This is a genomic window from Streptomyces sp. BYX5S (assembly GCF_054724165.1).
In genome coordinates this window covers 8,166,565-8,223,195 of the sequence record NZ_CM138829.1, presented here as the reverse complement: position 1 = coordinate 8,223,195, position 56,631 = coordinate 8,166,565, and the positions used below count along the sequence as shown (strand labels likewise).

The 56,631-nt window shown below is 71.0% G+C and carries 51 protein-coding genes and 1 tRNA gene (2 of these 52 cut by a window edge); 22 read left to right on the top strand and 30 right to left on the bottom strand.

What is annotated here, in order from left to right; genetic code table 11:
* Window positions 1-361, bottom strand: the beginning of a protein-coding gene (locus ACYBSK_RS37185) for a GNAT family N-acetyltransferase (RefSeq protein ID WP_460244725.1). It extends 515 nt beyond the left edge of the window; only the first 361 of its 876 coding nucleotides appear in the window; it begins with the start codon at window positions 359-361; its stop codon lies off the left edge, out of view.
* Between the two features lie 578 nt (window positions 362-939).
* On the opposite strand from ACYBSK_RS37185, the gene ACYBSK_RS37180 reads away from it, so the two are divergent.
* Complete coding sequence (locus ACYBSK_RS37180; RefSeq protein WP_460244724.1) at window positions 940-2,304, top strand: globin domain-containing protein; 1,365 nt, start codon at window positions 940-942, stop codon at window positions 2,302-2,304.
* Between the two features lie 34 nt (window positions 2,305-2,338).
* On the opposite strand, the gene ACYBSK_RS37175 is transcribed toward ACYBSK_RS37180, so the two are convergent.
* The 5 genes from ACYBSK_RS37175 to ACYBSK_RS37155 form a co-directional block, all read right to left on the bottom strand.
* Window positions 2,339-2,821: an NUDIX hydrolase gene (locus ACYBSK_RS37175; RefSeq protein WP_356386475.1), complete on the bottom strand. Its 483-nt coding sequence runs from the start codon at window positions 2,819-2,821 to the stop codon at window positions 2,339-2,341.
* A gap of 59 nt (window positions 2,822-2,880) precedes the next feature.
* Complete coding sequence (locus ACYBSK_RS37170) at window positions 2,881-3,786, bottom strand: LysR family transcriptional regulator (protein ID WP_457481577.1); 906 nt, start codon at window positions 3,784-3,786, stop codon at window positions 2,881-2,883.
* Between the two features lie 210 nt (window positions 3,787-3,996).
* Window positions 3,997-5,187, bottom strand: a complete 1,191-nt coding sequence (locus tag ACYBSK_RS37165) for a cystathionine gamma-lyase (RefSeq protein WP_460244723.1) — start codon at window positions 5,185-5,187, stop codon at window positions 3,997-3,999.
* Window positions 5,184-5,675, bottom strand: a complete 492-nt coding sequence (locus ACYBSK_RS37160) for a low molecular weight protein-tyrosine-phosphatase (protein WP_460244722.1) — start codon at window positions 5,673-5,675, stop codon at window positions 5,184-5,186. Before ACYBSK_RS37160 ends, ACYBSK_RS37165 begins: the two co-directional genes overlap by 4 nt.
* Window positions 5,676-5,687: 12 nt before the next feature.
* Entirely contained in the window at window positions 5,688-6,065 is a 378-nt protein-coding gene (locus ACYBSK_RS37155) for a phage holin family protein (protein ID WP_457481574.1), read from the bottom strand.
* A 48-nt stretch (window positions 6,066-6,113) separates the two neighbouring features.
* Here ACYBSK_RS37155 and ACYBSK_RS37150 point away from each other — a divergent pair, with 48 nt between their 5' ends.
* The 4 genes from ACYBSK_RS37150 to ACYBSK_RS37135 all read left to right on the top strand — a co-directional run bounded on the left by ACYBSK_RS37150 (window position 6,114) and on the right by ACYBSK_RS37135 (window position 8,349).
* The gene (locus tag ACYBSK_RS37150; protein WP_457481573.1) at window positions 6,114-6,431 is read left to right on the top strand and encodes a cupin domain-containing protein; all 318 of its coding nucleotides are present in this window, start codon (window positions 6,114-6,116) and stop codon (window positions 6,429-6,431) included.
* Between the two features lie 173 nt (window positions 6,432-6,604).
* Window positions 6,605-6,820, top strand: a complete 216-nt coding sequence (locus tag ACYBSK_RS37145) for a DUF5326 family protein (protein WP_457481572.1) — start codon at window positions 6,605-6,607, stop codon at window positions 6,818-6,820.
* 250 nt (window positions 6,821-7,070) lie between these two features.
* Window positions 7,071-7,784 (top strand): IclR family transcriptional regulator, encoded by a 714-nt coding sequence (locus ACYBSK_RS37140; RefSeq protein ID WP_460247176.1) that lies wholly within the window; start codon window positions 7,071-7,073, stop codon window positions 7,782-7,784.
* Between the two features lie 100 nt (window positions 7,785-7,884).
* Window positions 7,885-8,349: an SsgA family sporulation/cell division regulator gene (locus ACYBSK_RS37135; RefSeq protein WP_457481571.1), complete on the top strand. Its 465-nt coding sequence runs from the start codon at window positions 7,885-7,887 to the stop codon at window positions 8,347-8,349.
* A 167-nt stretch (window positions 8,350-8,516) separates the two neighbouring features.
* Here the strand turns inward: ACYBSK_RS37135 and ACYBSK_RS37130 are convergent, their stop codons facing one another.
* The gene (locus ACYBSK_RS37130) at window positions 8,517-9,884 is read right to left on the bottom strand and encodes a YibE/F family protein (protein WP_460244721.1); all 1,368 of its coding nucleotides are present in this window, start codon (window positions 9,882-9,884) and stop codon (window positions 8,517-8,519) included.
* Window positions 9,885-10,119: 235 nt separating this feature from the next.
* Here ACYBSK_RS37130 and thiC point away from each other — a divergent pair, with 235 nt between their 5' ends.
* A complete protein-coding gene (gene thiC, locus ACYBSK_RS37125; protein ID WP_460244720.1) occupies window positions 10,120-11,916 on the top strand; it encodes a phosphomethylpyrimidine synthase ThiC in 1,797 nt (598 codons plus the stop codon).
* A gap of 114 nt (window positions 11,917-12,030) precedes the next feature.
* Here thiC and ACYBSK_RS37120 read toward each other — a convergent pair whose 3' ends face one another.
* The 3 genes from ACYBSK_RS37120 to ACYBSK_RS37110 form a co-directional block, all read right to left on the bottom strand.
* Window positions 12,031-12,858 carry a hypothetical protein gene (locus ACYBSK_RS37120; RefSeq protein ID WP_457481568.1) on the bottom strand — a complete coding sequence of 276 codons (828 nt, stop codon included), beginning with the start codon at window positions 12,856-12,858 and terminating at the stop codon, window positions 12,031-12,033.
* Window positions 12,859-13,040: 182 nt separating this feature from the next.
* The gene (locus ACYBSK_RS37115) at window positions 13,041-14,117 is read right to left on the bottom strand and encodes a metallophosphoesterase (protein WP_460244719.1); all 1,077 of its coding nucleotides are present in this window, start codon (window positions 14,115-14,117) and stop codon (window positions 13,041-13,043) included.
* 209 nt (window positions 14,118-14,326) lie between these two features.
* Window positions 14,327-15,448 carry a LacI family DNA-binding transcriptional regulator gene (locus tag ACYBSK_RS37110; protein WP_460244718.1) on the bottom strand — a complete coding sequence of 374 codons (1,122 nt, stop codon included), beginning with the start codon at window positions 15,446-15,448 and terminating at the stop codon, window positions 14,327-14,329.
* 366 nt (window positions 15,449-15,814) lie between these two features.
* On the opposite strand from ACYBSK_RS37110, the gene hisC reads away from it, so the two are divergent.
* The 6 genes from hisC (at window position 15,815) to ACYBSK_RS37080 (ending at window position 26,263) form a co-directional block, all read left to right on the top strand.
* Entirely contained in the window at window positions 15,815-16,894 is a 1,080-nt protein-coding gene (hisC, locus tag ACYBSK_RS37105) for a histidinol-phosphate transaminase (protein WP_457481565.1), read from the top strand.
* A 204-nt stretch (window positions 16,895-17,098) separates the two neighbouring features.
* Complete coding sequence (locus tag ACYBSK_RS37100) at window positions 17,099-18,676, top strand: cytochrome ubiquinol oxidase subunit I (RefSeq protein WP_460244717.1); 1,578 nt, start codon at window positions 17,099-17,101, stop codon at window positions 18,674-18,676.
* A 13-nt stretch (window positions 18,677-18,689) separates the two neighbouring features.
* On the top strand, window positions 18,690-19,694 hold the full coding sequence (gene cydB / locus ACYBSK_RS37095; RefSeq protein WP_457481563.1) for a cytochrome d ubiquinol oxidase subunit II: 1,005 nt from the start codon (window positions 18,690-18,692) through the stop codon (window positions 19,692-19,694).
* Window positions 19,695-19,761: 67 nt separating this feature from the next.
* Complete coding sequence (cydD, locus tag ACYBSK_RS37090; protein ID WP_460244716.1) at window positions 19,762-23,283, top strand: thiol reductant ABC exporter subunit CydD; 3,522 nt, start codon at window positions 19,762-19,764, stop codon at window positions 23,281-23,283.
* An 84-nt stretch (window positions 23,284-23,367) separates the two neighbouring features.
* The gene (locus ACYBSK_RS37085) at window positions 23,368-25,098 is read left to right on the top strand and encodes a GAF domain-containing sensor histidine kinase (RefSeq protein WP_457481561.1); all 1,731 of its coding nucleotides are present in this window, start codon (window positions 23,368-23,370) and stop codon (window positions 25,096-25,098) included.
* A 115-nt stretch (window positions 25,099-25,213) separates the two neighbouring features.
* Window positions 25,214-26,263: a M23 family metallopeptidase gene (locus ACYBSK_RS37080; protein WP_457481560.1), complete on the top strand. Its 1,050-nt coding sequence runs from the start codon at window positions 25,214-25,216 to the stop codon at window positions 26,261-26,263.
* Window positions 26,264-26,332: 69 nt separating this feature from the next.
* On the opposite strand, the gene ACYBSK_RS37075 is transcribed toward ACYBSK_RS37080, so the two are convergent.
* The 6 genes from ACYBSK_RS37075 to ACYBSK_RS37050 all read right to left on the bottom strand — a co-directional run bounded on the left by ACYBSK_RS37075 (window position 26,333) and on the right by ACYBSK_RS37050 (window position 32,623).
* Window positions 26,333-27,274, bottom strand: coding sequence for a Cof-type HAD-IIB family hydrolase (locus tag ACYBSK_RS37075; RefSeq protein WP_457481559.1), 942 nt, complete (start codon window positions 27,272-27,274; stop codon window positions 26,333-26,335).
* Window positions 27,275-27,363: 89 nt separating this feature from the next.
* Entirely contained in the window at window positions 27,364-28,317 is a 954-nt protein-coding gene (locus ACYBSK_RS37070; protein ID WP_460244715.1) for an LLM class flavin-dependent oxidoreductase, read from the bottom strand.
* Between the two features lie 29 nt (window positions 28,318-28,346).
* Window positions 28,347-28,898: an RNA 2'-phosphotransferase gene (locus tag ACYBSK_RS37065; RefSeq protein WP_460244714.1), complete on the bottom strand. Its 552-nt coding sequence runs from the start codon at window positions 28,896-28,898 to the stop codon at window positions 28,347-28,349.
* A 154-nt stretch (window positions 28,899-29,052) separates the two neighbouring features.
* Window positions 29,053-29,991 (bottom strand): MerR family transcriptional regulator, encoded by a 939-nt coding sequence (locus tag ACYBSK_RS37060; RefSeq protein WP_460244713.1) that lies wholly within the window; start codon window positions 29,989-29,991, stop codon window positions 29,053-29,055.
* On the bottom strand, window positions 29,988-31,769 hold the full coding sequence (locus ACYBSK_RS37055) for an SDR family oxidoreductase (protein ID WP_457481983.1): 1,782 nt from the start codon (window positions 31,767-31,769) through the stop codon (window positions 29,988-29,990). The genes ACYBSK_RS37060 and ACYBSK_RS37055 overlap by 4 nt, the downstream gene beginning before the upstream one ends.
* An 11-nt stretch (window positions 31,770-31,780) precedes the next feature.
* Entirely contained in the window at window positions 31,781-32,623 is an 843-nt protein-coding gene (locus ACYBSK_RS37050) for a M24 family metallopeptidase (RefSeq protein ID WP_460244712.1), read from the bottom strand.
* Between the two features lie 241 nt (window positions 32,624-32,864).
* On the opposite strand from ACYBSK_RS37050, the gene ACYBSK_RS37045 reads away from it, so the two are divergent.
* The 6 genes from ACYBSK_RS37045 (at window position 32,865) to ACYBSK_RS37020 (ending at window position 37,122) form a co-directional block, all read left to right on the top strand.
* A complete protein-coding gene (locus tag ACYBSK_RS37045) occupies window positions 32,865-33,875 on the top strand; it encodes an ABC transporter ATP-binding protein (protein WP_460247175.1) in 1,011 nt (336 codons plus the stop codon).
* Window positions 33,872-34,774 (top strand): ABC transporter permease, encoded by a 903-nt coding sequence (locus tag ACYBSK_RS37040; RefSeq protein ID WP_457481554.1) that lies wholly within the window; start codon window positions 33,872-33,874, stop codon window positions 34,772-34,774. Before ACYBSK_RS37045 ends, ACYBSK_RS37040 begins: the two co-directional genes overlap by 4 nt.
* Entirely contained in the window at window positions 34,771-35,682 is a 912-nt protein-coding gene (locus ACYBSK_RS37035) for an ABC transporter ATP-binding protein (RefSeq protein WP_460244711.1), read from the top strand. Before ACYBSK_RS37040 ends, ACYBSK_RS37035 begins: the two co-directional genes overlap by 4 nt.
* 9 nt (window positions 35,683-35,691) lie before the next feature.
* The gene (locus tag ACYBSK_RS37030) at window positions 35,692-36,411 is read left to right on the top strand and encodes an ABC transporter permease (RefSeq protein ID WP_457481552.1); all 720 of its coding nucleotides are present in this window, start codon (window positions 35,692-35,694) and stop codon (window positions 36,409-36,411) included.
* 138 nt (window positions 36,412-36,549) lie between these two features.
* A complete protein-coding gene (locus tag ACYBSK_RS37025; protein WP_457481551.1) occupies window positions 36,550-36,795 on the top strand; it encodes an SGM_3592 family protein in 246 nt (81 codons plus the stop codon).
* Between the two features lie 241 nt (window positions 36,796-37,036).
* Window positions 37,037-37,122 (top strand) — tRNA-Ser (locus ACYBSK_RS37020).
* 217 nt (window positions 37,123-37,339) lie between these two features.
* Here the strand turns inward: ACYBSK_RS37020 and ACYBSK_RS37015 are convergent.
* The 9 genes from ACYBSK_RS37015 to ACYBSK_RS36975 form a co-directional block, all read right to left on the bottom strand.
* A complete protein-coding gene (locus ACYBSK_RS37015; RefSeq protein ID WP_460244710.1) occupies window positions 37,340-38,164 on the bottom strand; it encodes an HAD family hydrolase in 825 nt (274 codons plus the stop codon).
* 107 nt (window positions 38,165-38,271) lie between these two features.
* A complete protein-coding gene (serS, locus tag ACYBSK_RS37010; RefSeq protein WP_457481549.1) occupies window positions 38,272-39,543 on the bottom strand; it encodes a serine--tRNA ligase in 1,272 nt (423 codons plus the stop codon).
* A gap of 631 nt (window positions 39,544-40,174) precedes the next feature.
* Window positions 40,175-41,110 carry a prephenate dehydratase gene (pheA, locus tag ACYBSK_RS37005; RefSeq protein WP_457481548.1) on the bottom strand — a complete coding sequence of 312 codons (936 nt, stop codon included), beginning with the start codon at window positions 41,108-41,110 and terminating at the stop codon, window positions 40,175-40,177.
* A 62-nt stretch (window positions 41,111-41,172) separates the two neighbouring features.
* Complete coding sequence (efeB, locus tag ACYBSK_RS37000) at window positions 41,173-42,474, bottom strand: iron uptake transporter deferrochelatase/peroxidase subunit (protein WP_460244709.1); 1,302 nt, start codon at window positions 42,472-42,474, stop codon at window positions 41,173-41,175.
* A 6-nt stretch (window positions 42,475-42,480) separates the two neighbouring features.
* Entirely contained in the window at window positions 42,481-44,469 is a 1,989-nt protein-coding gene (locus ACYBSK_RS36995) for a copper resistance CopC/CopD family protein (RefSeq protein ID WP_460244708.1), read from the bottom strand.
* A gap of 16 nt (window positions 44,470-44,485) precedes the next feature.
* On the bottom strand, window positions 44,486-44,959 hold the full coding sequence (locus ACYBSK_RS36990; protein WP_460244707.1) for a copper chaperone PCu(A)C: 474 nt from the start codon (window positions 44,957-44,959) through the stop codon (window positions 44,486-44,488).
* A complete protein-coding gene (locus ACYBSK_RS36985) occupies window positions 44,956-45,639 on the bottom strand; it encodes an SCO family protein (protein ID WP_460244706.1) in 684 nt (227 codons plus the stop codon). The genes ACYBSK_RS36990 and ACYBSK_RS36985 overlap by 4 nt, the downstream gene beginning before the upstream one ends.
* Before the next feature lie 79 nt (window positions 45,640-45,718).
* Window positions 45,719-46,471 carry a YcnI family copper-binding membrane protein gene (locus ACYBSK_RS36980; RefSeq protein WP_457481543.1) on the bottom strand — a complete coding sequence of 251 codons (753 nt, stop codon included), beginning with the start codon at window positions 46,469-46,471 and terminating at the stop codon, window positions 45,719-45,721.
* Window positions 46,472-46,627: 156 nt separating this feature from the next.
* Window positions 46,628-47,419: a hypothetical protein gene (locus ACYBSK_RS36975; protein ID WP_460244705.1), complete on the bottom strand. Its 792-nt coding sequence runs from the start codon at window positions 47,417-47,419 to the stop codon at window positions 46,628-46,630.
* 191 nt (window positions 47,420-47,610) lie between these two features.
* On the opposite strand from ACYBSK_RS36975, the gene ACYBSK_RS36970 reads away from it, so the two are divergent.
* Window positions 47,611-48,069: an ATP-binding protein gene (locus ACYBSK_RS36970; protein ID WP_460244704.1), complete on the top strand. Its 459-nt coding sequence runs from the start codon at window positions 47,611-47,613 to the stop codon at window positions 48,067-48,069.
* Between the two features lie 75 nt (window positions 48,070-48,144).
* Here ACYBSK_RS36970 and ACYBSK_RS36965 read toward each other — a convergent pair whose 3' ends face one another.
* Window positions 48,145-49,608, bottom strand: coding sequence for an aminopeptidase P family protein (locus tag ACYBSK_RS36965; protein WP_460244703.1), 1,464 nt, complete (start codon window positions 49,606-49,608; stop codon window positions 48,145-48,147).
* 125 nt (window positions 49,609-49,733) lie between these two features.
* Window positions 49,734-51,242, bottom strand: a complete 1,509-nt coding sequence (locus ACYBSK_RS36960) for a PP2C family protein-serine/threonine phosphatase (protein ID WP_460247174.1) — start codon at window positions 51,240-51,242, stop codon at window positions 49,734-49,736.
* A 533-nt stretch (window positions 51,243-51,775) separates the two neighbouring features.
* Here ACYBSK_RS36960 and ACYBSK_RS36955 point away from each other — a divergent pair.
* Window positions 51,776-52,471 carry a bifunctional DNA primase/polymerase gene (locus tag ACYBSK_RS36955; RefSeq protein ID WP_457481539.1) on the top strand — a complete coding sequence of 232 codons (696 nt, stop codon included), beginning with the start codon at window positions 51,776-51,778 and terminating at the stop codon, window positions 52,469-52,471.
* Window positions 52,472-52,527: 56 nt separating this feature from the next.
* Window positions 52,528-53,298: a hypothetical protein gene (locus tag ACYBSK_RS36950; RefSeq protein WP_460244702.1), complete on the top strand. Its 771-nt coding sequence runs from the start codon at window positions 52,528-52,530 to the stop codon at window positions 53,296-53,298.
* A 216-nt stretch (window positions 53,299-53,514) separates the two neighbouring features.
* On the opposite strand, the gene ACYBSK_RS36945 is transcribed toward ACYBSK_RS36950, so the two are convergent.
* The 3 genes from ACYBSK_RS36945 to ACYBSK_RS36935 all read right to left on the bottom strand — a co-directional run bounded on the left by ACYBSK_RS36945 (window position 53,515) and on the right by ACYBSK_RS36935 (window position 56,098).
* Complete coding sequence (locus ACYBSK_RS36945) at window positions 53,515-54,477, bottom strand: DUF5926 family protein (protein ID WP_460244701.1); 963 nt, start codon at window positions 54,475-54,477, stop codon at window positions 53,515-53,517.
* A gap of 103 nt (window positions 54,478-54,580) precedes the next feature.
* Window positions 54,581-55,219 carry an ATP-binding protein gene (locus tag ACYBSK_RS36940; RefSeq protein WP_457481536.1) on the bottom strand — a complete coding sequence of 213 codons (639 nt, stop codon included), beginning with the start codon at window positions 55,217-55,219 and terminating at the stop codon, window positions 54,581-54,583.
* Between the two features lie 72 nt (window positions 55,220-55,291).
* Window positions 55,292-56,098, bottom strand: a complete 807-nt coding sequence (locus ACYBSK_RS36935; RefSeq protein ID WP_457481535.1) for a glycerophosphodiester phosphodiesterase — start codon at window positions 56,096-56,098, stop codon at window positions 55,292-55,294.
* Between the two features lie 268 nt (window positions 56,099-56,366).
* On the opposite strand from ACYBSK_RS36935, the gene ACYBSK_RS36930 reads away from it, so the two are divergent.
* Window positions 56,367-56,631 carry the 5' portion of a S1C family serine protease gene (locus tag ACYBSK_RS36930; protein ID WP_457481534.1) on the top strand. Its footprint extends 1,193 nt past the window's final position, so 265 of the gene's 1,458 nt are visible here — the first part of the coding sequence; its start codon is at window positions 56,367-56,369; its stop codon lies off the right edge, out of view.

Here is a 56,631-nt window from a genome sequence, read left to right as displayed (position 1 = left end):
CGTAGAGGGGGCGCCCGTACGGCGTCGCGTGCAGCGTGAGCGGTGTCGTGCCCGCCCGCTCCACGACATGGCGCATCAGACGCCGGCCGACGCCCTTGCGGGCGTGCCGTTCGGCGACCAGGACCATGCCGATCGCGCCGAGCTCGGGGCGCTCATGAGGGCCGTACTCGGTCACGACGCAGGCACAGACGAGGCCGCCGTCGGGGTCGTCGATGCCGTAACCGGTACCGGCAGAGAGCAGGAGGCGCCACTTGTGTTCCTCGCGGGGCCAGCCCCGGTTCTCGGACAGGTCGGCGCACGCGCGGACGTCGCGCGGGGTCAGACGGCGGATGGGCAGGCCGGAGAGGGAAGGTGTCGACACGCAGGTCAGGCTGTCGGACTTCGCCCCGTGCCGTCCACCGCTTTGCCGGGAGTACCCCGGTGCTTTCGGCCACGCGGCGCGTTTCACGTGAAACATGGCGCCGGGGCGGATCGTGGCGTCGACCGGCACCGCGCGGCGCGAATTGGCGCGCTGCGAGCGGTAATTGAGGAATTTCCCGGAACGGCCGCGGTTCACTTAATCCGCGGTGGGCCGGGAGGGGGTTGTCCACTTCCCGACTCCCGGTATCGTCGGAACCGGATCGCGAAGGGTGGCCGAGGAAGGCCGAGGGGAAGCCCATGATGTGAGCAGGCACACGCAGCCCAACGGGACAGAGGGATCGAAGAACTGCGCTTTCAGCTTCGCGTTCTGGGCAATGGCAAGGAGTGGCATCCCGCAATGAGTGGACTGCGGACAATGTCACACTCTTGCCTTACTTGTCAGTAGCCGCCCGGAATGCAGTGTTCAATGTGGGCCGCATTGTTGTCGGGGCATGCGAGGGGGAAAGCCCACAGTTTCCGAGCGGAGAACGACTCGGGAGTACGTTGACCGACCAATAGATGTTCGAGGCGAGGCACAGTATGGACGCTCCGACCACAACGCCGTCGGCCGATTCCGGTTCGGACGGCGGGGGCGGCTGGTTCACACCGCGCAGCACCCCGGCCCCGGACCTGCCCACCTCCGGTCCCGGCCAGGAGCCGGCACCGGAGGAGCACCGAATACCCGAGCCGCGGCAGGAGCCGGACACCCGGCCCGCGCAGCAGCCTGCCCCGCCCCGCGCGGCCGAGACGCCGAGCCCCGCGGTCCCGGCGCGCCCCGCCCCCGTGCACGCCTCCCCCGACGCGATCCTCGTCCGCCGCACCATGGAGGAGATCGGCCCCGTCGCGGACAAGGTCACCTCGTACTTCTACGCGCTGCTCTTCGTGCGCCACCCGGAGCTGCGCCCGCTGTTCCCCGCGGCGATGGACACCCAGCGCGACCGGCTCCTCAAGGCGCTGCTGACCGCCGCCGAGCACATCGACAACAAGGACGTCCTCGTGGCGTACCTGAAGAACCTCGGGCGCGGCCACCGCAAGTACGGCACCCAGGCCGACCACTACCCGGCCGTCGGCGAGTGCCTGATCGCCGCGCTCACCCAGTACGCCACGACCACGTGGAACGCGGAGACCGAGGCCGCCTGGGTACGCACGTACACGACCATCTCGCAGGTCATGATCGACGCGGCGGCCGAGGACGAGCTGAGAGCGCCGGCCTGGTGGATGGCCGAGGTCGTCTCGCACGAACCGCGCACGTCCGACGTGGCCGTGGTGACCGTACGGCCCGATCAGCCGTACCCGTTCCTGGCCGGGCAGTACACGACACTGGAGACGCCGTGGTGGCCGCGGATCTGGCGGCACTACTCGTTCGCCTCCGCGCCCCGGTCGGACGGGCTGCTCTCGTTCCACGTGAAGGCGGTACCGGCCGGCTGGGTCTCCAACGCTCTGGTGCACCGCGCCCGCCCCGGTGACGTGCTGCGCCTCGGGCCGCCCGCCGGCTCCATGACCGTCGACCACACCTCCGACAGCGGACTGCTCTGCCTCGGCGGCGGCACCGGCATCGCGCCCATCAAGGCGCTCGTCGAGGACGTGGCCGAGCACGGGAGCGAGCGCTCGATGAAAGTGTTCTACGGGGCCCGCACCAGCCACGACCTGTACGACATCGACACGATGCTGCGCCTGGCGCAGAGCCATCCGTGGCTCTCGGTGCGCCCCGTCGTCGACCAGCAGGGCCACCTTCAGCTGCCGGACGCGGTCCGCCAGTACGGCCCCTGGACCGAGTACGACGCGTATCTCTCCGGGCCGCCCGGCATGATCCGCAGCGGCATCGACACCCTGCGCAGCGTCGGCATCCCCGGCCACCGGATCCGGCACGACTCGGTGGAGGACCTCGTCGCGGCGGGGGACTGAGCGCGACGCCGCACCCACCCCGCACCGCGCACGGTCAGCCCAGGTCGGGTGCGTGCATCGCCCGGACACCCTCGATGTTGCCGTCGAGGTAGTGGCGCAGCGAGAGCGGTACCAGGTGGACCGAGGCGATGCCCACGCGGGTGAACGGCACCCGGACGATCTCGTAGCTGCCGCACGGGTCCTCGACCTCGGGGCCGTGCCGTTGGTCGGTGTCCATGGACTCCAGGCGGCAGACGAAGAAGTGCTGCACCTTCACGCCGGTCGCGCCGCCGTCCTCGCCGATGTGCTCGACGGTGTCCACGAAGCAGGGCACCACGTCGACGATCTTGGCGCCGAGTTCCTCGTGCACCTCGCGATGGAGGGCGTCCACGACAGTTGTGTCGTCCGGCTCGACCCCGCCTCCTGGAGTCACCCAGTACGGATCGACGCCGGGCTTGGTCCGCTTGATCAGAATCAGGTCGTCGCCGTCCAGCAGGACGGCACGTGCGGTGCGCTTGACCACGGGTCGGACGGTCATGGGAGAAATGTGGCCCGGCTGGTTCCACGTGAAACATCCCGCATCGCCCACGGTCCCCCTCACGACCAGTCGACGGCAGCGCGCAGCAGCCACTCGTGCGCCCGCGCGATGTGCGGCATGGCGAGCGTGCCGGTGCGCACCACCAGGAAGTACGTACGCAGCGGTGGCACCGGTGGATCGAGCAGGGCGACGATCTCCCCGCGCCCCAGACTCTCCTCGCACAGATAGCGCGGCAGGACGGCGAGCCCGGCACCGGCGATCACGCAGGCGAGCACCGCGCGCAGATCGGGCACGACGACCGTGCCGGAGACGGCGGGCCGTGAGTCGAAGACAGCGGCCCAGTAGCGGCTGACCAGCGGTAGCGACTCGTGGACCTCGACGACCGGGAACTTCTCCAGGGACGGCGCCGCGTCCCGGTGCAGCATGCCGGGGCCGATACGGGCGGCGAGCCGCGGGGCGGCGGTCAGGACGTGCTCCTCGTCGCAGAGCGGAGTCGCCGTGAGCAGGGCGCCGCGCGGACGGGCCGTCGCGATGGCCAGATCGTGATGGCCCGCCGCCAGCCCTTCCAGCGTCTCCTCGGCCGTGCCGAAGCTCGCCCGTAACGCGATGCTCTGTCCGTCGTCCCGGGTCAGGGCCGTGAGCGCGGGCAGGGCACGTTCGGCGGTGAATTCCGGGGGCCCCGCCAGATGCAGCGTGCGCAGGGTGGATTCCTCGTCGAGCCCGATCTCGGTGATCTCCACGAGGGCGTCGAGGTGCGGAGCCGCCTTGTGGGCGAGCTCGTCGCCGATCGTGGTCGGCGTCACGCCGCGGGCCTGGCGCAGGAAGAGCGGGCGCCCCAACTGCCGCTCCAGCGTGCGGATCTGCGAGGTCACCGCGGGTTGGGACAGGCCGAGCAGCGCGGCGGCCCGAGTGAACGAACCGGCGCGATGCACCGTCACAAAGGTGCGCAGCAACGCGAGATCCATCGCGGCACGCCTCCCTCCCCAACCCCCGAGCCGCGCCCAACTATAAATAAGTCGATAGGTCTCTGTCGCTACCGTGATTGGACACTGACACAGAGTCAACTAGCCTTGTTCGCGCGGTTCTTCGCGCGCAGAACCGGGACGGTCCGAGCCACGAGGGGGGAGGCTCGGACCGTCCGTTGTGCGTAGCGCGGTACTAGCTGCCCGGTGAAATCACTGGGCGAGGGCCCCGTCCAGCGCCCGCAGCACGTCCGCCACCAGGTCCTCGGTGTTCTCGGCGCCCGCGGAGAAGCGGATGAAGCCCTCGCCGACCGCGTCCCCGCCCCAGCGCCCGCGCCGCTCCGCGGTGGAGCGCACGCCGCCGAAACTCGTGGCGTCGTCCACCAGGGTCAGGGCCTCCAGGAACCGCTCCGCCCGCGCGCGTGACGGCAGTTCGAACGACACCACGCAGCCGAAGCGACGCATCTGCCGCGCGGCGACGGCATGGGACGGATCGCCGGGCAGCCCGGGATGACGCACCCCGGAGACGTCCGCGCGCTCCAGCAGGGCCTCGGCCACGGCCAGCGCGTTGGCGCTCTGCCGCTCGGCGCGCAGCTCCAGCGTGGCCAGGGAGCGGTGCGCGAGCCAGGCCTCCATCGGCCCCGGGATCGCCCCGACGATCTTGCGCCAGCGCCGCACGGGCGCCAGCAACTCGGCGTCGGCGCACGCGACGTAGCCGAGCAGCAGGTCCCCGTGGCCCGTGAGCTGCTTGGTGGCGCTGGCCACCGAGAAGTCCGCGCCGAGCTCCAGGGGGCGCTGCCCGAGCGGCGTGGCGAGCGTGTTGTCGACGGCGACGAGGGCCCCGCGCGCGTGGGCTGCCTCGGCGAGGAGCCGGATGTCGCAGACGTCGAGGCCCGGGTTGGACGGCGTCTCCAGCCACAGCAGCCGCGCCCCGTCGAGCACGTCGAGCCGCTCCGGCGAGGAGGCCCCACCGGTCGGCGCGGTGCGCACCTCGATCCCGTACGCCGTGAGCTGCTCGCGGACGAGCGGGAAGACCTGGTAGCCGTCGGACGGCAGGACCACCGTGTCGCCCGCGCGCAGCTGCGAGAAGAGCACCGCGGAGATCGCGGCCATGCCGGAGGCGAAGGCCAGCGACTCCACGTCGGGGCGTCCCGGCGCCTCCAACTCGGCGACGGCGCGCTCCAGATGCGTCCACGTCGGGTTCTCGTCGCGGCCGTACGCGTAGGACCCCGACACATTGCCGGGCAGATGGAAGTGTGCGGCGAACACCGGTCCTGGCAGGGTCGGTTCGTTCTTGACCGGGTCCGGCAGACCCGCCCGAACCGCCCGCGTACCGTCGCCCGCCGCTGCCGGCGGCTCGGGCCGGGCCGCTCGCTCGGGCCGTTCGGGCGCGGGATCCGTCATGACGCGCTCCCCTCCACCGCCTCGCGCACGAAGGCGAGCAGTCCCTCGGACGCGGCCTCGACCTGCTTCAGGCACTCCTCGAAGCCGCTGAGGTCGCCGTAGTACGGGTCCGCGACGTCGAGGTCGTCGCCGGCCCCGGCGTCGTAGGACCGCAGCAGACGTACCTTCTCGGCGTCCTCGGGCATTGAGGCCAGGCGGCGCAGCGTCCGCATGTGGCCGGAGTCGAGGGCGACGACCAGGTCGAGGCGGGCGAACCAGTCGGCGTGGAACCGGCGGGCCGTGTGCTCGGACCTGTAGCCGCTCTCGGTGAGGACCTGGACGGTGCGCGGGTCGGCGCCGTCGCCCTCGTGCCAGCCGTCCGTGCCCGCGCTGTCGACCTCGACGAGACCGCCGAGCCCGGCCTCCTCGACACGGGCGCGGAAGACGTGCTCGGCCATGGGCGAGCGGCAGATGTTGCCGGTGCAGACGAAACAGACGCGGTAGGTCATCCTCGGCCGCTCTCAGTCGCCGTCGGGCAGGACGACGTTCAGCGCCCAGGAGACGATCGAGACGATCAGGCCGCCGAGGATCGCGGTCCACAGGCCGTCGACGTGGAAGCTCAGGTCCACCTGGTCGGCGAGCCACGAGGTCAGCAGCAGCATCAGCGCGTTCACGACGAGCGTGATCAGGCCGAGCGTGAGGATGAACAGCGGGAAGGTCAGCAGTTTCACGATCGGCTTCACGATCACGTTGACCAGGCCGAAGATGAGGGCGACGAGGATCAGCGTGCCGATCTTCTTGCCGGTGCTGTCGCCGGTCAGCGTGATCTTGTCGAGCACCCAGACCGCGACGGCGAGGGCCCCCGCGTTGGCGATCGTCTTGACTAGGAAATTCATCATGTGTCTGATCGTTGCAGACGTGACTGGTGACAGGGGTGGACGAAAGCGATGAAGGCGTTCCGGTTGGACGAACTCGAGGCGGAGAGAGCCGCCAATGACGGGGCCTACCTGCAGTTTCTGCGGGAGCGCAACATGTCGGTGGGGCTGTACGCGCTGGACGCGGGCGCGGCGGACCCGCAGCAGCCGCACCAGCAGGACGAGGTCTACCTCGTGGTCAGCGGCCGCGGTTCGATCACCGTCGGCATGGAGACCACGCAGGTCGCGCGGGGCAGCGTCGTGTACGTGCCGGCCGGGGTCGCGCACAAGTTCCACCACATCAGCGAGGACTTGCGTGTCCTCGTCGTCTTCTCGCCCCCGGAGGGCTGACCTCGGGGTTCCCTCAGGGTCGGGTCAGGGGAGGACGGGGGATCGGAAGGGCCCGCGCGGCCCTTCGACGTGCCAGCATCGAGGTGGAGACGGAAACCTCGAAGAGATTGAAGCCTCCCAGGGACGGACGGTCGTCTCGCGGAGGCAGTGGAGACAACGAAGGAGCGAGGGCAGTGCGAGAGATATTCGCGGACATGCCGTGGTGGGTGAAGTGGGTCGCGGTGCCGGTCATCGCCATCGTCGTGTTCGGTGGTCTGATCGCGAGCGTCGTCGGCTTCGTGATCGGCCTGCTGTTCAAGGTGCTGGTCTTCGCCGCGCTCGTGGGCGGACTCATCTACGTCGTCCGCAAGTTCATGACCGGCTCGTCGGCGCGGAGCCGCGACTGGTGACACCGGACGCGCACTGGTGTGCGGATCCCGGTCGTTGCGTCGCGCGACCTTTCGCACGACCGGGGGAAGTTTCCTCGCGCGGCGGGCGCCAATCGGTGGCCAAGGGTTAGAGTCCGGAATTCGATGGCTTTAGCCCCCTACGGGCCCCGAACACGTGGGGGCACCCCACGCGCATCGGGAGTGAACCTTGGCCACGGTCGGCACCGCACCCGCCGCCCCCCAGACGCTCATCGGCTCCGTGCAGCGGGCGATGCGTCTTCTCGAGGCGGTCGCCGCGCATGACCACGGGGCCCCCGCCAAGCAACTCGCGAGGGAAGCGGGGCTCGCGCTTCCCACGGCGTACCACCTGCTGCGCACGCTCACGCACGAGGGATATCTCCGCCGGGAGAACGGTGTCTTCGTCTTCGGCGACGCCGCCGAGCGTCTGAGCAGCAGCGGAGCGCAGCAGAATCGTCGCAGCATGATCACCGATGCCTTGCGGCACTGGCGGGACACCATCGGTGTACCCGTCTACTTCGCGGTCTACCGCGACGGCGAGATCGAGGTCGTCGCCGTCGCCGACACCCCGAACCATCCGGCGGTCGAGGAGTGGGCCGACTTCCGCGAGACCGGCCATGCCCATGCCATCGGCCAGTGCCTGCTCTCCCAGCTGGACGAGGTGGCCCGCAGGGACCACCTCGACCGCTACCCCGCGCAGTCCATCACGCCGTACTCGGTCCGCGACGACCGCGCACTGCTGCGGAAGTTGAGCGCGGTGGGACGCATGGAACCCGTCATCGAGCGTCAGGAGTACGCGCTCGGCACCGCCTGCGCCGCGTTCCCCCTGACCATCGGCTCGACCGCGGCGACTTTGGCCATTTCTCTCCCTAGCCATCAGGCGGAGAAACTGTTGCCCACAGCCCGCCGGTTGCAGCACGAGATCGGCAGGCTGGTAGGAACACTCGCCTTCTCTATCAGCATTTGAAAACTCACTCCTTGTAATCCTGTGTGTACGTTGAGCAAGATGCCAGCAGTGTCTGGGAGGTAATTCCTGGCCAATCGACGGCAAGTTGACGGGGTAGGCGATGCGCGAGTCGGTACAAGCAGTTCAGGCAGAGGTCATGATGAGCTTCCTCGTCTCGGAGGAGCTCTCGTTCCGCATTCCGGTGGAACTCAAGTACGAGTCCACCGATCCGTACGCGGTGCGGCTGACCTTCCATCTTCCCGGAGACGCGCCCGTGACCTGGGCGTTCGGCCGGGAGCTCCTCGTCGACGGGGTCAACGGGGCCAGTGGTGACGGAGATGTACGGGTCGAGCCGGTGGAGCGGGCCGGCGGAGCCGTCGGCGAGTTGCCGGGGGAAGTGCACATCAGGCTTCAGGTCGGTGCGGACCAGGCGCTGTTCCGGGCCGGGGTCGCGCCGCTGATCGCGTTCCTCGACCGGACGGACAAGCTGGTGCCGCTCGGCCAGGAGGAGGCGCTCGCGGACTTCGAGTCCGACCTCGACGCGGCTCTTGACCGGATCCTCGCCGAGGAGCAGAGCGCGGGCTGACTCCCCATCGGCCCGCGCCGCACCCTAGGGTGCGGCGCGACATCGGATCAGACGTAACGCTTCAGCAGTGCGGTGCACCCGAGCAGTTCCGCGCGTTGAAGCGTCCCGCTTTCACCGTTGGGCCGTCACTGTTCGGTCCACGGAGTTCGTTTCACCGTGTTCGGCCTTCAGCGCTTGCGTCGTCGGCCTCGTCCACCACCGCGTCCCGGAGCGGCAGCGGCCTTCTCGGGCCCCTGCGTCTCCGGGCGGTCGGCGGAGACCACGAGCGCGGCCAGCGCCGTCGTCACCGGCACCGAGGCGACCAGGCCGATCGAGCCCACCAGCGTCCGGACGATCTCCTCGGCCACCAGCTCGCTGTTGGCCACGTCGGCGACGCTGCTCTGCGCGATCGAGAAGAGCAGCAGCAGCGGCAGCGCGGCGCCCGCGTACGCCAGGACGAGCGTGTTGACGACCGACGCGATGTGGTCGCGGCCGATCCGGATGGCCGCCCGGTACAGGGCGCGACCGCCCATCGACGGGTTCGCCTCGTGCAGCTCCCACACGGCCGAGGTCTGGGTGACCGTCACATCGTCGAGAACACCGAGCGAGCCGATGATGACGCCGGCGAGGAGCAGACCGCTCATGTCGATGTCCGGGTACAGCCCGTGGATCAGCCCTGTGCTGTCGTCGGTGTTGCCCGTCAGGGCCGCCCAGCCGATGAACAGCGAGCCCAACAGGCCGATCAGCAGCAGCGAGACGAGCGTGCCGAGGACGGCGACGGAGGTTCTGGCCGTCAGCCCGTGACACATGTACAGCGCGATCAGCATGATGGCGCTGGCTCCGATCACCGCCACGACCAGGGGGTTCGACCCCTGCAGAATCGCGGGCAGGATGAAGAACGTCAGCACCATGAAGCTGATCGCCAGGGCGATCAGCGCCATGACACCCCGCATCCGGCCCACCAGGACCACGGCCAGGGCGAAGATCCCGGCCAGCAGCACCATCGGAACCTTGCGGTTCACATCGGTGACGGAGTACTGGAGCTCCTTCGGGGCGTCCGGCGCGTAGGCGACGATCACCTCCTGGCCCTCGCTCAGTTGCCGCGGCGAATCCGGCTGGACGACCTCGGTGAACGTACGGCCCTTGTCCTGGCCGCTGTCGATCCGGATTGTCGCGTTCTCACAGGTGCCGGACTGCTGCTTGCCCGTGGTGCCCTGCTGCGAGGTCGGGTCGCTGCTCGAACCCTGTCCCTGGGCGTTCACGGACTTGCAGTCGACCTGGTCGACCTTGGTCACCGTGGCCTGCTGCGTCTGCCGGTCGAAACCGACACCGCTGCGCTCGTGCGGGGGTGCGCCGCCCGGCCAGAACACGGCGAGTCCCACGACGACCGCGACCGAGAACGGGATCAGGATGGCCGCGATCACCTTGCGTAGGTGCCGTGACACAGGGGCCGCTGGGCCGTGGCTGTGGGAGTGCCCGTGCCCGTGGGAGGGCTCTTGGGGACTCCCATGCGGGGGATGAGGCGGCTGGGACGGGGGCTGCTGGCTGGTGGTCACCGACCGATCATCGCAAGAACGGAGGGGGCCCTCTGGTCAACGCGTCGGACAGGGCGCTAGCGTGGAGGCGCTTTTGCCATCGCGGGAGCTCGGAGCACCGGGCTGAGAGGGCGCTGACCTTCGTCCCAGCGTGTTTCACGTGAAACGACGTGAAACGCCAGACGCTGAGGGCGGATACGGCTGCGTCGACCGCTGAACCTGTTACCGGGTAATGCCGGCGTAGGGAGTAGGTCTCATGACCACAACGGACGCACACACGCCTGCCTCCACCTCGACCGAGGGCTCGTCCGAGGAGGCCGGCCAGTCCATCGGCTGGCACAAGGGATACGTCACGGGCTCTCGCCCCGACCTCCAGGTGCCGGTCCGTCAGGTGCACCTCACCAATGGGCGGGCGGTGACGCTGTACGACACCTCCGGCCCGTACACCGATCCGACCGTCGACACCGATGTCCGCCGTGGCCTCGCGCCGCTGCGGGAGAACTGGATCATCGCCCGCGGCGACACCGAGGAGTACGCGGGCCGCCCCGTCCGACCCGAGGACGACGGCATCAAGCACACGTCGCCGCGCGGCGGCCTGCGCAACCTCGACACGGTCTTCCCGGGCCGTCCGCGCCAGCCGCGCCGCGGCCGGGACGGCCAGGCCGTGACCCAACTCGCGTACGCACGCCGGGGCGAGATCACCCCGGAGATGGAGTACGTGGCCATCCGGGAGAACGTCGCCCCCGAGGTCGTACGCGACGAGATCGCGGCGGGCCGGGCCGTCCTGCCCGCGAATGTGAACCACCCGGAGATCGAGCCGATGATCATCGGCAAGCGGTTCCTGGTGAAGGTCAACGCCAACATCGGCAACTCCGCGGTCACGTCGTCGATCGAGGAGGAGGTGGAGAAGATGACGTGGGCGACCCGCTGGGGCGCCGACACCGTCATGGACCTCTCCACCGGCCGCAACATCCACACCACGCGCGAGTGGGTGCTGCGCAACTCCCCCGTCCCCATCGGCACCGTGCCGCTCTACCAGGCCCTCGAAAAGGTCGACGGCAAGGCCGAGGAACTGACCTGGGAGATCTACAAGGACACGGTCATCGAGCAGGCCGAGCAGGGCGTGGACTACATGACGGTCCACGCGGGAGTCCGCCTCCCGTACGTCCCGCTGACCGCCGACCGCAAGACCGGCATCGTCTCGCGCGGCGGCTCGATCATGGCCGCGTGGTGCCTCGCGCACCACAAGGAGAGCTTCCTCTACGAGCACTTCGAGGAGCTCTGCGAGATCCTCGCGGCGTACGACGTGACGTACTCGCTCGGCGACGGCCTGCGCCCCGGCTCCATCGCGGACGCCAACGACGAGGCCCAGTTCGCGGAGCTGCGCACCCTCGGCGAGCTGAACACGATCGCCAAGCGCCACAACGTGCAGACCATGATCGAGGGTCCGGGCCACGTCCCGATGCACAAGATCAAGGAGAACATCGACCTCCAGCAGGAGATCTGCGAGGAGGCGCCGTTCTACACGCTCGGCCCGCTGACCACGGACATCGCTCCCGCCTACGACCACATCACGTCCGGGATCGGCGCCGCGATGATCGCCTGGTGGGGCACGGCGATGCTCTGCTACGTCACGCCCAAGGAGCACCTGGGCCTGCCCAACCGCGACGACGTGAAGACCGGCGTCATCACGTACAAGATCGCGGCGCACGCGGCGGACCTCGCCAAGGGCCACCCGGACGCCCAGGCGTGGGACGACGCCCTGTCCGACGCGCGCTTCGAGTTCCGGTGGGAGGACCAGTTCAACCTGGCCCTCGACCCGGACACGGCACGCGAGTTCCACGACGAGACGCTGCCCGCGGAGCCCGCCAAGACGGCGCATTTCTGCTCGATGTGCGGGCCGAAGTTCTGCTCGATGAAGATCTCGCAGGACATCCGGCGTGAACACGGCACTGCTTTGTCGGAGGCCTCGGAGATCGAGGAGGGCATGGAGCAGAAGTCCCAGGAGTTCGCGGCCAGCGGGAACCGGGTGTATCTGCCGATCGCCGACTGACGGCGCGACGGACCGGCGCTGACGGCCCGGCGCTGACGGCCCGGCGGTGCGACGGTGGGGCCCCTCGTGAGGAGGGGCCTCCTCGTCGCCCCCGGACCGGTGCCCGCCGGAGAATCAGTCCGGCTGGTGGTCCGGGCCGCCGAAGTCCGGGCTGGAGAAGTCCGGGCTCGAGTAGCCGGCACGCTGGCCCGTGGCCGTGCCGCCGCCGTCGGGGCTGCTGAACCCCGGCCGGTTGTAGCCGAGCTGCGGCATCCTGCCGGAGGCGCCGCCGCGTCCTCCGGGGTGCGGGCCGCCGCCCGCGGAAGGATCCGCCAGGGCGTCCCGCAGGAACGGCAGGATGCCCTTCTCCAGGAGCGCGGCGCGCCAGGCTTCCCTGGCCTGCTTCACTTCCTCGCTCGCCTCGCCGTGGGTGCTCGCCTGGAGCGACGTCGACCCGTTGCGCAGTGCCGCGAGCAGCAGGCAGACGACCGCGACGAACATGCTCGCCGCGGTGATCGCGCCGAAGACCCAGCCGAAGGTGCGCAGGGTCTGGGCGAAGTCCGGAGCCGGATGGAGCATGCGCAGCAGGTAGCCGACGATCAGGAAGATCGCGGCCGCGGTTCCGGCCAGGACCGGGGCGAGCACGACGGCGACCGCGGCGACGCCCGGTCCCGTGCTCTCCCCCTTGCTGGAGGTGCCTCCTTCACGTAGGGGACGAAGGAGCCGCGGCGTGGCGCGCAGTTCCTCGCGGACCTTGACGTAGCGCTGGTACTCCTCCGCGGCAGCCGTGTTGATCAGTGCGGCGGCGCCGAGCGCCATGGTGCGCAGTTGTTCGGGGTTGAGCCGCCGGCCCACTGCGGCGAGTTCAGGACGGTCTGGTGCGGTACGCAGCGCCTCATCGAGGAGCCGCTCGAACTCGGGGCGGTCCTCGTTCAGCAAATGCGGAGCGCTGTTCATGTGCATCCCCCGATGCTCCGTAGGGCTTGGTGGCCCGCATGGGTGCGAGCCGTCGGGCAGAAACGGAGGGGAGCCTGCTACGGATAAGCCGATGGTAGAGCTGTCACGGCACGCGGTGACAGGGGGTTTCCGGAAATTGGCCCTCGGGCCAGCCGGATCCTCCGCTTTCGCGGGTGCCCCGTGAACTCTCAGGCATCCATGGGGAGTTGCTGCACGAGCAGCTTTCCGGCCATGGTCACGCCGCCGTCCATCGCGATGGCCAGGCCGTGCGCGTACACGTGCGGCCCTTCGACGGGGGGCCTGCTGTCCTCGCCCTCGCCGTCCTCGCCGCCGACCTCGCCGAGCAGGTACGGGATCGGGCTGTGGCCGTGCACGATGCGCGAGCCGCCGTACGTGTCGAGGAGCTGCCGTACGGCGCCGGGCCCGGACTCCTCGTCCTTGAACGCGAACCGCTTGGTCAACTTGCGGAACAGGTCCCAGCACTCGTCCGCGTCGTTGCGCGTGAGCGTCTCGCGGACCGTGTCGTTGACAGCCTCGATGGAGTCGCCGTAGTCGAGGTACGCGGTGGTGTCCGAGTGCGTGAGCAGGTGGTCGTCCTCGATCTCGATCGCGTCGAGCCGGGACATCCACTGCAGGTGCACGTCCTGGAGGCGGTCCATGTCGGCCTTCTGCCCGCCGTTGAGCAACCAGGCCGCCTGGAAGGTGGCGGTGCCCGCCCCGGAGTTGACGGGCGTGTCGCCGAACCGCTTCGCGCCGAGCAGCAGCAGCTCGTGGTTGCCCATGAGCGCCTTGCAGTAGCCACCGGCCGCCGCTGCCTCCGCGGAGAGCCGCATCACGAGGTCGATGACGCCGATCCCGTCGGGCCCGCGGTCGGTGAAGTCGCCGAGGAACCACAGGCGCGCGGTGCCCGCCGCCCAGTTGCCCTCGGCGTCGATCAGGCCCTTCTCGTGGAGCGCGGCGACCAGCTCGTCGAGATAGCCGTGCACGTCGCCGACGACGAACAGCGGTCCTGGGCCCTCGTCCCCCGCGGGCGCGGGCGCCGGGGCCTCGACCGGGACGGTGTCGTCCCGGCTGATGACCGGCAGATCGCGCTCGGTGGGCGTGTAGCCCTCGGGATACGCCTCGGGTGCCTCGGCTCCAGGGGCAGAGCCGTCCGAGTCCGTCGGCAGCACGTTCGCCGGTACGTCATGGACGTACGCGGGAACACGGAAGTCGCGCAGCGTCTCCGTGCGCGCTGCGGGTCCCGGACCGGCCCCCTGAGTCATCGACCCCTCCACCACCATTGCGCCGCCTGTGCACCGTATCGGACTGCCTGGTCGCAGCGGCCCGCGGTGTCGTGCGCCCATCATAGGAATGCGGCTCGCGCTGTGTGATGCACCAGGGGTGGTGAATCGGTGACGGGCGGCTGATCGCCGTGCATTTCTCCCGAATTGGTGTGGACTTTTCTTCTCGGTGGAGGGGCGGGTGAGGTCGGTCAGCCCTTGCCCGGGGAGCGGGGCGGGCTGACCGTGGTGCGGTGCGGACGTCGTTGGGACGAGGTCCGCACGATGAGTTCGGTCGGCATCACCTGCTCGACCGGCTGGTCGGAATCGACCCCTTCGATGGCATCGATGAGGAGCTGGACGACGGAGGTCCCGATCCGCCGCGGCTTGAGCGAGAGGGTGGTGATGGGCGGCTCCGTGTTCGCGTACACGCTCGACTCGCTGCAGCACACCAGCAGCAGGTCGTCCGGGACGCGCAGCCCGTAGGCGCGGGCCGCGGCGAGCAGGTCGGTGCCGTTGGGGTCGAACAGGCCGTAGACCGCGTCGGGGCGGTCCGGCCGGGCGAGCAGCCGGTCGGCCGCGACGGCCCCGGCGCACGGGTCGTGCGCGGGATACGACTCGTAGACCGGTTCCTGCCCGATCCGCTCGCACCAGCGCAGGTACGCGGAGGTGGAGAGGTGGGTGTACGTGTCCGTGGTGGTGCCGGTCAGGAGGCCGATGCGGCGGGCGCCGGCCTCGGCGAGGTGGTCGAGGATGCCGAGCACGGCGGCCTCGTGGTCGTTGTCGACCCAGGCGGTCACGGGCAGGGTGCCCGCGGGACGTCCGTCCGAGACGACGGGCAGGCCCTGGCGGACCAGCTCGGTGACCACGGGGTCGTGGTCGGAGGGGTCGACGACGACGGTTCCGTCCAGGGCGACGTTCGACCAGACGTCGGCCGGGCTGCGGCGTGAGGTGGCGGGCAGGATGACGAGGGCGTACCCGCGGGCGAGCGCGGCGGAGGTGGCGGCTCGGGCCATCTCGGCGAAGTACGCGAATTCTGTGAAGGTGAAAGGTTCATCCCCGTACGTCGTCACGGTCAGGCCGATGAGGCCCGATTTCCCGGTACGGAGCGTGCGGGCGGCCGCGGAGGGGCGATAGCCCAACCGGTCGGCGACCTCGCGGACGTGGCGTCGGGTGGCGTCCGGGAGCCGGCCCTTACCGTTGAGCGCATCGGAGACAGTTGTGATCGAGACTCCGGCGGCTGCGGCAACGTCTCTGATGCCTGCCCGGCCGGGCCGGGTGCCCCTGCGGGTCGTCTCTGCCCGGCTCACCTGGTGCTTCCCTGCTGCTGTCATGGCGAGCCGATAGTAGGGCTCATTCGGCTGCATGGTGGGGGCGCATATGCAGGCGTTGACAGGCACGTTTCTGCAAGGTGATGGACCGTCATCGACCATGGAATGCATGGGAGTTGGGGGATATGACGGTGGTACATCGCTTGTCCTCGCGCGTGGGCCTGCCAAGTCGGCGATGTTGCGAACAGGTCTCAACTCACCTTCACGAGGGATGCGCGCCACGGCGCGAGCCACCGGCGCGCGCCAGGGGACAGGGCGCTCCCCCCTCTCCGTACGCCTTCGGGAGGGCCGAAGAGCCACCCATTGGGGAGCACCGCGAATCCTCTTAAGGTGAGCAGTATTGGAACGGCGGCCACAAGGAGGACTGCGGTGAGTGAGACCAACCCCAAGCTGCGAGCGGCGCTGGCGGACATCCCCGCCTACAAGCCGGGCAAGCCGGCCGCCGCCGGGGGCCCCGCGGCCTTCAAGCTGTCCTCCAACGAGAATCCGTATCCTCCGCTGCCCGGGGTCATGGAGCAGGCGATCGCGGCCGCCGGGTCCTTCAACCGCTACCCCGACATGGCGTGCACCGGCCTGATGAACGAGCTGGCCGACCGTTTCGGTGTGCCCGCCTCGCACCTGGCCACGGGCACCGGTTCGGTCGGTGTGGCGCAGCAGCTGCTCCAGGCGACCTCGGGGCCGGGCGACGAGGTCGTCTACGCGTGGCGGTCCTTCGAGGCGTACCCGATCATCACGCAGATCAGCGGCGCCACGTCGGTGCAGGTGCCGCTGACGCCGAGCGAGGACCACGACCTCGACGCCATGGCCGACGCGATCACCGACCGCACGCGCCTCATCTTCGTCTGCAACCCCAACAACCCCACGGGCAACGCCATCCACCGGGCCGAGCTGGAACGGTTCCTCGACCGGGTGCCCTCCGACGTCCTGGTGGTCCTCGACGAGGCGTACCGGGAGTTCATCCGCGACACCGAGGTGCCGGACGGCGTCGAGATCTACCGGGACCGGCCGAACGTGGCGGTGCTGCGGACCTTCTCCAAGGCGTACGGGCTCGCGGGGCTGCGGGTGGGCTTCGCCATCGCGCACGAGCCGGTCGCGGCGGCGCTGCGCAAGACGGCGGTCCCCTTCGGTGTGAGCCAGCTCGCACAGGACGCGGCGGTCGCCTCGCTGCGCGCCGAGGACGAGCTGCTCGGCCGGGTCGGCTCCCTGGTGACCGAGCGCACCCGGGTCGTCGAGACGCTGCGGGCGCAGGGCTGGACGGTGCCCGAGTCGCAGGCCAACTTCGTGTGGCTGCGCCTGGGGGAGAAGACCATGGACTTCGCGGCGGCCTGTGAGCGGGCGGGTGTGGTCGTGCGGCCGTTCGCCGGCGAGGGCATGCGCGCCACGATCGCGGAGACCGAGGCCAACGACATCTTCTTGCAGGTGGCCGGGGAGTTCCGCAAGGAGCTGTAGGCCGTCGCGCGTCGGCGCGTGATCGTGGTGTGACAGGGGTCTCCCGTATTTACGGGGGACCCCCCTTCGTATGCCGACAATCAGTACGACATAATGCTTGTGAATGTGAACGCGTTCACAAGCGTGTCCCGGTTCCTCCCGGGATTTGTTGGATTAAAGGGGCAAACTGCCGCTGTGATCACGGCGATGTAAGGAGAAGACGCAGTGGACCCGACAACGGTCGCTCTCGCACCGGAGACCCTGGCGCGATGGCAGTTCGGCATCACCACCGTCTACCACTTCCTGTTCGTGCCACTGACGATCTCCCTGGCGGCGCTGACGGCGGGCCTGGAGACGGCATGGGTGCGCACGGGCAAGGAGAAGTACTTCCACGCCACGAAGTTCTGGGGAAAGCTCTTCCTGATCAATATCGCGATCGGGGTGGCCACCGGCCTCGTGCAGGAGTTCCAGTTCGGCATGAACTGGTCGGACTACTCGAAGTTCGTGGGTGACGTCTTCGGCGCACCGCTCGCGATGGAGGCGCTGATCGCCTTCTTCTTCGAGTCCACCTTCATCGGGCTGTGGATCTTCGGCTGGGACAAGCTGCCGAAGAAGATCCACTGCGCCTGCATGTGGATGGTGTCGATCGGCACGCTCGCCTCGGCCTACTTCATCCTGGCGGCCAACTCCTGGATGCAGCACCCGGTCGGCTACGAGATCGACAGCAAGACCGGTGTGGCCCGGCTCAACGACATCTGGCACGTGCTCTTCCAGAACACCGCGGTCGTGCAGTTCGCACACACGATCTCCTCCGCCTTCCTGACCGGCGGCGCCTTCATGATCGGCATCGCCAGCTTCCTGCTGTGGAAGATCAAGAAGCAGAAGGACGCCGGCGAGCAGGTCGACCGGAAGCGGACCATCACGCTGCGCAGCTCGCTGCGGATCGGCCTGATCACCACGATGATCGCGGGCATCCTGGTCGCCCTCTCCGGCGACCAGCTGGCCAAGGTGATGTTCAAGCAGCAGCCGATGAAGATGGCGGCGGCCGAGGCCCTGTGGGACACCGAATGCCCCGCGCCCTTCTCGATCTTCGCGGTCGGCGATGTGACCAAGGGCCACAACTCCGTCGAGATAGAGCTTCCGGGCCTGCTGTCCTTCCTGGCCGACAGCAACTTCACCAGCTGTGTCCCGGGCATCCAGGAGACGGCCCAGGCCGAGGCCGACAAGTACGGCGGCCAGCCCGAGGACTACGTCCCCAACATCTTCGTCACCTTCTGGGGCTTCCGCCTGATGATCGGCATCGGGCTCACCGCCGCCGTCGCCGCGGGTGCCGGGTTCTGGCTGACGCGGAAGAAGCGATGGCTGCTGCCCGAGCATCGAAGGGGTGAGGACGAGATCCCCAAGCTGATGCTGACCAACAAGAAGGAACTGGGCCCGACCGTCACGAAGTGGGGCTGGCGGGTCGGCATGGCCTCGTTGATCTTCCCCTTCATCGCCAACTCCATCGGCTGGATCTTCACCGAGATGGGCCGTCAGCCCTGGGCCGTCTACGGCCTGTTCAAGACCGCGGACTCGGTCTCCCCCGGCGTCAGCCAGACCGAGATGGCGATCTCACTGTCTGCTCTGACCCTGCTGTACGCGGTGCTGTTCTGGATCAACGTACGGCTGATGAAGAAGTACGCCGTCAAGGGTCCGGACACGGACGAGGAGCCGCCCACCAAGGACCCGAAGCTACGGGGGCCCTGGGACGACGACTCCGACGACGACGATGACGCCGACAAGCCCCTGACCTTCGCGTACTGAGAGGAGAAACGCCATGGGCCTCAACGACTTCTGGTTCCTTCTGATCGCCGTTCTGTGGACCGGCTACTTCTTCCTCGAAGGCTTCGACTTCGGGGTGGGGATCCTGACGCGGCTGCTCGCGCGGGACCGGACCGAGCGGCGCGTGCTGATCAACATCATCGGGCCGGTGTGGGACGGCAACGAGGTCTGGCTGCTGACCGCGGCCGGCGCGATGTTCGCCGCGTTCCCCGTCTGGTACGCGACGTTCTTCAGCGCCTTCTACCTGCTGCTCGTGCTCGCGCTGCTGCTGCTGATCGTGCGTGTGCTGTCCTTCGAGTACCGGCACAAGCGGCCGGAGGAGAGCTGGCAGCGCAACTGGGAGCTGGTGCTCTTCGTCAGCTCGCTGCTGCTGCCGTTCCTGTGGGGCGTGATGTTCGCCAACATGGTGAACGGCGTGCCGATCAACTCCGATCAGGACTTCGCCGGTTCCTTCGCCGACCTGCTGACCTGGTGGGGCCTGCTCGGCGGGCTCGCCTTCACCGCCGTGTGCACGCTGCACGGGGCCGTGTTCACCGCGTTGAAGACGCAGGGCGACATCCGGATGCGGGCGCGTGCGCTCGCGACCAAGGCGGGGGTGGCCACCGTGCTGCTCGGCGGCGGGTTCCTCGCCTGGATCCAGGTCGAGCACGGCACGGTGTGGACCGCGGTGGCGTTCGCCGTGGCGGTCGTCGGTCTGCTCGGAACGCTCGCGATGAACGCCAAGGGGCGCGAGGGCTGGGCCTTCACCTTCAACGGGATCGCGATCGCGGCCGTGGTCGCGGTGATCTTCCTGTCGCTGGTGCCGAACGTCATGCCGTCCTCGCTCAACGAGGCGTGGAACCTGACGATCGACAACACGTCCTCGGGCGCCTACACGCTGAAGGTCATGACCTGGGTCGCCGGGATCATGACGCCGCTGGTCCTGCTCTACCAGGCCTGGACCTACTGGGTGTTCCGCAAGCGGCTCGGCACGAACCACATGCCGGCCGAAGCGCACTGACCCGACAAAGGGGCGTGACGAGCTTCCTCGCCCCGTCTGCGTTCGTCTCCGTGAGGGTGTGTTTCACGTGAAACCGATCGACCCGCGTCTGCTCCGGTACGGCCGGGCCACTCGCCTCTTCCTGCTGGCGGTGGTCGTCCTCGGCGCCGCCGGGGCGGGCCTGGTCGTCGCGCAGGCCATGCTCATCGCCGAGGTCGTGGTGGGCGCGTTCCAGCACGGCCTCGACGTGGCGGACCTGCGCACGCCGATGCTGCTCCTGGTGGCGGTCGCGGTCGGGCGCGGAGTCGTGTCCTGGCTGACCGAGCTGGCCGCGCACCGGGCGAGCGCGGCGGTCAAGTCGGAGCTGCGCAGGCGGCTGTTGGAGCGGGCCGCGGGGCTCGGGCCGGGCTGGCTGAGCGGGCAGCGCACCGGGTCCCTCGTGGCGCTCGCGACGCGCGGCGTGGACGCGCTCGACGACTACTTCTCCCGCTATCTGCCGCAGTTGGGGCTCGCGGTGGTCGTCCCGGTGGCGGTGCTCGCCCGCATCGTCACCGAGGACTGGGTGTCGGCGGCGATCATCGTCGGCACGCTGCCCCTCATCCCGATCTTCATGATGCTCATCGGCTGGGCGACCCAGTCCCGGATGGACCGCCAGTGGCGGCTGCTGTCCCGGCTCTCGGGGCACTTCCTGGACGTGGTCGCGGGCCTGCCGACGCTGAAGGTGTTCGGCCGCGCCAAGGCGCAGGCCGAGTCCATCCGCCGGATCACCGACCAGTACCGCAGGGCGACGATGCGCACCCTGCGGATCGCCTTCCTCTCGTCGTTCGCGCTGGAGCTGCTGGCCACGCTGTCGGTCGCGCTCGTCGCGGTGACCATCGGCATGCGGCTCGTGCACGGTGAGATGGACCTCTACATCGGGCTCGTGATCCTCGTGCTCGCTCCCGAGGCCTATCTGCCGCTGCGGCAGGTGGGCGCGCAGTATCACGCGGCGGCCGAGGGGCTCGCCGCGGCGGAGGAGATCTTCGCCGTCCTGGAGACGCCGCTGCCGCGGTCCGGCGCGCGTGAGGTGCCCGCGGCCGGCGGCATCGACTTCGAGGGCGTCTCCGTCCGCTACGAGGGGCGTTCCACGGACGCCGTCTCCGAGGCCACCTTCCAGGTCGCCGAGAACGAGACCGTGGCCCTCGTGGGGCCGAGCGGAGCGGGCAAGTCGACGCTCATCGGCACCCTGCTGGGCTTCGTACGGCCCTCCGGCGGGCGCATCCGCGTCGGTGGTGTCGACCTCGCCGAGGTGTCGCGCGACGCGTGGCACGCGCGCGTGGCGTGGGTTCCGCAGCGTCCGCAGCTGTACGCCGGGTCGATCGCGGACAACGTACGGCTCGCGCGCCCGGACGCCGACGACGCCGCGGTGCTCGCCGCGCTGCGGGAGGCGGGAGCCGAGGAGTTCGTCGAGGCGCTGCCCCAGGGCGCGGCCACCGTGCTCGGGGAGGACGGCGCCGGGCTCTCGGCCGGGCAGCGGCAACGGCTCGCGCTCGCGCGGGCGTTCCTCGCGGACCGGCCCGTGGTGCTGCTCGACGAGCCGACGGCCGCGCTCGACGGGGAGACCGAGGCGGGCATCGTCGACGCGGTGCGCAGGCTCGCCGTGGGACGCACGGTGCTGCTCGTCGTGCACCGGCCCGCGCTGCTCGCCGCCGCGGACCGCGTCGTACGGATCGAGGCGCCCGGCGCCGGGGAACTGGTGCCCGTGCGGGGTGCCGCCCCGGGGAGCGCGACCGAGCGGGACCTGGTCGAGACCGCCGAGGCCGTGGAAGCCGCCGAGGCCGTGCCCGCGCAGGGGCGGGGCGACGCGGTGGCGGACCGGCGGCACGTCCTCACGCGGCTGCGCGACGCCGCCCGGCCGCGCCGCTCGCGGCTGGTCCTTGCGCTGCTGCTCGGGGCGCTCGCGCTCGGCAGCGCGGTGGGCCTGATGGCGACATCGGGCTGGCTGATCTCGCGGGCCTCGCAGATGCCGCCGGTGCTCTACCTGATGGTCGCGGTGACGGCCACGCGCGCGTTCGGCATCGGGCGGGCCATCTTCCGGTACCTGGAGCGGCTCGTGTCGCACGACGCCGTGCTGCGCATGCTGGCCGACACCCGGGTCGCCGTGTACCGGCGCCTGGAGCGGCTCGCGCCCGCCGGGCTGCGCACCCAGCGGCGCGGCGATCTGCTCTCCCGGCTCGTCGCCGACGTCGACGCCCTCCAGGACTACTGGCTGCGCTGGCTGCTGCCCGCGTCGGTCGCCGCGCTCGTGGGCGCGGGCTCGGTGGCGTTCACCGCCTGGCTGCTGCCCGCCGCCGGCGCCGTGCTCGCCGTGGGGCTGCTGCTCGCCGGGATCGGGGTGCCGCTGCTGTCCGGCGCGGTGTCCCGGCGCGCCGAGCGGCGGCTGGCCCCCGCGCGCGGGGTGCTCGCCACCAAGGCGGCCGAACTCCTCACCGGCACCGCGGAACTGACGGTCGCCGGTGCCCTCGCGCGCCGCAGGAAGGAAGCCGACGACGCCGACTCCGCGCTGACGCGGATCGCCTCGCGCGCCGCCACCGCGACCGCCCTCGGCGACGGGCTCACCGCGCTGCTCACCGGCCTGACCGTGGCGGCCGCCGCGCTCGTCGGCGTCCAGGGCGTGCGCGCCGGGCAGCTCGACGGGGTCTCGCTCGCGGTCGTCGTGCTCACGCCGCTCGCCGCGTTCGAGGCGGTGCTCGGCCTGCCGCTCGCCGTGCAGCACCGCCAGCGCGTCCACAAGAGCGCCGAGCGGGTCTATGAAGTGCTGGACGCGCCGGAACCCGTACGGGAGCCCGAGCGGTCCGCACAGCCGCCGCGGGACCCCTTCCCGCTCGTCGTCCGCGACCTCACCGCCCGCTACGAGGGCCAGGAACGGGACGCGCTCGCCGGCGTCGACCTCACGCTGGAGCGCGGGCGCCGCGTCGCCGTCGTCGGCCCGTCGGGGTCCGGCAAGACGACCCTCGCCCAGGTGCTGCTGCGCTTCCTCGACGCGGACGCCGGGACGTACACGCTCGGCGGGGTCGAGGCCGCGGAACTCGACAGCGACGCCGTCCGCCGGCTCGTCGGGCTGTGCGCCCAGGACGCCCACCTCTTCGACAGCAGCCTCCGCGAGAACCTGCTGCTCGCCAGGAAGGACGCCACCGAGGACGACCTGTGGGAGGTGCTCGGCCGCGTACGTCTTCGGGGGTGGGCGCGGGCGCTGCCGGACGGGCTCGACACTCTGGTGGGCGAGCACGCCGCGCGGCTGTCGGGCGGCCAGCGGCAGCGGCTCGCGCTGGCCCGCGCGCTGCTCGCCGACTTCCCCGTCCTCGTGCTCGACGAGCCCGCCGAACACCTCGACCTGGAGACGGCGGACGCGCTGACCGCGGACCTCCTGGACGCCACGCGTGGGCGGACGACGGTGCTGATCACGCACCGGCTGGCCGGACTGGAGGCCGTGGACGAGGTGGTCGTGCTCGACGGCGGGCGGGTCGCGCAGCGCGGTCCGAACGCCGAGCTGGCCGCGGTCGGCGGGCCGCTCAGGGAACTGCGGGAGCGGGAGGGCGCGGCGGAGGCGCTGGCTGCCGCGGGGGCCTGAGGAGGCCCGAGAGGGCCGGGCGTCCGGGGAGTGCCGAGCCATAACCGACTTTCGTCGCGAATTGGTACTAATTAGGCTCGTCGCATGGCAGCACCCACGGACCCCGGCGCCCCGTCCCCCGCCGAGCCCGCCGCAGCCTCCCTGGAGGCGGCGACCGAGGCGACGCGCAGCCTGCACGGGCTGTCGGCCGAGCTGACCGCGCGGCTGCCGCAGCTCCTGGAGGCGATGCGCTCCGTGGGCACCGGTCTGGAGCTGCACTCCACGCTCGACCGGATCTGCGAGACGGCCGCCGAACTCGCCGACGCCGAGTACGCCGCGATCGGCGTCATCTCCGAGGACGGCGACGGGCTCTCGGACTTCGTCTACTACGGGGTCGACGAGGCGACCGCCGAGCTCATCGGGCGGCTGCCCGACGGCCACCGGGGACTGCTCGGCGCGCTCATCCACGACCCCCGCCCGGTGCGCCTCGCGAACCTCGCGGACGACCCCCGCTCGTGCGGCTTCCCGCCGAACCATCCGCCGATGCACTCGTTCCTGGGCCTCCCCATCCGCGTACAGGGCGAGATCTTCGGCAACCTGTACCTCACGCAGAAGCGCGGCGGCGGCGAGTTCCACGACGACGATCTGAACGTGGTCCGGGTGCTCGCCACGGAGGCCGGCATCGCGATCGGCAACGCGCGCCTCTACGAAGCGGCCAAGCAGCGCGAGCGGTGGATCGACGGCTCCGTGGCGGTGACCACGGCGCTCCTGTCGGGCGGCGACGCCGACGACGCGCTCCAGGTGGTCGCGGAGCAGGCCAGGCATCTGTCGGACTCGGCGTCCGGCATAGTGCTGCTGCCCGCGGAGGAGGGCGGCATGGAGATCGTCGCCGTGGACGCGGACGAGCCCTCCGGCGCGCTCGGCGTGGTCGTCCCTCCGGAGAGCGCGATCATCTCCGAACTGCTCGAAGGGCACGCCGTGTTCGTCGACGACGCGGCCACCGACCCCCGCATGCTGACCGGCCTCGCGCACGAGTACGGGCCGTCCATGATGCTGCCCCTCCAGAGCGGCGGCCGGGTCATGGGGACGCTGATGATGGCCCGCGCGCGCGGGGGCCGTCCCTTCACCGAGGTGGAGCGCACCCTGGCCACCCAGTTCGCGTCGCAGGCGGCGCTCGCCCTGGTGACGGCGGAGGCGCAGCGCGACCGGGAGCGCCTCGCCGTCCTGGAGGACCGCGACCGGATCGCGCGGGACCTCCACGACCTCGTCATCCAGCGCCTGTTCGCCACCGGGATGATGCTGGAGACCGCCCAGCGCCGCTCCGTGGTGCCCGAGGTGCGGACCGGGGTCGGCAAGGCGGTCGACGAGCTGGACACCACGATCCAGGAGATCCGCACCGCGATCTTCGCGCTCCAGCAGGGACCCACCGAGGCGCCGTCGGGGCTGCGCACCAAGGTGCTGCGCGAGATCAACATGGCGGCGGTACCGCTCGGTTTCAAGCCCTCGCACCGCTTCCTCGGGCCCGTCGACACGGTCGTCGGCGAACTCACCGGCAAGAACCTCATCGCGGCGCTGCGCGAGGCCCTCTCCAACGCGTTCCGGCACGCGGAGGCCGACCGTATCGACGTCGTCGTGGACGCCGACGTGATCCTCCCCGACGGCTCGCAGGGCGTCCGCCTGACGGTGGCGGACGACGGCGTGGGCATCCAGGAGGGCGGTCGGCGCAGCGGCCTGAAGAACCTCAAGAGGCGGGCCGAGTCGCTCGGCGGCGCCAGTTGGTACGGGACGGGGCTCGACGGGGCCGGGACGACGGTGGTGTGGCAGGCGCCGTACTGAGACCGCGCGCCTCCCTGGTTCGGCGGTACGTCCCTGGGCCGTACGGGGGCCTGCGTTCCCTCGGCCGTACCAGCTCCGCAGGAGGACCGGAGCGCGGCGGTCAACGATCCGAGGCATGCGTCAAGGACCCCGCCGCACCGGCACTTCGCTCGCCGTCCCGGTGCTGCTGTGCGCCCTCGTGGCCCTCGGTGGCCCGCCCACGATCTCCCGGGGAGCGGAGGGCCCCGGGGCGAGCGCGGAGGTCGCGCGTCTCTACGAGGAGGCGTCGACGGCCTCGCAGCGCTACGAGAGCGGCCGCAGGGCCGCCTCCGCGCAGCGGGCGCAGGCGCGGCGGATGGAGCGGCTGCTCGCGCGGGAGCGGCGGGAGATCGCCGTACTGCACGGCGACCTCGGCCGGATCGCCCGCGCCCAGTACCGCAGCGGCGGCGACATCCCCGTCGCGGCGCAGATGCTGCTCGACGGGAACCCCGAGCGACTGATGAGCGGTCAGCGGGCCGTCTGGCAGGCCGACCTGGCGCTCAACAACGCCGTGGACAAGAGCAGGCGCGCCGAGCGCAGGCTCGCGGACGGACAGCGTGCCGCGGCGGCCGAATGGCGCTCCCTGAAGGAGCGCAATGTCCGGCTCGCACGCCTGAAGAAGGGCATCCAGAGCAAGCTCGAAGCGGCGCGTTGGCAGCTCCAGGGAGAGGCGGACCAGTCGGTCACCGCGGGGCAGTGCCGGGGCGCCGTCCGCCTCAAGGAGCCGAAGAACTCGACTACGCGCGCGTGGCTGCCCCCTGTGCGGAAGTACGCGCTGTCGGCGGGCTTCGACAGCGCGGGCGAACGCTGGGCGCACCGGCACACCGGCCAGGACTTCGCCGTCGACATCGGCACGCCGGTCCGGGCGGTGGGCGCGGGCCGGGTCGTGCGCGTGTCCTGCGGCGGGGCGTTCGGCATCGAGGTCGTCGTGCGGCACTCCGGCGGCTACTACACGCAGTACGCGCATCTGGCCGCGATCACCGTCGACCAGGGGCAGAAGGTCCGCGCGGGCCAGTGGGTCGGCCAGTCGGGCACGACCGGCAACTCGACGGGGCCGCACCTCCATTTCGAGGTGCGGCTCACGCCGGATCACGGCTCGGGCGTGGACCCGGTGAAGTGGTTCGCCGAGCGGCACGTGAAGCTCTAGGGCTCCGCTGAAGCTCTGGGGCTCCGCTGAATCTCCGGGTCCTGCTGAATCTCTGGGTCCTGCGCACGGCTAGGCGGGTTCCTGGCAGGCGCCCGTCGCCGAGGCCGCGGGGCCCGCGGACGGGGTGCGCGCGGCCAGGATGTCCTCGATGACGCGGGCCACGCCGTCCTCGTTGTTGGTCGCCGTGCGGCCGGTCGCCGAGGCGAGGACCTCGGGGTGCCCGTTGCCCATGGCGTAGGAGGTGCCCGCCCAGGCGAGCATCTCCATGTCGTTGGGCATGTCCCCGAAGGCGACCACTTCGGTGGGCGCGATGCCGCGCTCCGCGCAGCACATGGCGAGCGTGCTCGCCTTGGAGACGCCCGGCCCGCTGATCTCCAGGAGCGCGCTCGGGCTCGACCGGGTGATGGCCGCCTGGTCACCGACTCCGGCGCGGGCGAGGGCCAGGAACGCGTCGGGGTCGAGTTCCGGGTGGTACGCGAGGAGCTTGAGCACCGGCTGGTCCGCGACGTCGGAGTCCGGGGCGAGCAGCTTCTCCGCCGGGGCGACGCTCTCCCCGGGGTCCAGGTGCAGCGGCGGGTACGCCGGCTCGTGGTGCAGTCCGCCGGTGCGCTCCACGGCGAAGGTGGTGCCGGGGGCCACGTCGCGCAGGACGCGGACGACGTCGAGGGCGTCCCGGACCGACAGCTCGCGGATCTTGACGAAGCTGTGCCCGTCCGCGCCGCCGTGCAGGTCCACGACCGCGGCACCGTTTCCGCAGATCGCCAGACCGTGGCCGTGCACATGGGCGCTGACGACGCCCATCCAGCGGGCCGGGCGCCCGGTCACGAAGAAGACCTCGATGCCGGCCTCCTCGGCGGCGGCGAGCGCGGCGACCGTGCGCGGGGAGACGGTCTTGTCGTCGTGCAGCAGCGTGCCGTCGAGGTCGGTGGCGATCAGCCGGGGCGAGGGGGCGGTGGGGGCCGGGGTCCGGGGCCCAGGAGTCGGTGAGGTCACCGCTCCATGGTCGCGCATATGCGTGCACGGGCGTGCTGCGGGGCGCACATATGAGTGCGCACCTGGCTCATGCGCCCCGCTCGGTCCCCGGCGTGACGGCGTCCGTTTCAGTCGAGTTGGGCCAGCGCCTCCGTGGCGATCGCCTCGAAGGTCTTCCGGTCGGCCGCGAAGTCGGTGTCCGGGATCGGCCAGTGCACGACCAGCTCGGTGAAGCCCAGCTCACGGTGGTTGCCCGCGAAGTCGACGAAGGCGTCGACGGAGCTGAGGGGGCGGGCCCGATCGGGGGTGAATCCGGTGAGCAGGACCTTGTCGAGTTCCCCCACGTCGCGGCCGATGGCCTCGCACGCCGCGGCCAGCTTCCCGACCTGACCGCGAATGGCCTGAATCGACTCCTGCGGGGTGCCCGACTCGAACAGCTTCGGGTCGCCGGTGGTCACCCACGCCTGTCCGTGCCGCGCGGCGAGCTTCAGGCCGCGCGGGCCCGTCGCGGCCACCGCGAACGGCAGCCGGGGGCGCTGCACGCAGCCAGGGATGTTCTGGGCGCCGACCGTTCCGCCCGCCGAGTAGAACGTGCCGTCGAAGCTGACCGTGTCCTCGGTGAGCAGCCGGTCGAGCAGCGGGACGAACTCCGCGAAACGGTCGGCCCGCTCGCGCGGCGTCCACGCTTTCTGCTCGCTGTGCGCGAGAGCGCTTGCGTCGAATCCCGTGCCGCCCGCCCCGATGCCGAGCGTGATCCGGCCACCGGAGATGTCGTCGAGCGTGAGCAGTTCCTTGGCGAGGGTGACGGGGTGCCGGAAGTTCGGCGAGGTCACGAGGGTGCCCAGGCGGATCCGCTCGGTGGCGGTCGCCGCGGCCGTCAGCGTCGGCACGGCCCCGAACCACGGCCCGTCCCGGAACGGCACGCGCCACGACAGGTGGTCGTACGTGTACGCGGTGTGGAACCCCAGCTCCTCGGCGCGCACCCATGCGTCGCGGGCGCCCTCGTGCCAGCGGCGGTAGGGCAGGATCACGGTGCTCAGGCGCAGGGGGCGAAGGGGTGCGGCGGGGGCGTTGTCGGTCATGCCTGTGAGCGTATGCGCAGGTGCGACGCTCAGCAGGCCTGGCCGGGAAAGCGCAGGTAGCGTGGGGGTACGGCGGCGGTGAGCCAGACGCCGTTGGCGCTGATCCGGAACGTGTGTCCGGCGCGGTGCATCGCGCCCGCGTCGACCGGGAGCACGACGGGGCGGCCGCGGCGGGCGCCGACCCGGGTGGCGGTCTCACGGTCGGCGGAGAGGTGGACGTCGTGCCGGTTCATCGGCTTGAGGCCCTCGCGGCGGATCGCGTCGAGGAAGCGGGCGACGGTGCCGTGGTACAGGTACGCGGGCGGCTCGGCCTCGGGCAGGCCGAGGTCGATCGCGACGGAGTGGCCCTGGCTCGCGCGGATCCGGGAGCCGTCGACGGCGAAGCGCCGCTTGTCGTTCTCGGCGACCACCCGCTCCAGCTCGGCCCGCCCGATCGGGAAGCCGTGCGCGCGGGCCGCGTCGAGCAGCGCGTCGATCTCCACCCAGCCGGCCTCGTCGAGCGTCAGGCCGATCCGCTCCGGCTGATGCCGCAGGTGCTTGGAGAGGTACTTCGAGACTCTGACGGCGCGTTGCTCGTTCATGGCGTCAGGTTGCCCCGGAGGACCCCCGCCGTGCATGCGGATTTCTTCCGTGAGTTTCGGCTCGCATGTTTGATCCACAGCCAAGTCGAGTTATCCACAGGGTAGTTGGCGTTTCTGTGGACAACTCCTCGGTGAAATAGCCGATTTGGTCAACTTAGTCCTTATTGGCGGGATTTGCTGCCAACGTGTCCAACGTTCGCTTCTGTACTTCTCGTTCAGCCGCCGCGGCGACGAACGCGGCGACGTTCTCCGCGCCAACAAGTCTGCGTACGGCTCGTATTGTCTCCGCCGGCAGCGCCACTTTTTCCGGTTCCTCCACTGCTTCCACCGCGGATCCTTGAGCGAGGTGGTGGTGCAGGTGGCGGGTGGCGAACAGGCGCATCGCGCGCGCGAGTTCGGCGTCGACCGAGTGCTGGGCGAGCGGCCTCAGCCGACGGACGAGCGACGCCGCTTCGGCCGCTTCCGCGTCCGTCGGAGGCTGCGGGCCGAGATAGCGCGCGAAGACGTGTTCAGTAGTGAACTCCAGGAAACGGGCCGCGATGTGCTCGACCTGACCCCTCAACTCCCGCAGATGGCCCGAGATCGCGGAAAGGGGAACACCGGCCGCGTGCAATTCGGCTGCCACGGCCAGCTCTTGAGGGCTCGGGACGAGGAACTCGTCGTCCGTTCCCGGAACACGCTCCAGCACGCCGAGCTCGACCGCGTCCTGTACCGCCACCTCGTCGGGCTCGCCGCCGAACCTCTCGTCCAGCTCCGCGCGCGTGATGCGCCCCGTCCGCTCGTCCGTCCACGGCCCGTCCACCTCGGCGACCAGACCGAGTACGCCGCCCAGGCCCCGCCCCGCGTCCCAGGCCTCCAGCAACTCCTTGATGGACGCCAGCGTGTAGCCGCGGTCCAGCAGGTCGGCGATCCGGCGCAGCCGGGACAGATGCGCGTGCGTGTACACGTTCGCCCGGCCGCGGCGCTCGGGCCGCGGCAGCAGCCCGCGGTCCTGGTAGGCGCGGATCGTGCGGACCGTGGCCCCGCTGTGGTGGGCCAGGTCCTCGATCCGGTACTCGGCGTCCGGCTGTCCCGCCCCGTCGCCGGTGCTCACAGCGGCGGCTCCAGGCGGGCGACCGCGCGCAGGGCACGCGGCGTGAAGCGGGACATCAAGTGGGCGCCGCGGGCCTCCGGGGTGACGGGGACTACCGCCTTGTCGTGCACGACGGCGCCCAGGATCGCGTCGGCGACCTTCTCCGGCGGGTAGTTGCGCAGCCCGTACAGGCGCGAGGACTTCTTCTGGCGGCGCTTCTGCTCCGCCGCGTCGACCCCGGCGAAGCGGGCCGTCGCCGTGATGTTCGTGTTCACGAAGCCGGGGCAGATCGCGGAGACCCCGATGCCCTGCCCGGCCAGCTCGGCGCGCAGACACTCGCTGAGCATCAGGACCGCGGCCTTGGAGGTCGAGTACGCGGGCAGCGCCTTCGAGGGCTGGTACGCCGCCGCGGACGCGGTGTTCACGATGTGGCCGCCCTGGCCGCGCTCGGCCATCTGCTTGCCGAAGAGACGGCAGCCGTGGATGACGCCCCACAGATTGACGTCGAGGACCTTCTTCCAGTCCTCCGGGGTGGTGTCGAAGAACGAGCCGGACAGGCCGATCCCCGCGTTGTTCACCAGGACGTCGACCACCCCGTACTCGTCCGCGACCTTCGCGGCGAGTTTCTCCATGGCCTGCTCGTCCGAGACGTCGACGGTCTCGCCCCAGGCCTCGGGGGCGCCGACGAGCCGGGCCAGCTCGGCGGTCCGCGCGGCGCTCTCCGCGTCCCGGTCCACGGCGATCACGCGCGCGCCGGCCTCCGCGAAGGCGAACGCGGTGGCCCGCCCGATGCCGCTGCCCGCACCGGTCACCAGGACCAGCTGGCCGCCGAACCGGTCCGCGTACTTGCCGTCGGCCACCGTGCGCTGCGCGGGCAGACCGGCGGCGCCCTGCCCGTCGTTGGCCGTCACGAACTCGCCGATCCATGAAGCGAGTTGATCGGGGCGGGTGCGCGGCACCCAGTGCTTGGCGGGCAGCACGCGGCGCGTCAGCTGGGGCGCCCACGACTCCAGCTGGTCGTACAGCTTCGGCGACAGGAAGGCGTCACCGAGAGGCGTGACGAGCTGCACGGGCGCGTGCGCGTACGCGTCCTCGCGCGGGTGGCTCAGCCGCGCACGGACGTTGTCCCGGTACAGCCAGGCCCCGTGCGCGGCGTCCGACGGCAGTGACGCCGTCGGGTAGTCGCCCGCCGGGACGCGCTCGACGCGCTCCAGGATCTTCGGCCAGCGCTTGCCGAGCGGCCCGCGCCAGGCGAGCTCCGGCAGCACGGGGGTGTGCAGCATGTACACGTACCAGGACTTGGCGCCCTGCCCGAGGAGCTGGCCCACCTTGCGGGGCGTGGGCCGCTTCACGCGCTGCTTGATCCAGTGCCCGAAGTGGTCGAGGGACGGGCCCGACATCGACGTGAAGGACGCGATGCGGCCCTGGGTGCGCTCGACCGTGGCGAACTCCCACGACTGCACCGAACCCCAGTCGTGCCCCACCAGGTGCACGGGGCGGTCCGGGCTGACCGCGTCGATCACCGCGAGGAAGTCGTCGGTCAGCTTCTCCAGGGTGAAGCCGCCCCGCAGCGGCTTCGGAGCGGTGGACCGGCCGTGCCCGCGTACGTCGTAGAGCACCACGTGGAAGCGGTCCGCGAGCCGCGCGGCGACCTCCGACCACACCTCCTTGGAGTCCGGGTAGCCGTGCACGAGCACCACCGTGGGCCGCTCGGGCCCGCCGGGCTCTCCCAGCTCGACGACGCACAGCTCCAGTCCGCCCGTGCGCACCCAGCGCTCGCGCGCCCCGTGGATCGTCATCAGGTCCGTCATCAGATGCCCTCCGCCCAGCGCCGCACGTGCGGCAGATCGTCGTCCAGCCAAAAGGCGCTCTCCTGCGCGTCCTTGGAGTCGGTGACCACGAGCAGCTCCTCGAACTTCGCGCCCGTGCCCCGGAATCCGAGGTGCGGTTCGACCGCCCACAGGCCGGGCGTCGGCGGATGGTCGGAGAACCGGTACGGCGACCACAGCGGCGACCAGCCGTCCCGGTGCCCGTGCAGCGCGTCGCTCGCCAGGCCCTTCAGGGACTGCGTGCCGAAGCCGAACAGGGTGGGGTTGAACCGGCGCTCCCGGACCCGGTCGACCTTGTGCGCGATGACGCCGAAGGGGTACGCGCGATGCCGGTTCGCATACCCCTGGCGGACCATCAACCGCTCCACGTCCTCGTAGATCTCCCGCAGCGAACGGCGCTCGCGCACCTCGCGCAGGATCAGCTCACGGTGCGCCTCAAGATCCGAAAGCAGCTTGTCGTGCACGGGGTTGAGGCCGAGGCAGCCCGAGTAGCCGATGTCCGCGGTGAATCCCCTGTGCACCGGCGCCATGTCGAGGATGAAAGGCATCCCCGCCTCCAGCCTCCGGTTCGTCGGAAAGAACTGGAGCGGCACCCGGAAGTCCACGAACGCCGTGCGGTCGCCGAACCAGGCGAAGGGGAGGTGGAACCAGTCCCGCACGCCGCGCTCGCGCAGCCACTCCCGCTGCATCCGCGCCGCGTCGCGCTCGGTCACGCCGGGTTTGAGCCGGCCCGCGACCGCTTCCGCACACGCGTACGCGAGCCGCTGCACTTCTCTGAACCCCCGCAGCTCAGCCGAGAGTTCACGTACCACCGCTGAGGTCATGCCGTCCGTCCCGACCGTCGCCGTACGCGTTCGTAACTTGACACTGATGAATGTGACAATGCCTGGCGGCGACGTCAAGGGGTCTGCACGGGGCCGCTCGGACGGAAGGTCGGGGTGGGGCTCCGGGCGGGGCTACTCAGGGTGGATCCCTAGGGACCCGTAATACTCAGGTCTCATACGAGGTCCACACCACGGTCTGACGAATTGGTGTGGCCTGCGCCACTACGGTCGAACCGTGACTGTGATCGCGACCGAAAGCCTGAGCAAGCGGTTCCCCCGGGTGACCGCGCTTGACCGGCTGACCATGGACATCGGGCCCGGGGTGACCGGACTCGTCGGGGCCAATGGAGCCGGCAAGTCCACCATGATCAAGATTCTTCTTGGTCTGTCCCCCGCGTCGGAGGGCCGTGCCGAAGTGCTCGGACTCGACGTCGCGACGAAGGGCGCCGAGATCCGCGAGCGGGTCGGGTACATGCCGGAGCACGACTGCCTGCCCCCGGACGTCTCGGCCACCGAACTCGTCGTGCACATGGCGCGCATGTCGGGCCTGCCCCCCACCGCCGCCCGCGAGCGCACCGCCGACACGCTGCGGCACGTGGGCCTGTACGAGGAGCGCTACCGCCCCATCGGCGGCTACTCGACGGGCATGAAGCAGCGCGTGAAGCTGGCCCAGGCGCTGGTCCACGACCCGCAGCTGGTGTTCCTGGACGAGCCGACCAACGGCCTGGACCCGGTCGGCCGGGACGACATGCTCGGCCTCATCCGCCGGGTCCACACCGACTTCGGCATCTCCGTCCTCGTCACCTCGCACCTGCTCGGCGAGCTGGAGCGCACCTGCGACCACGTCGTGATCATCGACGGCGGCAAGCTGCTGCGCTCCAGCTCCACCACGGACTTCACGCAGGCCACGGCGACGCTCGCGATCGAGGTCACCGACAGCGACGAACACCCGGACGGCACCAAGGCGCTGCGCGAGGCCTTCGCCCGGCTCGGCATCGAGACGGCCACCGGCGGCGAACTTCCCGGCGCGGGACACACCGTGCTGATCACGGCGCAGGGCGAGGAGACGTACGACGTCGTGCGCGACGTCGTCGCGGACCTCGGCCTCGGCCTGGTCCGGATGGAACAGCGCAGGCACCAGATCGCGGAGGTCTTCCGCCCCGAGGAGCAGCAGCCGGAGCAGGACTCCGAGCGCGCCGCCGCCTGGGCGGCCACCGCCGCTTCGCAGCAGACGGGAGGCGCGGCGCGATGACCACCGAGCCCAGCGCTGTGGACCGCGCGTCCACCCAGATCCACAACATCGGCTACCGCCACTACGACGGCCCCCGCCTCGGCCGCGCGTACGCCCGCCGCTCGCTCTTCTCGCAGAGCCTGCGCGGGGCCTACGGACTGGGCCGCTCGGCCAAGTCCAAGGTGCTGCCGATGCTGCTCTTCATCGTCATGTGCGTCCCGGCGCTGATCATGGTCGCGGTGGCCGTCGCCACGAAGGCGAACGACCTGCCCGTCGACTACACGCGCTACGCGGTGCTCCTCCAGGCGGTGATCGGCCTCTACGTGGCGTCCGCCGCGCCCAACGCCGTCTCCCTGGACCTGCGCTTCAAGACGATCCCCCTCTACTTCTCCCGCCCCATCGAGCGGGTGGACTACGTGGCCGCGAAGTTCGCGGCCCTGACCTCCGCCCTGTTCGTCCTCACGGCCGCGCCGCTGCTCGTGCTGTACATCGGCTCTCTGCTCGCCAAGCTGGACTTCGCCGAGCAGACCAAGGGATTCGCCCAAGGACTGGTTTCCGTGGCGCTGTTGTCGCTGCTCTTCGCCGGGATCGGCCTCGTCGTCTCCGCCGTCACCCCGCGCCGCGGGTTCGGCATCGCCGCCGTCATCGCGGTGCTGACCATCTCCTACGGCGCCGTGTCCACGGTCCAGGCGATCGCCGACGCCCAGGACAACGGCGGGGCGGTGACCTGGCTGGGCCTCTTCTCACCGATCACGCTCATCGACGGCGTGGGGACCGCCTTCCTCGGGGCGGGCTCGTCCTTCCCGGGGGCGCACGGCCCCTCGGCGGCCCAGGGCCTGGTCTATCTGCTCGTCGTCCTCGCGCTCATCGCCGGCTCCTACGGGCTGCTGATGCGCCGCTACCGGAAGGTCGGACTGTGACCACGATCAACATCGACCACGTCTCACGCTGGTTCGGCAACGTGGTCGCCGTCAACGACGTCTCGATGAACATCGGCCCCGGCGTCACCGGCCTGCTCGGCCCGAACGGCGCGGGGAAGTCCACGCTCATCAACATGATGGGCGGCTTCCTCGCCCCCTCCAACGGCTCGGTGACCCTCGACGGGGAGCCGATCTGGCGCAACGAACAGATCTACCGGCACATCGGCATCGTCCCCGAGCGCGAGGGCATGTACGACTTCCTCACGGGACGCGAATTCGTCGTCGCCAACGCGGAGTTGCACGGCCTCGGCAAGAAGGCGGCCGGGGAGGCGCTGGCCACGGTCGAGATGGAGTACGCGCAGGACCGCAAGATCTCGACGTACTCCAAGGGCATGCGGCAGCGCGTGAAGATGGCCTCCGCGCTCGTCCACAGCCCGTCGGTGCTGCTCCTCGACGAGCCGTTCAACGGCATGGACCCGCGCCAGCGCATGCAGCTCATGGACCTGCTGCGACGCATGGGGGACGACGGCCGCACCGTCCTGTTCTCCTCGCACATCCTGGAGGAGGTCGAGCAACTGGCCTCCCACATCGAGGTGATCGTCGCGGGCCGGCACGCGGCCAGCGGTGACTTCCGCAGGATCCGCCGCCTGATGACCGACCGCCCGCACCGCTATCTGGTCCGCTCCAGCGACGACCGGGCCCTGGCCGCCGTGCTGATCGCGGACCCGTCGACGGCGGGCATCGAGGTCGACCTGAAGGAGGGCGCGCTGCACATCCAGGCCGTCGACTTCGGCCGGTTCACGACGCTGCTGCCGAAGGTCGCGCGGGCGCACGGCATCCGCCTGCTCACGGTCTCGCCGTCCGACGAGTCCCTCGAGTCCGTCTTCTCGTATCTCGTCGCGGCGTAGGAGGCCCTGATGTACGACCCCACTGTCGCCCGGCTCACCTACCGGGCCCTGCTCGGCAGGCGCCGGGCCCTCATCCTCTTCGCGCTGCCCGTGCTGCTCGTCGTGATCTCCGGCCTGGTCCGCGGACTCACGGGAGCCGACGACCAGACGGCGACCGATCTGCTCGGCGGGTTCGCGCTCGCCACGATGGTGCCGCTGATCGGCGTCATCGCGGGGACGGGCGCGATCGGCCCGGAGATCGACGACGGCTCCGTCGTCTACCTGTTGTCGAAGCCGATCAAGCGGCCCACGATCATCTTCACGAAGCTCATCGTGGCCATCGGCGTGACCATGGTGTTCTCCGCCGTCCCGACACTGATCGCGGGCTTCATCCTGAACGGGAACGGGCAGCAGATCGCCGTCGCGTACACGGTCGCCGCGCTCGTGGCCTCCATCGCGTACGCCGCGATCTTCCTGCTGCTCGGCACGGTCACCCGGCACGCGGTCGTCTTCGGCCTCGTCTACGCCCTCGTGTGGGAGGCCCTCTTCGGGTCGCTGGTCTCCGGGGCGCGCACGCTCAGCGTGCAGCAGTGGTCGCTCGCGGTCGCCCAGAAGGTGGCCGGCGGCGACCTCGTCACCTCGGACGTGGGGCTGCCGCTCGCGACGGTGTTCCTCGTGGTGGTGACGGTGCTGGCGACCTGGTACGCGGGGCAGAAGCTGCGCACGCTGAAGCTGGCCGGGGAGGAGTAGGGCCGCCGCCCCCCCCCCCACGGGGGCCGGTGTCCGTCTTGATGCTGTTTTCACCCTCCCACCCGGACACTGGTGGGAGGGTGCGCCGTCCCACGGCCGCCCCGAAGCACACCGCACCGCAGACCCGGAGGGCCCGCGATGGCAGACGAGACGAACCGCGAGGGGGAGGACCGGACCGGTCGGGGCGACGACGCCTGGGACGACGTGGTCCTGGACATGGACTTCATACGGGCCGCCGAGACGACCGAGCCGTCGGCGCGGGCGCGCATGCTCGCGCGGCGCTGGCGCAAGGGCGGGCCGGAGCCCCAGCCGTGGCGCTCGGACGAGCCGCCCGCGGGCTGGTTCTTCAGCAAGGCGCGGCGCCGCAGGTGGCGTCGCCGATAATTCGGTGGCGGTCAACTCGGCCGCGCGGCACAGTAGTTGTGTGAGCACGCCGACCACGGCGTGCGAGGACCGGGAGAGGAGCGCGGCGATGTCCTTCAGTAGTCCGTCGAGCTCCCGGCGGGGCGGCCTCAGGCAGGCTCCGGAGTAGTCATTGCACTCCGTCGAGCCCCGCCTCAGGGGCGACGCCCGGGGCGGCCGCTTCGAGCGCGTGTCCCTTCCGTGACACGCGGGCCGCCCACCCGGAGGATTGGCCGAGTGGCAAGGCACCGGCTTGCTAAGCCGTGGTCGGGGCGATCCCCCGCGCGCGTTCGATCCGCGCATCCTCCGCACAGAACCAAGCCCCTGCGGCGATCGACCCTCTTCAAGCCCTCGCGGCGATGCCCAGCGGCGCCCGGACCTCTTCAAGCCCTTGGGGGCGATCGAGCAGCGGCGCCCGGACCTCTTCAAGCCCCTGCGGCGATTGAGCAGCGGGGTCCGGGGCGGAGCCCCGTGCCGTAGGAACGGCCGACCGGGAGAGGGTGACGGCCGACCGCCACCGGGGCCCTCAGCCGAGCAACCGCTCCAGCACCACCGCGATCCCGTCGTCCTGATTCGACGACGTCACCTCACTGGCCACCGACTTCAACTCCTCGTGCGCGTTCGCCATCGCCACCCCGTACGCCGCCCACCCGAACATCGGAATGTCGTTGGGCATGTCGCCGAAGGCAATCGTGTCGGCGGCCTTCGCCCCCAGCCGCCGCGCCGCCAGCGAGAGCCCCGTCGCCTTGGAGAGCCCGAGCGGCAGCAGCTCCACGATGCCCTCACCGGCCATCGTGACGCCCACCAGGCCGCCGGCCGCGTTGCGCGCGACCTCCGCCAGCTGGTCGTCGGTGAGGCCGGGATGCTGGACGTACACCTTGTTCAGCGGCTCGGCCCACAGCTCGCCGAGCTCCGTGAACGGCACGACGGGCAGCGGCCCGTCCTGCACCTGGTAGCCGGGTCCGACGATGACCTCGCCCTCGATGCCGTCGCGGCTCGCGGCCAGCGCCAGCGGCCCCACCTCGGCCTCGATCTTGGCGAGCGCGATCCCCGCCAGCTGCCGGTCCAGCGTCACCGAGGTGAGCAGCCGGTGCTCCCCCGCGTGGTAGACCTGCGCGCCCTGCCCGCACACCGCGAGGCCGTCGTACCCGAGGTCGTCGAGGATGTGCCGGGTCCACGGCACCGCCCTGCCGGTCACGATGATGTGCGTGGCGCCCGCCGCGGTGGCCGCGGTGAGCGCCTCACGCGTGCGCTCGGAGACCGTGTCGTCGGAGCGCAGGAGCGTTCCGTCGAGGTCGGTCGCCACGAGCTTGTACGGGAAGGCGGGGGCGAGGGGAGCGGGATGGCTCACGTGGCGTTCGGCTCCAGGCTCTACGGGCGGTGCGGGCAGTGCGTGCGCTGGGGGCAGTGCGGGGACGGGACGGGCCGCGTCGTCGACGCGGCCCGCTCAGCCCGCGACTACTTGGGGTCCAGAGTGGTGCGTCCACCAAGGTAGGGCCGCAGCATCTCCGGGACCCGCACCGAGCCGTCCGCCTGCTGGTGATTCTCCAGAATCGCCACGATCGTGCGCGGGACGGCGCACAGCGTGCCGTTCAGCGTCGCCAGCGGCTGCGTCTTCTTGCCGTCGCGCATCCGGATGGACAGGCGGCGCGCCTGGAACCCGTCGCAGTTCGAGGCGGAGGTCAGCTCGCGGTACTTGCCCTGGGTCGGGATCCACGCCTCGCAGTCGAACTTGCGCGAGGCAGAGGAGCCGAGGTCGCCGGTGGCGACGTCGATCACCTGGAACGGCAGCTCCAGGCCGGTCAGCCACTGCTTCTCCCACTCCAGGAGCCGCTGGTGCTCGTTCTCCGCGTCGTCCGGGTGGACGTACGAGAACATCTCGACCTTGTCGAACTGGTGCACGCGGAAGATGCCGCGGGTGTCCTTGCCGTACGTACCGGCCTCGCGGCGGAAGCACGGCGAGAAGCCGGCGTAGCGCAGCGGCAGCTGGTCCGCGTCGACGATCTCGTCCATGTGGTACGCGGCGAGCGGGACCTCGGAGGTGCCGACCAGGTAGTAGTCGTCCTTCTCCAGGTGGTACACGTTCTCCGCGGCCTGGCCGAGGAAGCCGGTGCCCTCCATGGCGCGCGGGCGCACCAGCGCGGGGGTCAGCATCGGCGTGAAGCCGGCCTCGGTGGCCTGCGCGATCGCCGCGTTGACCAGCGCGAGCTCCAGCAGGGCGCCGACACCGGTGAGGTAGTAGAAGCGCGAGCCGGAGACCTTCGCGCCGCGCTCGACGTCGATGGCGCCGAGCGCCTCGCCGAGCTCCAGGTGGTCCTTGGGCTCGAAGCCCTCGGCGCCGAAGTCGCGGATCGTGCCGTGCGTCTCCAGGACGACGAAGTCCTCCTCGCCGCCGCGCGGGACGTCGGGGTGGACGATGTTGCCCAGCTGGAGCGCGAGCCGCTGCGTCTCCTCCTCGGCCTCGCGCTGCTCGGCCTCGGCGGCCTTCACGGCGGCGGACAGCTCGCCCGTCTTCTTCAGCAGCTCCTGGCGCTCCTCGGGGGAGGCCTTGGGGATCAGCTTGCCGAGCGACTTCTGCTCGGAACGGAGTTCGTCGAAGCGGAGCCCGGACGACCTGCGCCGCTCGTCGGCGGACAGGACGGAGTCGACGAGCGCGACGTCCTCTCCACGGGCGCGCTGGGAGGCGCGAACACGGTCGGGGTCCTCACGGAGCAGGCGAAGGTCAATCACCCCTCAAGGCTACCGTTGCGCGGTTCGGGCCCACGACCCGATATCCGTTGCACTCCCTTATGCCCTATTTGCCGGAATGTGAATTATGGGTGGAGCGTGACCGGAAAAGATCCACACCGGCTCCTGGCGGCGAGTCAAGGAAAACCTGCCACTTTCCCTTGAAAGGGGCAGATGCGGCACTCCTCCTTGACCCGATCCCCTTGCCTCGGGCGGGACTTGGGGGCCCGCTGTCCACAGTTGCGCACAGCCCTGGGGAGTTATCCACAGGCTGTGAGAATGATCTGTGGATGCCGGAAGGGATCATTCCGAAAGCCGCATGCGTCACGAAGAATTCCCCACTCAAACCGCTCGCAAGCTCACTTTCGGGTGGAAATGCTTCACTCCAAAGAGTTGATCAAGGGAAATGCCTGGACGAAGGGTGACCTGCCGGGCTGTGGACACATGTGGGGCCTGTAGGGCGATTTGTCGACCAACCAGCACCTTCCTGTCGACTTGTCCCCAGGTCGAGAAGGCGCCCTGTGGATAACTTCTGTGGATGAAGAAAATCCGCTGGTAGGACAGGGCGCGCAGACGAAAAGCAGCCGGACCCGGCGGTGGAAAACCCGGATCCGGCAGGTGCCGGCGAGGTGCGCTAGAAGCGACCGTCCTGGCAGCGCGCCAGCCAGTCCGACGCCGCCACGAACGCGCCGTCCGACGTTCCCGGCCGCTGCGGGCGCACGTCCTCGACGCCGACCCCGGCCCGCGGGTACGAGCCGAGGAAGCGCACCTCCGGGCACGCGCGCTTCAGCCCCATCAGCGCCTCCGCCACCCGGCGGTCCGCGATGTGGCCCTCCGCGTCGATCGCGAAGCAGTAGTCACCGATGCCCGTTCCCGTGGGCCGGGACTGCAACAGCACCAGGTTGACGCCGCGGATGGCGAACTCCTGGAGCAGCTCCATCAGCCCGCCGGGGTGGTCCTCGCGCTGCCAGATGACGACCGAGGTCTTGTCCGCGCCGGTGGGCGCGGCGGGACGTGCGGGCTTGCCGACCAGGACGAAGCGGGTCTGCGCGTTCTCCGCGTCGTGGATCTCCGTGACCAGCGGGACGAGCCCGTACTTCTCGGCCGCGAACTCGCCGGCGAACGCGGCGTCGTACCGCCCTTCCTGTACGAGTCGCGCGCCGTCGGCGTTCGAGGCCGCGGACTCCCAGGTCACGTCCTCGGCCAGGTGGGCCTTCATCCAGTTGCGGACCTGCGGCTGGGCGGCCGGGTGCGCGGTGACCGTCTTGATGTCGCCGATCGCCGTGCCGGGACGCACGAGCAGCGCGAAGGTGATGTCGAGCAGCACCTCGCGGTAGATCATCAGCGGATCGCCCGCGACCAGCTCGTCGAGGGTCGTGGTGATGCCGCCCTCGACGGAGTTCTCGATCGGTACGAACGCGGCCTCGGCCTCCCCGCCGCGCACGGCGTCGAGCGCCGCGGGAACGGACACCATGGGGACCAACTCCCGGGTGGCCGTCTCCGGGAGCGTGCGCAGGGCGACTTCGGTGAAGGTGCCCTCGGGGCCGAGATACGCGTAGCTGGCTGGCATGGCCTCACCCTAATGGGCCGTACGGAACCGGGCTCACGCGTACGTGAGGCCCCTCTCGCCGCTCACCCCTCCAGCAACGCCTGCCCCACGTACCCGCCCTTGTCGGCGCCGCCCGGCACCGCGAACAGGCCGCTCGCCTCGTGCCGGATGAACTTCGACAGGGCGTCGCCGCGGTCGAGCTTGCGCTGCACCGGGACGAAGCCGCGCAGCGGGTCCGCCTGCCAGCAGATGAAGAGCAGGCCGGCGTCCGGGACGCCGTCCTCGTCGAAGCCGTCGTGGTACGAGAACGGGCGGCGCAGCAGCGCGGCACCGCCGTTCTGGTCGGGCCGGGTGATGCGGGCGTGCGCGTTGATCGGGATGACGAGGTCGCCGTTCGCGTCCGTCTTCTCCAGGTCCGGCTCGGTGGTCTCCTTGCCACCGGACAGCGGGGCACCCGTGGACTTCTTGCGCCCGATGACGTTCTCCTGCGCCGCCGTCGACAGCTTCTCCCAGTCGTCGAGAAGCATCCGGATCCTGCGCACGACGGCGTACGAGCCGCCGCCCATCCACGCGGGGGACTGCGCGGAGCCCGAAGCCGGCACGAAGATCCGCTGGTCGAAGTCGGCGTCCGCGGGCCTGGGGTTGCCCGTGCCGTCGATCTGGCCCATGAGGTTGCGGGCCGTCATCGGGTGGGCGGTGGCACCGGGCGAGCGGTTGAAGCCGTTCATCTGCCAGCGCGGCTTGGCGGCGCCGCCCGCGTCCTTCTGGATCGCGCGCAGGGCGTGGAAGGCGACGAGCGGGTCGTTGGCGCCGATCTGCACCCACAGGTCGCCGTTGCTGCGCGCCTTGTCGAGGTGGTCGGAGTAGAAGTCCGGCAGCGGGTCGAGGGCGGCGGGGCGCTGCTTCTCCAGCCCCGTACGGGAGAAGAAGCTGTGGCCGAAGCCGAACGTGACGGTCAGCGAGGACGGACCGGCGTCGAGGGCCACCCCCGTGTCCCCCGAGGACGAGGGCTCGCCCGCCATCAGCCGCTCGGCCGTCGCCGACCAGCGGCGCATGAGGGCGGTGGCCTCCTTGCGCCCCGCCCCCGCCGCCAGGTCGAACGCGACGAGATGGCCGCGGGACTGCATCGCGGTGGTGATTCCGGGCTGATGTTTCCCGTGAAACATCACCTCGTCCGCCCCGAGCGAGGTCAACGCCGTCTGCTGCTCGGGGGAGTCCGAGGACGCCACGGCGTACCCCGCGCCCGCGCCGACGGCGCCGAGCGCGACGCCGGTGGCGCCCGCCGTCCCGATCAGGCGGCGCCGCGAGATGCCCGCGCCCCGGCCGGAGTCCTCGGGGCGGTTCTTCGTGTCGGGCGTGTGAGCCGTGTCAGCCGTCTCAGCCATGGTGGTTCAGCCGATCTTCGCGTTCTTGTTGATGGTGATCTGGTCGATGTCCGACGTACGCACGGTCAGGGCGACCTTCCAGTTGCCCGCCACGGGGATCTGCACGCCGCTCGCCGTCCAGTGTCCGGTGGCGATGTGGTCCGGCACGACGGGCAGCGGCCCGATCTTCTTCGACTCCAGGGTGAGGGCGACCTTCACCTCGGGGACGTCGAAGGCCTTGCCGTTCGGCCGCTCCACATAGAGGTGCATCTCGTTGTTGCCGGTGCGGCCGGGGTCGACCTCCAGCAGGGCGGTCCCCTTGCCGTCCGTGCCGCCGGTGTCGAACGGGATCTTCAGGGAGACCGGGCCGGTCGCCGCCTGGGCGGCCGAGGTGGCGGACTTGGCCTCCTCCTCGGTGCGGCCCGGCTCGGTGGACGTCAGCACGGTGGTGACGGCGAGCAGGACGACCGCGATGCCGGCCTCGGCCAGCACCGAGCGGCGCAGCCCGAAGCGGTGCGGGTCGGCGTCGCGCACCCGCTTCTCGCGGGCGCTCGCCATCGCGGCGCGCTGCCGGGCGAGCTGGGCGGCGCGCTCGGGGTCGGCGTTCTTGGCCCCGGCGGTCACGGAGACCGGTTCCTTCTTCGTGGCCGGGGACTTCACGGGCGCCCGCTGCTCCGCGGCCGGGGCGACGGCGGCGGTCTCGGACAGCCGCGCCGTCCACTTCCGGGAGATCCAGGCGACGCCGACGAGCACGACGACGAGCCCGACCTTCACCATCAGCAGCTGCCCGTACCGCGTCCCGGTCAGCGCCGACCAGGAGCCGACCTGCCGCCACGACTGGTAGATCCCGGTCGCGACGAGGACGACGACGCTGCCGAAGGCCACGCGGGAGAACCGGCGCACGGTCGACCCCTCGATCGTCGGCACCCGGTACAGGGCGACGAGCAGCGTGGTCAGACCGCCCAGCCAGGCGGCGACGGCCAGCAGGTGCAGGACGTCGACGGGCATCGCGAGCCCCGCCTGGATCCCGGTCGAGGCGTGCTCGGCCATGGCCCAGGTGGCGGCGAGCCCGGCCGCGACCACGGCGCCGCCGACGGAGAGCCCGAAGGTGAGATCGTTGCGCTCCTTCGCCTCGTTGCGCTCCGTTCCCTTCTCGCGCCCGTCCCCTGCGCCCTCGCTCCCGTCCTCCGTGTCCTCGCTCCCGTCCTCCGCGTCCTCGCTCCCGTCCTCCGCGTCCTTCCTCGCGTACGCCCCGAAGAGCACCGCGATGAAGAGGGCGGCCGCCGCGAGCAGCAGCAGCCGGGACGTGAGCGCGGCGCCGGTCTTCGTCTGGAGGACCTGGCCGAGCAGTGACATGTCGAAGATGTCGGCGAGCTTCCCCGACCCGGTGTACGAGCCGCGCAGCAGCAGCATCGCCAGGGTGGCGGCGGTCAGCGCGGTCCAGGCGCCGACCACGAGCCGCTGCACCGGCCTGCTGCCCGCGCCGCGCCGCCAGCAGCCGAGCACGAACGCGGCGCCGCCCACGAGCAGCGTGAACCCCGCGTACGAGACGTAGCGCGCGAAGCCGTAGAGCCCGCCGACGACACCCCCGCCCGCGTTCTGGTCGGCGACCACCGCGGTCGTCTTGGAGGGCGCCCCGACGGAGAAGGTGTAGGCGCCGGACACGGGGTGGCTGTCGGCCGAGACGACCTGGTAGGCGACGGTGAACGTGCCGTCGGGCAGGCCCGAGTGCAGCCCCACCGCGTAGGTCGTGCCGCCGGGGTGGGTGACCTTCCCGTCGTCCACGCGCTTGCCGGCGGGGTCGAGGACGCGGACCGCGCCGTCGGAGATCGCGACGCCCTCGGAGAAGGTGAGCGACACCTTCTTCGGCGCCGTGTCGACCACCGCTCCCTGCTCGGGGTCGCTCCCGGTCAGCGCGGCGTGCGCGGAGGCGGGGGCGGCGCCGGCCAGGAGCGCGCCGGTGACGGCGAGGAAGAGCAGCACCAGCTGCCAGGTGCGGGGAGCGATGGTCTTCACGTACAGGTCAGCCCCTTCAGTGCGAAGCGTGCGACGGGTTGTAGGTGGCGACCTTCACCGGGAAGGAGACCGTGACGGAGCCGGACTTCGCGAAGTGCAGCTTCACCGACACCTTGTCGCCCTCCGCGGGCTTGCGCTTCAGGTTCTCGAACATGAGGTGGTTGCCGCCGCGTTCGAAGTCGAGCTCGCCGTTCGCGGGCACGGCGAAGGAGTTTCGTTCCTTCATCACGCCCCCCTTGGTGCTGTGCAGGGTGACCTTCCCGGCGATGTCGCTGCTCGCGGAGGTGAGCGTGTCGGCGGCGCCCTTGTTGTGCACGAGGAAGAACCCGGCGGCCATGTCGCCGGAGGCCGGTTCGGGGATGAACGCGCCCTCGACCTTCACGTCGGGCCGGCCGGCGGAGTCCTCGGAGTCCGAGCCGGAGCCGCAGGCGGTGAGGGCGAGCCCCGCCGCGAGCGTCACGGCGGCGAGGGCGAGGGGCGTGCGCCTCACGGCTTCTCCCCCTTGATGATCTTGGGGAGGTCCTTGGTGTAGTCGTCGACCGTGGCGTCCTCGCCGTAGAGCACGTAACCGGCGTTCGTCTTCGGCGAGAAGCCGATGACCTGCGTGCCGTGCATCGACACGAGCTTGCCCTTCTTGTCCTTCTGCGTCGGCTCGATGGAGATGCCGAGCGTGCGGGCGCTGCCCTGGATGGTCGCGAAGTCGCCGGTCAGACCGATGAAGTCGGAGTCCTGCGCCTTGAGCCACTTGCCGAGCACGGCCGGGGTGTCGCGGTCCGGGTCGGTGGTGACGAAGACGACCTGGAGCTCGTCCTCCTCGGACTTGGGCAGCGACTTCTTGGCGACGGCGATGTTGCTCATCGTCAGGGGGCAGACGTCGGGGCAGTGCGTGTAGCCGAAGTAGATCAGCGTCGGCTTGTCCTTGGTCTGCTCGCGCAGGTCGAACTTCTTGCCGTGGGTGTCGGTGAGGACCAGATCCGGCTTCTCGAACGGCTTGTCGAGGACCGTCGCGGCCTTCTGCGTGCCGGTGTCGGAGGACACCTCGGCGACGGGCTTGCCGCTGTCGTCGCCGCTGCCGCAGGCGGTCAGGGCGAACGTCGCCACGGTGACCAGCCCGACCGCGGCCAGCAGGCTCTTCCTGTTGAACGTCGTGTTCTTGCGGGGGTTGCGCATAGAGAAATGTCCCAGATGTGAGGTGGCCGGCGGGTGCCGGGGTCGCCCACCGCGACCCCGGCACCCCCCCGAAGGTGGCTCAGCTGTTGGTACGCCGACGGCCCGCCATCACGCCGAACGCCACACCGGCGGCGCCGACGACGATGCCGACGATGCCGAGGGCGCGGGCGGTGGTGTCGCTGCCGGAGCCGTCGGAGTCCGTGGAGGCCGCGGCGGCCTCCTTCTTGTCGTCGTCCGCGGCGTCGTCGTCGGAGGCGCCGGACGCGCCGTGCGCGTCGTCGTCGGCGTCCGAGAGCTCAAGGACGGGGGCCGGGTTCTCCGGCTCCTCCTGGCCCTCCTGCTGCGGCTCGATCCAGCGCACGACCTCCTTGTTGTCGTACGTCTGGAGCGCCTTGAAGACGAGTTCGTCGGCGTCGGTCGGCAGCTGGCCCACGGACACCGGGAACTTCTGGAAGTAGCCGGGCCGCACACCCTTGTCGTCGCCGGAACCCGTCGCGGTCCACGTGACCTTGGAGACGGCCTCGGTGATCTTCTCGCCGTGCATCTCCATCGGCTTGTCGAGCTTCTTCTTGGTGACCTCGGCCTTCCATCCGGGCACCGGCTCCGGCATGACGGAGGCGAGCGGGTGCTCCGTGGGGAAGGTGACTTCCAGCTTGGTGGTCGCGGCGTCGTCGCGCTCGTTCGGCACCTTGAAGTCGACCACGGCGTAACCGCCCTTGGCGGCCTCGCCCTCCGGCTGCACGCTCACGTGCGCGAAGGCGGGGGCGGAGACGAGGACGACGGAGGAGACGGCGGCGGCACCGACGAGAGCGGCGCGGGACATCTTCTTCATGACTGAGTGAACTCCACGTTCAGCGGGATCCAGCGAAGGGCGAAGGGGCGCGCACCCGGAACGCCGCACTAAAAGAGGCAGCGAAAAAGCGGGTACGCGCGCGTGCCGCACGGCACGGCCCACCCCCCGCAGTACGCGGTGGAGTACGCGTGCCGTTCAGGCAGCGAGAAGGAACGTGTCGGTCGCGGGCGGCCCGCGCCGGCTCACCGAGTGCTGAAGTGCCGCCGCCCGCAGGGCCGGTGGTTCGGCGAACCCGGCACGCGCGGCGAGCGGCAGGACGGGCGCTCCCCAGAGCCCCGCCCCGAGGGCCCGTACGAGCCCGAGGACGGCCCGCAGCGAGCGGACCGGGCCCGCGAGGGCGACGCTCTGCGCCGAGACCCGCGAGAGCCGCGCGACGCGGCTCAGGGCGAGGTCGCCGTGGCGCAGCAGCCAGCCGGCGCCGAACGCGGCGAGCAGATGCGCGAGCAGCATCGGCAGCGACGGCAGCAGCGACATCGAGGACCCGGCGGCGTCCGCCATGTGGTGCGCCTCGCCGGACGGCACGCGCGCGTTGTCGAGGATCCGCTGGGCCTGCGCCGGGCTGAGCGTCGACGCGCCCGCCCCGCACATGAGCCGCGCGGCCCGCTCGACGGCGGACGGTTCGGCGGAGGCGGAGGCCATCGTCATGGTGTGCTGCTGGCCGAGGCCGAAGAGGCTGTGCAGCGCGATCTGTCCGGCCCCCAGCGCGGCGGCGATGCCCGGCAGGGAGCGCTCGCGCCCCGTCAGCGGCACGGTCGCACACAGGACGCCCAGGAAGCCGAGCGACAGTGTCCACAGCGGAACGGTGGCCGTGGAACCCAGTACGTGCCCCGCCGCGGACAGCACGACGCAGACCGCGGCGAACACCGCGGCCCTCAGCAGCCGGAGACCGGCCGCGCTGCGCGCCTGGCGCTGGTGGGGGGCAGACATGGCGGGCTCATCATCGCACTGGCTTCACACGCTCCATACGGCAGGTCCGCAAGATCCCAAATCTCCCGTACAGGGTCCGCGGCGGTATGCGCGTCGGCCGTATGGGCGTCATCACGTCAACTGCGCGATTGCGCGGGCCCGGTGGTGGCAATACGTATCGGTATGTCGAGTCGCGACCAGGAGGCGGGAGCATGAGCATCTGGTGGTCCCTCCATCTGCGACGCGACGCCGCGAGCGTGCCGCTCGCCCGGCGCCTGTTCATGGGCACCATGGAGACCGCGGGCGTCGACCCCGACATCTCCTACGACCTGTCGGTCGCGCTCAGCGAGGCGTGCGCGAACGCCGTGGAGCACGGCGGTACCGGGACGAGCGAGGCGTCCGACGCGTTCCGGGTCACCGCTTACCTGGACGGCGAGAAGTGCCGTATCGAAGTCGCCGACACGGGGCCCGGCTTCGCCGCCACCGGCAACCGCGCGGCGGTGTCCGTCCGCCCGGCGCCCGACCACGCGGAGCACGGCCGCGGCCTGTGCCTGATCCAGGAACTCGCCGACCACGTGCACTTCGTGAACAGGCCCGGCAAGGGCGGCGCCGTGGTCAGCTTCGACAAGATCCTCAAGTGGCGCGAGGACGCACCGCTGATGGCGGTGTGAGTCCCGCACGGCGCACCACAAGGGAAGGGCCGCACTCGGTGAGTGCGGCCCTTCCCTTGTCGCGTCTTTCGGCGCTCAGCCCTTCAGGCGGGCCATCCACGCCTCGACCTCGTCGGCCTTGCGGGGCAGCCCGGCCGACAGGTTCGTGTTGCCGTCCTCGGTGACGAGGATGTCGTCCTCGATCCGGACGCCGATGCCGCGGTATTCCTCCGGCACCGTCAGGTCGTCGGCCTGGAAGTACAGACCCGGCTCGACCGTGAGCACCATGCCGGGCTCCAGCGTGCCGTTCACGTACGCCTCGGTGCGCGCGACCGCGCAGTCGTGGACGTCCATGCCGAGCATGTGACCGGTGCCGTGCAGGGTCCAGCGGCGCTGGAGGCCCAGCTCCAGGACGCGCTCGACCGGACCCTCGACCAGGCCCCACTCGACGAGCTTCTCGGCGAGCACCCGCTGCGCGGCGTCGTGGAAGTCCCGGAACTTGCCGCCCGGCTTCACGGCCGCGATACCGGCCTCCTGGGCCTCGTACACGGCGTCGTAGATCTTGCGCTGGAGGGCGCTGTACGTGCCGTTGATCGGCAGCGTGCGGGTGACGTCGGCGGTGTAGTACGTGTGCGTCTCCACACCGGCGTCGAGCAGCAGCAGGTCGCCGGAGCGGACCGCGCCGTCGTTGCGGACCCAGTGCAGGGTGCAGGCGTGCGGGCCCGCGGCGCAGATGGAGCCGTAGCCGATGTCGTTGCCCTCCACGCGCGCGCGGAGGAAGAACGTGCCCTCGATGTAGCGCTCGGACGTGGCCTCGGCCTTGTCGAGGACCTTCACGACGTCCTCGAAGCCGCGCACGGTCGAGTCGACGGCCTTCTGGAGCTCGCCGATCTCGAACGCGTCCTTCACGACGCGCGCCTCGGAGAGGAAGACCTTCAGCTCCTCGTCGTGCTCGGCGGTGACCTTGTCGGTCAGGGCGGCCTCGACGCCGGCGTCGTAGCCGCGCACGACGCGCACCGGGCCGGTGGCCTCGCGCAGGGCGTCGGCGAGCTCGCGCACGTCGGAGGCGGGGATGCCGTACAGCTTCTCGGCCTCGGTCAGGGAGTGGCGGCGGCCGACCCACAGCTCGCCCTGGCCGTCGAGCCAGAACTCGCCGTTCTCACGGTTGGAGCGCGGCAGCAGGTAGAGCGTCGCGTCGTGGCCGCCGGTCTTCGGCTCCATGACGAGGACGCCGTCCTCCGTCTGGTTGCCCGTCAGGTACGCGTACTCGACCGAGGCACGGAAGGCGTACTCCGTGTCGTTCGAGCGGGTCTTGAGGTTGCCCGCGGGCACCACGAGGCGCTCGCCCGGGAAGCGGGCGGACAGGGCGGCGCGGCGGGCGGCGGTCTCGGCGGCCTGGGCGATCGGCCGCAGGTCGTGCAGCTCGGTGTCGGCCCAGCCGGACTTCATGTTCTCGGCGAGCTCGTCGGACACGCCCGGGTAGAGGCCGTTCTTGCGCTGCTTGATGGGCTCCTCGGCCTCAGTGGCCTCCGGGGTCTCCGGGTTGAGCTCCTCCGACACGGTTCCTCCTCGACACGGCGGGTCCGGTGAAATGCCCTGGATACGGCAATGGACCCCCTCCATCGTACGAGCGTACGGAAGGGGGCCCAGGGCCGGAGGACCCGTGACGCAGAGCGTTCCGGAGGTCACTCGAAGCGGGCCGCGAGCAGCACCACGTCCTCCTCGCTCTCGGCCGTGTCGAGCCCGTCCGGGAGCATCGCCCGCAGCACGTGGTCGGCGATCGCCGCCGGGTCCTCGCGCAGGCCCTTGGGCACGCTGGCGGCCGCCGCGTGCAGCCGGGCGAACGCGCGGTCCATGGGGTCGCCGGTGCGGCGCAGCAGCCCGTCCGTGTAGAGCAGCACGGTCTCGCCGGGATCCGGCGTGATCTCCACGCTCGGCGCCTCCCAGCAGGCGAGCATCCCGAGCGGCGCGGACAGCGTCGTCTCGGCGTACTCGGTGCGCCGCTCGCCGATCACCAGGGGCGGACTGTGCCCGGCGCCCGCGAGGACGATCTTGCGCTGCGCGGGCTCGCAGTAGGCGAACAGGGCGGTCGCGCTGCGCGCCGGTTCGGTGAGGCGCAACAGGAGCTCCAGGTCGGACAGGACCGCCACCGGGTCCTCGCCCTCCATCACCGCGTACGCCCGCAGGGAGGCGCGCAGCCGGCCCATCGCGGCGACCGCGCTCGCGCCGGAGCCGCTGACCGAGCCGACCGCGAGCCCGAGCGCCCCTTCGGGCAGCGGCAGCGCGTCGTACCAGTCGCCGCCGCCGCGGGGCCCGGTGCGGTGCCGGGCGGCGAGCTGCACCCCGGCGACCCGGGGCAGCCGCGGCGGCAGCAGCTCGTCGGCGATGGTGCCCGACCACGCGCGCGTGCGCTCCAGTTCCAGGAGGCGGGCGACGTGCTCGGTGGCGTAGCCCGCGTACAGGCCGATGAGGTGGAGCTGGCGGTCCGTGGGCTCGGCCGGTTCGTCGTAGAGCCAGACCGCGGCGCCGAGCCGGCCGGCCGCCTCAGTGGCGAGCGGCATCGCGTAGCTCGCCGCGTAGCCGAGGCGTGCGGCGACCTCGCGGTGGCGCGGGTCGAGCCCGTCCTCGGCGAGCAGATCGGCGCGCGCCTCGGGCTCGGTGCACAGCCCGTCGAGGATCCGCCCGTACGAGGTCGCGCCGCGCGGCACGGTCTCGATGTGCCCGAGGTCGGGCCGGGACAGGCCGAGGCCGACGGTGGTGTCGGGGCCCCGCCCGTCGCCCGGTTCCAGGACGACGAGTCCGCGCCGGGCACCCACCAGGGAGGCTCCGGCGCGCAGCAGCTCGTGCAGCGCGTCCTGGAGTGCCGCCGTGCGGGCCAGACGTTCCGTGAGTTCGTGCAGGGTCGTCAGATCGGAGACCCAGCCCGCGAGCCGGTCCTGGATCACCGCTCCGGGTGCCACCGTGGGGGAAGTGACCTGCGACACGGTGGGAGCGGGCGCGACGGTGGGGGCTGGAGAGGGAACCTGTCCAGGAGGGGAATCGATTCCGGCCACTTTCGGCAGGCGCGGGGTTGTCATGGCTTCCGGCTTTCCGACCGGTGCATATTGCTCATTAGCATCGCAAACCCCCATGTCATTCTGCGCCGCTAGCAATGTCTCCACATGTACACGGCCTCGTGAGGGGATGTCCAGCATTGTCCACTTGAGATTCCCGGTGTCTGCCGTGGTCACGCGGCATGAGCGGTAAAACGATCTCTGTTCTCATATGTGATCCCGTGTTGATCCCGAGCCGATCCCGATCGTTCGAAGTTGGCCAAAAACTGCCTGAGGGAACGGCATATTGAGGTCGACTGGCATTGTTCAGCTGTGGTCGACAGAGCGTCATAGCGGCCGTGATGGGTACGTAGTCGGTGAAGACCAGGGGCAGTTGGGATCCACCCGGAACCTGGTGACGGAACCGGGCGTCATAACCATCGGCGACCGAGCCCCATCCTCCCGTGGCGGAGGCGGCGAGAAATGCACGGGACGGCAAACGCCAGGCGCCGCCACCCCACGCCAGGCTTTTAAAGGACACAGCAGGCGCTCGGACTATAGGGGTGCCCCCTGCCTCAGGCCGGCTTTTCAGGCTGGGGTGAGGCGCTCCAACACGTACGCGCAGTGACTGATCGACACATGGTGTGATGTGGCCCATAGCGTTCTCTTCGGTCTACGGAAAGGAACGAGCGCTCATGCGCGAGATCCTCGGAAGGCGACGCAGGCTCCTGTCCAGGCGTGACAACGGGAAGTCTGACCTGATCAGCGCGGCCCTCACGTTCGCGACAGCGTGGCAGTGGCCGGTTCTGCCGGGCATAGGGCTCGAGGCGGGAGGCCGTCGTGACGGTGTCCGCTGTGCCTGTCCCGACCCGGAGTGCACGGTGCCCGGCGCGCACCCCTTCGACCCGGGGCTGCTCGCGGCGACGACCGATGAGCGCATGGTCTGCTGGTGGTGGACCAACCGCCCGCACGCGCCGATCGTGCTGGCCACCGGTGCCCCGTCCGGGAACTCCGGGGGGCGCGCACCCTGCGCGGTGAGCCTCCCGGCCGTCGCGGGCGCCCGCGCACTCGCGGCGCTCGACCGCAGGGACGTCCGGCTCGGCCCGGTGATCGCGACGCCGGAGCGGCTCGCGATCCTCGTGGCGCCGTACTCCATGGAGCAGCTCGGCGAGCTGCTGTACGCGCAGGACTTTGTCCCCGGATCGCTGCGGTTCCACGGCGAGGGCGGCTACCTCGCGCTGCCGCCGTCGCTCTCGGGCGCCGGACAGGTGCGCTGGGAGCGCGCCCCGCTGCCCGGTTCGGCCGCCCCGTGGGTGCCGGACGTGGAGGCCGTGGTCGGCACGCTGGTCGACACCCTCACTCGTACGGGTGTGAGCGCGCCCGAGTTGTAGTGGAATCGGGCGCGCGGCGGGCCGGTTGGCGGGGTGTGCGCCGATATGTTCGGTGCATGCCTGCCGCGCCACCTCCCTCCCGGCTCCCGGACGCGATCGCGCAGGAGCCGTCGCACACGCGACAGCGACCGCACGCACGCCTCCGTCTGTTCGGCCTTCTCGCCGTGGTGGCTCTCACGGCGGCGCTGCCGCTGGCGGGCGCGTCGGCGGGCCCGGTGGACGACGGACCCGAGCGGCCGGCCGCCGCCGGTACGGGCGCGAAGACCCCCGAACCGGCCGAGAGGACCTCCGGCCGGGGCGAGAGCGCGGACGGCGCGGACGACGCCGACGCCGCGCGGAGCGCCGACCGGACGAGCGGCGGCACGTCGGACACCGGCGGGACCACGGGTGACCGTCCCGGTGGCGCCGACGGCAAGGCCGCGGCCGGCGATCCGGCCGGGCCGGAGTCCTCGAAGCCCTCCCTGCTCAGCGGCCTCGGCCTCACCACCGAGGCGCACTGCGGCCCCCAACTGTCCGCTCCCGAGGGCATCGAGGCGCAGACCTGCGTCCTGGTCCAGGAGCGCGACACCTGGGCGCGCACCTACTACCGCAATGCGACGGGCTCCGCGCTGAACGCCGTACTGACCCTGATGGCGCCCGGCGGGCGCACCGTGCAGCTGCACTGCGCGGTGGGCGCGGAGGACGAGCCGGGGATGTGCGAGACGCCGCGGGGGCGTACGCGGGGCGGGCCCGAGCAGTACGCGGCGGTGGCGGAGTACGCGAGCGCGGGGGAAGGGCCGCTGCTGCTGCGCTCCGGAAGCAACTCGGCGCCCTCGCGGCGGGGTTGAGCCCGGCGGGCGCGGAGCGGACATGGAAGCGCCCGGTTGCTGGCGACGGGGGATGCACCAGCAACCGGGCTACTTGAACGGTAACAAGAGATCGCTGGTTCGCAAATTCGATCTCTTCTATTCGGACATGGATTTACCTGCAACTACCGGGAGTTGTGACCCGTCTCACCTTGCGGTTCAGGGGTGTGTTCCCGTCCCGATGGGCTGACCGGTCGGTCAGCTGAGGGTCACCTGGCGGTTGGTGAGCCCACCGCGCGCGCGGCGCTCCTCCGGGGCCAGCGGCGCGTCCGTGGCCAGCGCGCCCGCCAGTCGCTCGGCGAACTCTGCGGCCGGCTTCTCGATGTCCCCCGCCTTCACGGAGCTGGGCAGGTCCCAGACCGGCACGGTCAGACCGTGCGCCCGGAAGGAGCCCACCAGGCGCGTGCCCTCGCCGAGCGAGGACGTGCCCGCCGCGTGCAGCCGCGCCAGCGCGTCGAGCAGCTTCTCCTCGGCGTGCGGCATGACCCACCGCAGGTGGTTCTTCTCCGGGGTCTCGCACCAGTACGCGCTGTCCACGCCGCTGAGCTTCACCGTCGGGATCGCCGCCGCGTTGGCCCGCTCCAGGGAAGCGGCCACGTCGCCCGACGCGTTCTCCGAGTCCGGAACCCAGAATTCGAAGCCCGTGTGCACGATGGGCTCGAAAGTGCCCTCCGGGGCGAGGACGTCCTGGAGGCGCGGGCCGTCGGCCGGAGCGCGGCGGGCCTGCACCGGATTGCCCGGCTCCGCCTCCAGCGCGCGCAGCAGCGTGTCGGCCAGGTCGCGGCTGATGTCCCCGGTAGGCGTGTCGTTCTGCAGGCCGAGCAGGACCGAGCCGTCCTCGCGGCGCAGCGCGGGCCAGGCCATGGGCAGCACGGTGGCCAGGGTCACCGAGGGCACACCCTCGGGCAGGCCGTCCTTCAGCGTCAGCTCGACCGTCGCCGCGGGCACCAGCTCCCGCAGCGCGACCCAGTCGCCCTCGCCGGGCAGGTCCTCGAAGGGGCGCTGCACCAGCTCGGTCACGGCGTGCGCGGCCGCCCGGCCGTGGCAGGCCTTGTAGCGGCGACCGCTGCCGCAGGGGCAGGGTTCGCGGGCACCGACGACCGGGATCTCTCCCTCGGCGACTTGGTGCTTGCCCTTGGTCTGCGGGCGCTTCTTGGCCATCTTGGGTGTCTCCCGGATACGGCTCTCGTACGTACGGCGCGAGCCTAGCCGCTCGTACCGACAAGAGAGTGATGCGGCCCAACTGGCCGTGCGCGACCGGCTTTCAGGCCAGCTCGTCGAACGGGTCGGGGAACCCCAGGTCGGCCAGGTCCGTGACGGGCGGTGCGGCCACCCGCGCGGCGAAGTCGTCCCGTCGCCCGGCCGCGGCCTCCGCGTGCACGTCCTTGTGGACGATCACCCAGACGGTGACCTCGCCCCGGACGCCGTCCCGTACGCCCCAGTCGTCCGAGAGCGCCGAGATGATGTTGAGCCCGCGGCCGCCGTGCGCGGTGATCGAGGGAGTGGCCGGAACCGGGCGGGTGGGCCCGCCGCCGTCCGTCACCTCGACCGCGAGGCAGCCCCGGTCGTCCACGCGCCATGCCGCGCGCACGTCACCGTCGCCCGCCAGATCGTCGCCCAGCGGCCTGCCGTGCCGGCACGCATTGCTGAGCAGTTCGGAAAGGATGAGAACTGCATCGTCGATGACCGATTCCGGCACGCCGCTCATGCGCAGCTGTTCACGCATGCGACGCCTTGCCGAACCCACGCCCGCAGGGCCATGGGGTACGGCCATGCTCGACGACGCGGGCACCTCCTGTGCCACCACCAACGCCACCCCCGAGACCTCCTTTGCCCCACGCCACGGTGTGAATGCCCCATTGGATTGGACCGGAAACCGGCCATCCCGCTTCCGGTGACGCACTCGTGACGATCGAATACGGTCCGAACGCGCCGGAGCACACCCTGTGACGCTCTGCGCAGAAGGTGGCCGGAATCAACTCCTGCCGAGGCGTTGCAGCACCGCGGCGGGCCGGTTGGTGATGATCGCGTCGACGCCGAGGCGCGCGCAGAGGTCCACGTCCTCGGCCTCGTCCACCGTCCACACGTGGATCTGGTGACCCGCGCGCGCGAGCTTCTCGACGTAACCGGGGTGGCCCCGGACGATCCGGATGCTGGGGGCCGCGATGTGCACGCCCCTGGGGAGGCGGCCCTCGCGGTGGCGCGGCGAGACGAACTGCATGAGGTAGACCGTCGGCAGCGTCGGCGAGGCCTCCTGGACGCGCAACAAGGAACGCGCGGAAAAACTCATCACGCGCACGCGCGAGGGCTCGTCCTGCGCCGGGGCGTCCAGGCCGAACCGCTTGAGCAGGAGCAGCAGCCGCTCCTCCACCTGCCCCGCCCACCGCGTGGGGTGCTTGGTCTCGATCGCCAGCTCCACCCGGCGCCCCGCGTCGGTGACCAGCTCCAGGAGACGCTCCAGCGTCAGCACGGAGGTGTCGGCCGCGTCGCTCCCGGTCCGGTCGGGGCCCTCGTCGTGGTCCTTCCAGGAGCCGAAGTCCAGGGCGGCGAGGTCCGAGAGCTCCAGTGCCGACACGGCGCCGCGGCCGTTCGACGTACGGTTGACGCGACGGTCGTGCACACATACGAGATGGCCGTCGGCCGTGAGCCGGACATCGCATTCGAGGGCGTCCGCGCCGTCCTCGATCGCCTTCTTGTAGGCGGCCAGTGTGTGCTCGGGGGCGTCCTCCGAGGCACCGCGGTGGGCGACGACCTGGATGCGCTGCTGTGGTGCGAGGGTCACCGCGTCATGGTGCCACCGAGAGGTGGGTACGCGAGAAAAGTTCGGCCCAGCGGATGCGTCCGATTTGCCGGACGTAAAGGATGGCAGGGGACACACAGGCTCGTCTTACGGTGGCCTGACGTCCCGTGGGAAAGGCTGACGGCGTACAACAGCAACAGTGGACCGTGACAGGACCATGCCGAGACGGCGACGCGTGTGATCGTGGCCGGTCTCGCGCATCAGACAGGACGGACCGGCGACGACAGCCGTGGATCGAGGAGAGAAAGCTGTGAGCACCGAGAACGAGGGCACTGAGGTTCCCCCGGCCCCGTCCGCACCTCCCGTGCCGGTGGACGCTCCCGCTGCTCCCGCGCCGGCTCCCCCGGGAGCCGTGCACGACCCTGCGGGCCAGCAGACGCAGTCCGCCGATCACGGGATGCCCGCGGCGTCCGCCGGGGCCCCCGGCACCGGGGCGCCCGGAGCGCCCGGAGCGCCCGGCGCGGCGGGACCGGCCCACGGCGGCGACTGGCCGCCCCCGCCGCCGCCCGCCGTAC

Excerpts from the sequence above, each read along its gene's own strand:
- ACYBSK_RS37140 (WP_460247176.1), top strand. The coding sequence starts at position 7,071 with ATGCGTCTTCTCGAGGCGGTCGCCGCGCATGACCACGGGGCCCCCGCC.
- ACYBSK_RS37070 (WP_460244715.1), bottom strand. The coding sequence starts at position 28,317 with ATGACCGACAACGCCCCCGCCGCACCCCTTCGCCCCCTGCGCCTGAGC.
- ACYBSK_RS37170 (WP_457481577.1), bottom strand. The coding sequence starts at position 3,786 with ATGGATCTCGCGTTGCTGCGCACCTTTGTGACGGTGCATCGCGCCGGT.
- ACYBSK_RS36945 (WP_460244701.1), bottom strand. The coding sequence starts at position 54,477 with ATGGCCAAGAAGCGCCCGCAGACCAAGGGCAAGCACCAAGTCGCCGAG.
- ACYBSK_RS37085 (WP_457481561.1), top strand. The coding sequence starts at position 23,368 with ATGGCAGCACCCACGGACCCCGGCGCCCCGTCCCCCGCCGAGCCCGCC.
- efeB (WP_460244709.1), bottom strand. The coding sequence starts at position 42,474 with ATGGCTGAGACGGCTGACACGGCTCACACGCCCGACACGAAGAACCGC.
- ACYBSK_RS37175 (WP_356386475.1), bottom strand. The coding sequence starts at position 2,821 with ATGACCGTCCGACCCGTGGTCAAGCGCACCGCACGTGCCGTCCTGCTG.
- ACYBSK_RS37080 (WP_457481560.1), top strand. The coding sequence starts at position 25,214 with ATGCGTCAAGGACCCCGCCGCACCGGCACTTCGCTCGCCGTCCCGGTG.
- ACYBSK_RS37040 (WP_457481554.1), top strand. The coding sequence starts at position 33,872 with ATGACCACCGAGCCCAGCGCTGTGGACCGCGCGTCCACCCAGATCCAC.
- ACYBSK_RS37115 (WP_460244719.1), bottom strand. The coding sequence starts at position 14,117 with ATGACTCAGGGGGCCGGTCCGGGACCCGCAGCGCGCACGGAGACGCTG.
- ACYBSK_RS36985 (WP_460244706.1), bottom strand. The coding sequence starts at position 45,639 with ATGCGCAACCCCCGCAAGAACACGACGTTCAACAGGAAGAGCCTGCTG.
- ACYBSK_RS37155 (WP_457481574.1), bottom strand. The coding sequence starts at position 6,065 with ATGATGAATTTCCTAGTCAAGACGATCGCCAACGCGGGGGCCCTCGCC.
- ACYBSK_RS36970 (WP_460244704.1), top strand. The coding sequence starts at position 47,611 with ATGAGCATCTGGTGGTCCCTCCATCTGCGACGCGACGCCGCGAGCGTG.
- ACYBSK_RS36975 (WP_460244705.1), bottom strand. The coding sequence starts at position 47,419 with ATGTCTGCCCCCCACCAGCGCCAGGCGCGCAGCGCGGCCGGTCTCCGG.
- ACYBSK_RS37180 (WP_460244724.1), top strand. The coding sequence starts at position 940 with ATGGACGCTCCGACCACAACGCCGTCGGCCGATTCCGGTTCGGACGGC.
- cydB (WP_457481563.1), top strand. The coding sequence starts at position 18,690 with ATGGGCCTCAACGACTTCTGGTTCCTTCTGATCGCCGTTCTGTGGACC.
- ACYBSK_RS37050 (WP_460244712.1), bottom strand. The coding sequence starts at position 32,623 with ATGACCTCAGCGGTGGTACGTGAACTCTCGGCTGAGCTGCGGGGGTTC.
- ACYBSK_RS36980 (WP_457481543.1), bottom strand. The coding sequence starts at position 46,471 with ATGAAGAAGATGTCCCGCGCCGCTCTCGTCGGTGCCGCCGCCGTCTCC.
- ACYBSK_RS37160 (WP_460244722.1), bottom strand. The coding sequence starts at position 5,675 with ATGACCTACCGCGTCTGTTTCGTCTGCACCGGCAACATCTGCCGCTCG.
- ACYBSK_RS37135 (WP_457481571.1), top strand. The coding sequence starts at position 7,885 with ATGCGCGAGTCGGTACAAGCAGTTCAGGCAGAGGTCATGATGAGCTTC.
- ACYBSK_RS36955 (WP_457481539.1), top strand. The coding sequence starts at position 51,776 with ATGCGCGAGATCCTCGGAAGGCGACGCAGGCTCCTGTCCAGGCGTGAC.
- ACYBSK_RS37030 (WP_457481552.1), top strand. The coding sequence starts at position 35,692 with ATGTACGACCCCACTGTCGCCCGGCTCACCTACCGGGCCCTGCTCGGC.
- ACYBSK_RS36950 (WP_460244702.1), top strand. The coding sequence starts at position 52,528 with ATGCCTGCCGCGCCACCTCCCTCCCGGCTCCCGGACGCGATCGCGCAG.
- ACYBSK_RS37120 (WP_457481568.1), bottom strand. The coding sequence starts at position 12,858 with ATGCACATGAACAGCGCTCCGCATTTGCTGAACGAGGACCGCCCCGAG.
- ACYBSK_RS37055 (WP_457481983.1), bottom strand. The coding sequence starts at position 31,769 with ATGACGATCCACGGGGCGCGCGAGCGCTGGGTGCGCACGGGCGGACTG.
- ACYBSK_RS37025 (WP_457481551.1), top strand. The coding sequence starts at position 36,550 with ATGGCAGACGAGACGAACCGCGAGGGGGAGGACCGGACCGGTCGGGGC.
- ACYBSK_RS37075 (WP_457481559.1), bottom strand. The coding sequence starts at position 27,274 with ATGCGCGACCATGGAGCGGTGACCTCACCGACTCCTGGGCCCCGGACC.
- ACYBSK_RS37065 (WP_460244714.1), bottom strand. The coding sequence starts at position 28,898 with ATGAACGAGCAACGCGCCGTCAGAGTCTCGAAGTACCTCTCCAAGCAC.
- thiC (WP_460244720.1), top strand. The coding sequence starts at position 10,120 with ATGACCACAACGGACGCACACACGCCTGCCTCCACCTCGACCGAGGGC.
- ACYBSK_RS37110 (WP_460244718.1), bottom strand. The coding sequence starts at position 15,448 with ATGACAGCAGCAGGGAAGCACCAGGTGAGCCGGGCAGAGACGACCCGC.
- ACYBSK_RS37165 (WP_460244723.1), bottom strand. The coding sequence starts at position 5,187 with ATGACGGATCCCGCGCCCGAACGGCCCGAGCGAGCGGCCCGGCCCGAG.
- ACYBSK_RS37150 (WP_457481573.1), top strand. The coding sequence starts at position 6,114 with ATGAAGGCGTTCCGGTTGGACGAACTCGAGGCGGAGAGAGCCGCCAAT.
- pheA (WP_457481548.1), bottom strand. The coding sequence starts at position 41,110 with ATGCCAGCCAGCTACGCGTATCTCGGCCCCGAGGGCACCTTCACCGAA.
- ACYBSK_RS36960 (WP_460247174.1), bottom strand. The coding sequence starts at position 51,242 with ATGCTGGACATCCCCTCACGAGGCCGTGTACATGTGGAGACATTGCTA.